The organism is Hydrogenophaga aquatica (genome assembly GCF_054780915.1).
Genome location: NZ_BAAGVK010000018.1, coordinates 1 through 55851, shown reverse-complemented (window position 1 = coordinate 55851; position 55851 = coordinate 1). Strand labels below are relative to the sequence as shown.

Annotated in this window: 51 protein-coding genes and 1 pseudogene (1 of these 52 only partly in view); 17 read left to right on the top strand and 35 right to left on the bottom strand. The window is 65.6% G+C overall.

What is annotated here, in order from left to right; all coding sequences use genetic code 11:
- On the bottom strand, window positions 1–22 hold the 5' end (the start) of the coding sequence (locus ACYVHH_RS14210) for an amino acid ABC transporter substrate-binding protein (protein ID WP_460565847.1). 1172 nt of this gene lie to the left of the window's left edge; 22 of the gene's 1194 nt are visible here — the first part of the coding sequence; it begins with the start codon at window positions 20–22; its stop codon lies off the left edge, out of view.
- Window positions 23–215: 193 nt separating this feature from the next.
- Here ACYVHH_RS14210 and ACYVHH_RS14205 point away from each other — a divergent pair, with 193 nt between their 5' ends.
- Window positions 216–1175 (top strand): AraC-like ligand-binding domain-containing protein, encoded by a 960-nt coding sequence (locus ACYVHH_RS14205; RefSeq protein WP_460565846.1) that lies wholly within the window; start codon window positions 216–218, stop codon window positions 1173–1175.
- Here ACYVHH_RS14205 and holA read toward each other — a convergent pair.
- Window positions 1166–2224 carry a DNA polymerase III subunit delta gene (holA, locus tag ACYVHH_RS14200; RefSeq protein ID WP_460565845.1) on the bottom strand — a complete coding sequence of 353 codons (1059 nt, stop codon included), beginning with the start codon at window positions 2222–2224 and terminating at the stop codon, window positions 1166–1168. The genes ACYVHH_RS14205 and holA overlap by 10 nt on opposite strands.
- A gap of 30 nt (window positions 2225–2254) precedes the next feature.
- Window positions 2255–4402, bottom strand: coding sequence for a CHASE2 domain-containing protein (locus tag ACYVHH_RS14195; protein ID WP_460565844.1), 2148 nt, complete (start codon window positions 4400–4402; stop codon window positions 2255–2257).
- A gap of 101 nt (window positions 4403–4503) precedes the next feature.
- On the opposite strand from ACYVHH_RS14195, the gene ACYVHH_RS14190 reads away from it, so the two are divergent.
- Complete coding sequence (locus tag ACYVHH_RS14190; RefSeq protein WP_460565843.1) at window positions 4504–7518, top strand: HD domain-containing phosphohydrolase; 3015 nt, start codon at window positions 4504–4506, stop codon at window positions 7516–7518.
- A 150-nt stretch (window positions 7519–7668) separates the two neighbouring features.
- On the top strand, window positions 7669–9630 hold the full coding sequence (locus ACYVHH_RS14185; protein ID WP_460565842.1) for a TolC family outer membrane protein: 1962 nt from the start codon (window positions 7669–7671) through the stop codon (window positions 9628–9630).
- 68 nt (window positions 9631–9698) lie between these two features.
- Here ACYVHH_RS14185 and ACYVHH_RS14180 read toward each other — a convergent pair whose 3' ends face one another.
- From ACYVHH_RS14180 to ACYVHH_RS14165, 4 genes are all read right to left on the bottom strand, one after another.
- Entirely contained in the window at window positions 9699–10139 is a 441-nt protein-coding gene (locus ACYVHH_RS14180; protein WP_460565841.1) for a FecR family protein, read from the bottom strand.
- A 114-nt stretch (window positions 10140–10253) separates the two neighbouring features.
- On the bottom strand, window positions 10254–12107 hold the full coding sequence (gene glsA, locus ACYVHH_RS14175; protein ID WP_460565840.1) for a glutaminase A: 1854 nt from the start codon (window positions 12105–12107) through the stop codon (window positions 10254–10256).
- 58 nt (window positions 12108–12165) lie between these two features.
- The gene (locus tag ACYVHH_RS14170) at window positions 12166–12957 is read right to left on the bottom strand and encodes an MBL fold metallo-hydrolase (protein ID WP_460565839.1); all 792 of its coding nucleotides are present in this window, start codon (window positions 12955–12957) and stop codon (window positions 12166–12168) included.
- Between the two features lie 107 nt (window positions 12958–13064).
- Complete coding sequence (locus ACYVHH_RS14165) at window positions 13065–13487, bottom strand: Lrp/AsnC family transcriptional regulator (RefSeq protein WP_460565838.1); 423 nt, start codon at window positions 13485–13487, stop codon at window positions 13065–13067.
- Window positions 13488–13646: 159 nt separating this feature from the next.
- On the opposite strand from ACYVHH_RS14165, the gene ACYVHH_RS14160 reads away from it, so the two are divergent.
- Both ACYVHH_RS14160 and rocF read left to right on the top strand, forming a co-directional pair.
- A complete protein-coding gene (locus ACYVHH_RS14160) occupies window positions 13647–14717 on the top strand; it encodes an ornithine cyclodeaminase (protein WP_460565837.1) in 1071 nt (356 codons plus the stop codon).
- Window positions 14718–14790: 73 nt separating this feature from the next.
- A complete protein-coding gene (gene rocF / locus ACYVHH_RS14155; RefSeq protein WP_460565836.1) occupies window positions 14791–15726 on the top strand; it encodes an arginase in 936 nt (311 codons plus the stop codon).
- A gap of 27 nt (window positions 15727–15753) precedes the next feature.
- Here the strand turns inward: rocF and ACYVHH_RS14150 are convergent, their stop codons facing one another.
- The 4 genes from ACYVHH_RS14150 to ACYVHH_RS14135 form a co-directional block, all read right to left on the bottom strand.
- Window positions 15754–16218, bottom strand: a complete 465-nt coding sequence (locus ACYVHH_RS14150; RefSeq protein WP_460565835.1) for a hypothetical protein — start codon at window positions 16216–16218, stop codon at window positions 15754–15756.
- Window positions 16219–16378: 160 nt separating this feature from the next.
- A complete protein-coding gene (locus ACYVHH_RS14145) occupies window positions 16379–16774 on the bottom strand; it encodes a hypothetical protein (protein ID WP_460565834.1) in 396 nt (131 codons plus the stop codon).
- Between the two features lie 273 nt (window positions 16775–17047).
- On the bottom strand, window positions 17048–17710 hold the full coding sequence (locus ACYVHH_RS14140; protein ID WP_460565833.1) for an outer membrane beta-barrel protein: 663 nt from the start codon (window positions 17708–17710) through the stop codon (window positions 17048–17050).
- 313 nt (window positions 17711–18023) lie between these two features.
- On the bottom strand, window positions 18024–19490 hold the full coding sequence (locus ACYVHH_RS14135; protein ID WP_460565832.1) for an aminotransferase-like domain-containing protein: 1467 nt from the start codon (window positions 19488–19490) through the stop codon (window positions 18024–18026).
- A gap of 182 nt (window positions 19491–19672) precedes the next feature.
- Between ACYVHH_RS14135 and ACYVHH_RS14130 the strand changes: the two genes are divergently transcribed.
- A complete protein-coding gene (locus tag ACYVHH_RS14130) occupies window positions 19673–20011 on the top strand; it encodes a DUF2917 domain-containing protein (protein ID WP_460565831.1) in 339 nt (112 codons plus the stop codon).
- On the opposite strand, the gene ACYVHH_RS14125 is transcribed toward ACYVHH_RS14130, so the two are convergent.
- From ACYVHH_RS14125 to ACYVHH_RS14110, 4 genes are read right to left on the bottom strand one after another with little or no spacing between them, the layout of a single operon-like run.
- Window positions 19977–20528, bottom strand: a complete 552-nt coding sequence (locus tag ACYVHH_RS14125) for an LPS-assembly lipoprotein LptE (RefSeq protein WP_460565830.1) — start codon at window positions 20526–20528, stop codon at window positions 19977–19979. The genes ACYVHH_RS14130 and ACYVHH_RS14125 overlap by 35 nt on opposite strands.
- Before the next feature lie 23 nt (window positions 20529–20551).
- A complete protein-coding gene (gene leuS, locus ACYVHH_RS14120; RefSeq protein WP_460565829.1) occupies window positions 20552–23278 on the bottom strand; it encodes a leucine--tRNA ligase in 2727 nt (908 codons plus the stop codon).
- 20 nt (window positions 23279–23298) lie between these two features.
- Window positions 23299–24114: a 4-hydroxy-tetrahydrodipicolinate reductase gene (dapB, locus tag ACYVHH_RS14115; protein WP_460565828.1), complete on the bottom strand. Its 816-nt coding sequence runs from the start codon at window positions 24112–24114 to the stop codon at window positions 23299–23301.
- A gap of 6 nt (window positions 24115–24120) precedes the next feature.
- On the bottom strand, window positions 24121–24699 hold the full coding sequence (locus ACYVHH_RS14110) for an outer membrane protein assembly factor BamE (protein WP_460565827.1): 579 nt from the start codon (window positions 24697–24699) through the stop codon (window positions 24121–24123).
- Window positions 24700–24852: 153 nt separating this feature from the next.
- Here ACYVHH_RS14110 and fur point away from each other — a divergent pair, with 153 nt between their 5' ends.
- Window positions 24853–25287 carry a ferric iron uptake transcriptional regulator gene (gene fur / locus ACYVHH_RS14105; protein ID WP_460565826.1) on the top strand — a complete coding sequence of 145 codons (435 nt, stop codon included), beginning with the start codon at window positions 24853–24855 and terminating at the stop codon, window positions 25285–25287.
- Window positions 25288–25297: 10 nt separating this feature from the next.
- Here fur and ACYVHH_RS14100 read toward each other — a convergent pair whose 3' ends face one another.
- Complete coding sequence (locus ACYVHH_RS14100) at window positions 25298–26206, bottom strand: SDR family oxidoreductase (protein ID WP_460565825.1); 909 nt, start codon at window positions 26204–26206, stop codon at window positions 25298–25300.
- A 115-nt stretch (window positions 26207–26321) separates the two neighbouring features.
- Here ACYVHH_RS14100 and ACYVHH_RS14095 point away from each other — a divergent pair, with 115 nt between their 5' ends.
- Window positions 26322–26708, top strand: a complete 387-nt coding sequence (locus ACYVHH_RS14095) for a winged helix-turn-helix transcriptional regulator (RefSeq protein WP_460565824.1) — start codon at window positions 26322–26324, stop codon at window positions 26706–26708.
- A 7-nt stretch (window positions 26709–26715) separates the two neighbouring features.
- On the opposite strand, the gene hprK is transcribed toward ACYVHH_RS14095, so the two are convergent.
- The 4 genes from hprK to ACYVHH_RS14075 all read right to left on the bottom strand — a co-directional run bounded on the left by hprK (window position 26716) and on the right by ACYVHH_RS14075 (window position 30047).
- Complete coding sequence (hprK, locus tag ACYVHH_RS14090; RefSeq protein ID WP_460565823.1) at window positions 26716–27669, bottom strand: HPr(Ser) kinase/phosphatase; 954 nt, start codon at window positions 27667–27669, stop codon at window positions 26716–26718.
- A gap of 38 nt (window positions 27670–27707) precedes the next feature.
- Entirely contained in the window at window positions 27708–28178 is a 471-nt protein-coding gene (locus tag ACYVHH_RS14085; protein ID WP_460565822.1) for a PTS sugar transporter subunit IIA, read from the bottom strand.
- Window positions 28179–28307: 129 nt separating this feature from the next.
- The gene (hpf, locus tag ACYVHH_RS14080; protein WP_460565821.1) at window positions 28308–28640 is read right to left on the bottom strand and encodes a ribosome hibernation-promoting factor, HPF/YfiA family; all 333 of its coding nucleotides are present in this window, start codon (window positions 28638–28640) and stop codon (window positions 28308–28310) included.
- Between the two features lie 168 nt (window positions 28641–28808).
- Complete coding sequence (locus ACYVHH_RS14075) at window positions 28809–30047, bottom strand: MFS transporter (protein WP_460565820.1); 1239 nt, start codon at window positions 30045–30047, stop codon at window positions 28809–28811.
- 156 nt (window positions 30048–30203) lie between these two features.
- On the opposite strand from ACYVHH_RS14075, the gene ACYVHH_RS14070 reads away from it, so the two are divergent.
- Window positions 30204–31433 carry a patatin-like phospholipase family protein gene (locus tag ACYVHH_RS14070; protein WP_460565819.1) on the top strand — a complete coding sequence of 410 codons (1230 nt, stop codon included), beginning with the start codon at window positions 30204–30206 and terminating at the stop codon, window positions 31431–31433.
- A gap of 205 nt (window positions 31434–31638) precedes the next feature.
- A complete protein-coding gene (gene corA, locus ACYVHH_RS14065; protein ID WP_460565818.1) occupies window positions 31639–32625 on the top strand; it encodes a magnesium/cobalt transporter CorA in 987 nt (328 codons plus the stop codon).
- Window positions 32626–32634: 9 nt separating this feature from the next.
- Here the strand turns inward: corA and ACYVHH_RS14060 are convergent, their stop codons facing one another.
- The 6 genes from ACYVHH_RS14060 to ACYVHH_RS14035 all read right to left on the bottom strand — a co-directional run bounded on the left by ACYVHH_RS14060 (window position 32635) and on the right by ACYVHH_RS14035 (window position 40323).
- Window positions 32635–33387: a 5'-methylthioadenosine/adenosylhomocysteine nucleosidase gene (locus ACYVHH_RS14060; protein WP_460565817.1), complete on the bottom strand. Its 753-nt coding sequence runs from the start codon at window positions 33385–33387 to the stop codon at window positions 32635–32637.
- 37 nt (window positions 33388–33424) lie between these two features.
- On the bottom strand, window positions 33425–35113 hold the full coding sequence (locus tag ACYVHH_RS14055) for a long-chain-fatty-acid--CoA ligase (RefSeq protein ID WP_460565816.1): 1689 nt from the start codon (window positions 35111–35113) through the stop codon (window positions 33425–33427).
- Between the two features lie 188 nt (window positions 35114–35301).
- Entirely contained in the window at window positions 35302–37167 is a 1866-nt protein-coding gene (locus tag ACYVHH_RS14050) for a patatin-like phospholipase family protein (RefSeq protein WP_460565815.1), read from the bottom strand.
- A gap of 183 nt (window positions 37168–37350) precedes the next feature.
- On the bottom strand, window positions 37351–38787 hold the full coding sequence (locus tag ACYVHH_RS14045; protein WP_460565814.1) for an NAD(P)(+) transhydrogenase (Re/Si-specific) subunit beta: 1437 nt from the start codon (window positions 38785–38787) through the stop codon (window positions 37351–37353).
- Window positions 38784–39122, bottom strand: a complete 339-nt coding sequence (locus ACYVHH_RS14040) for an NAD(P) transhydrogenase subunit alpha part 2 (protein ID WP_460565813.1) — start codon at window positions 39120–39122, stop codon at window positions 38784–38786. The genes ACYVHH_RS14045 and ACYVHH_RS14040 overlap by 4 nt, the downstream gene beginning before the upstream one ends.
- A gap of 52 nt (window positions 39123–39174) precedes the next feature.
- Complete coding sequence (locus tag ACYVHH_RS14035; protein ID WP_460565812.1) at window positions 39175–40323, bottom strand: Re/Si-specific NAD(P)(+) transhydrogenase subunit alpha; 1149 nt, start codon at window positions 40321–40323, stop codon at window positions 39175–39177.
- 164 nt (window positions 40324–40487) lie between these two features.
- Between ACYVHH_RS14035 and ACYVHH_RS14030 the strand changes: the two genes are divergently transcribed.
- Window positions 40488–40970, top strand: coding sequence for an NUDIX hydrolase (locus ACYVHH_RS14030; protein ID WP_460565811.1), 483 nt, complete (start codon window positions 40488–40490; stop codon window positions 40968–40970).
- Between the two features lie 13 nt (window positions 40971–40983).
- The gene (locus ACYVHH_RS14025; protein ID WP_460565810.1) at window positions 40984–41544 is read left to right on the top strand and encodes a YaeQ family protein; all 561 of its coding nucleotides are present in this window, start codon (window positions 40984–40986) and stop codon (window positions 41542–41544) included.
- A 3-nt stretch (window positions 41545–41547) separates the two neighbouring features.
- Here ACYVHH_RS14025 and ACYVHH_RS14020 read toward each other — a convergent pair whose 3' ends face one another.
- Together ACYVHH_RS14020 and ACYVHH_RS14015 are read right to left on the bottom strand one after the other, a co-directional pair.
- Window positions 41548–42276 carry a 16S rRNA (uracil(1498)-N(3))-methyltransferase gene (locus tag ACYVHH_RS14020; RefSeq protein WP_460565809.1) on the bottom strand — a complete coding sequence of 243 codons (729 nt, stop codon included), beginning with the start codon at window positions 42274–42276 and terminating at the stop codon, window positions 41548–41550.
- A gap of 11 nt (window positions 42277–42287) precedes the next feature.
- Window positions 42288–43379, bottom strand: a complete 1092-nt coding sequence (locus tag ACYVHH_RS14015) for an aminoglycoside phosphotransferase family protein (protein ID WP_460565808.1) — start codon at window positions 43377–43379, stop codon at window positions 42288–42290.
- 56 nt (window positions 43380–43435) lie between these two features.
- On the opposite strand from ACYVHH_RS14015, the gene ACYVHH_RS14010 reads away from it, so the two are divergent.
- The 3 genes from ACYVHH_RS14010 to rsmA are packed head-to-tail and all read left to right on the top strand — an operon-like array spanning window position 43436 to window position 48040.
- The gene (locus ACYVHH_RS14010) at window positions 43436–45943 is read left to right on the top strand and encodes an LPS-assembly protein LptD (protein ID WP_460565806.1); all 2508 of its coding nucleotides are present in this window, start codon (window positions 43436–43438) and stop codon (window positions 45941–45943) included.
- Window positions 45936–47282, top strand: coding sequence for a peptidylprolyl isomerase (locus ACYVHH_RS14005; protein WP_460565805.1), 1347 nt, complete (start codon window positions 45936–45938; stop codon window positions 47280–47282). Before ACYVHH_RS14010 ends, ACYVHH_RS14005 begins: the two co-directional genes overlap by 8 nt.
- Entirely contained in the window at window positions 47279–48040 is a 762-nt protein-coding gene (gene rsmA, locus ACYVHH_RS14000; protein WP_460565804.1) for a 16S rRNA (adenine(1518)-N(6)/adenine(1519)-N(6))-dimethyltransferase RsmA, read from the top strand. The genes ACYVHH_RS14005 and rsmA overlap by 4 nt, the downstream gene beginning before the upstream one ends.
- A gap of 215 nt (window positions 48041–48255) precedes the next feature.
- Here the strand turns inward: rsmA and ACYVHH_RS13995 are convergent.
- The 3 genes and pseudogenes from ACYVHH_RS13995 to ACYVHH_RS13985 form a co-directional block, all read right to left on the bottom strand.
- A pseudogene (locus tag ACYVHH_RS13995) lies at window positions 48256–48651 on the bottom strand (barstar family protein); the annotation flags it as partial.
- A 53-nt stretch (window positions 48652–48704) separates the two neighbouring features.
- Entirely contained in the window at window positions 48705–49115 is a 411-nt protein-coding gene (locus tag ACYVHH_RS13990) for a guanyl-specific ribonuclease (RefSeq protein ID WP_460565803.1), read from the bottom strand.
- Window positions 49116–49303: 188 nt separating this feature from the next.
- Window positions 49304–51619 (bottom strand): NADP-dependent malic enzyme, encoded by a 2316-nt coding sequence (locus ACYVHH_RS13985; RefSeq protein WP_460565802.1) that lies wholly within the window; start codon window positions 51617–51619, stop codon window positions 49304–49306.
- 217 nt (window positions 51620–51836) lie between these two features.
- On the opposite strand from ACYVHH_RS13985, the gene ACYVHH_RS13980 reads away from it, so the two are divergent.
- On the top strand, window positions 51837–53072 hold the full coding sequence (locus ACYVHH_RS13980; protein WP_460565801.1) for a sensor domain-containing diguanylate cyclase: 1236 nt from the start codon (window positions 51837–51839) through the stop codon (window positions 53070–53072).
- A gap of 9 nt (window positions 53073–53081) precedes the next feature.
- Here the strand turns inward: ACYVHH_RS13980 and ACYVHH_RS13975 are convergent, their stop codons facing one another.
- The 4 genes from ACYVHH_RS13975 to ACYVHH_RS13960 form a co-directional block, all read right to left on the bottom strand.
- The gene (locus tag ACYVHH_RS13975; protein WP_460565800.1) at window positions 53082–53573 is read right to left on the bottom strand and encodes a TPM domain-containing protein; all 492 of its coding nucleotides are present in this window, start codon (window positions 53571–53573) and stop codon (window positions 53082–53084) included.
- Window positions 53574–53610: 37 nt separating this feature from the next.
- The gene (locus ACYVHH_RS13970; protein ID WP_460565799.1) at window positions 53611–54396 is read right to left on the bottom strand and encodes a TPM domain-containing protein; all 786 of its coding nucleotides are present in this window, start codon (window positions 54394–54396) and stop codon (window positions 53611–53613) included.
- Between the two features lie 153 nt (window positions 54397–54549).
- The gene (locus tag ACYVHH_RS13965; RefSeq protein WP_460565798.1) at window positions 54550–55137 is read right to left on the bottom strand and encodes a LemA family protein; all 588 of its coding nucleotides are present in this window, start codon (window positions 55135–55137) and stop codon (window positions 54550–54552) included.
- Between the two features lie 81 nt (window positions 55138–55218).
- Entirely contained in the window at window positions 55219–55476 is a 258-nt protein-coding gene (locus ACYVHH_RS13960; protein WP_460565797.1) for a DUF2061 domain-containing protein, read from the bottom strand.
- A gap of 140 nt (window positions 55477–55616) precedes the next feature.
- On the opposite strand from ACYVHH_RS13960, the gene pgk reads away from it, so the two are divergent.
- Window positions 55617–55851, top strand: a 235-nt coding sequence (gene pgk, locus ACYVHH_RS13955) for a phosphoglycerate kinase (protein WP_460565796.1), incomplete at its 3' end; no start/stop codon positions are given.

Sequence of the window (55851 nt, the reverse complement as noted above, 5' to 3'; positions counted from 1 at the left end):
TTCTTCGGTTCGGATGTGCCATGGCATGTCTCCTTGCGGTGCTCTGGTTGGAATGCAACGATCGTAGGAAAACCCATGCCCCGCCGCTTTACCGAGCGTGCACAGGCCACTTGTCTGGCAGTGCAAACCGACCCGGGTTAACCCTGAACCCGCATGCCCCCAAGGGCTTGGGCACGGCGACATAATGGGCTCCTCCCCCCGTGACGGAGCCCCTCATGCAACCCTCCACCGTGATGAGCACTGACGAAGTCAGCCCCCGGGAGCGGGCCGATGCCTGGCGGGAATGGATCTGGTCCCACTTCGCCGGGCTGGAGTCCGACCTGTACGGCGACACCGACTTCGACGGCCACATGTCGGCTTCGCGCGCGGGCGACGTGGTCATGACCAAGCTCGAAGCCAATCGCCACCGTGTGCTGCGCAGCCCGGAACTGGCACGCCGGAGCGACACCGATTACCTCAAGATCGTTGCGCCCTGGCGCGGCAGCGCGGCGGTGGAGCAGCACGGCCGCCAGGCTTGGGTGCGCCCCGGCGGCTGGACAATCTACGACACCGCTGGCAGCTACGAGATAGGCAACCCCGAGCGCGTGGAGCACTTGATCGTGATGCTGCCGCGCGAGCAGCTCACCGAACGCGGCGTGCGGCTGGAACCCCTGATGGCGCGCCAGGTGGGCGGCACCAGCGGCATTTCACGCGTGGCGCTGGAGACCATGCGCAGCACCTACCTGGAGCTGCCTTCGATGAGCGTGGCCAGCGCGCGCGGGGCGGGTGAGACCATTGTGGAACTGGTGCGCCTGTCGCTGCTGGAGCTGGCAGGCCGCGAAAGCGCCACGACGCAGCTGGAGGCGTTTCGCGACCGCATCCGCGAGCACATTGGCAAACACCTGCGCGACCCGGACCTGTCGATCGAGCGCATTGCCCAGGCGCTGAACTGCAGCAAGCGCCACCTGCACAACGCGTTCGCCGACGAGGAAGACTCACTGGCCCACTACATCCTGCGCCGCCGCCTGCAGGCCTGCATGCGCGACCTGAACAACCCCGCGCTGGCACCGCGCACCATCACCGACATTGCACTGTCGTGGGGCTTCAACAACAGCGCGCATTTCAGCCGCGTGTTCCGCGAGCACACGGGGCTTTCGCCACGCGCCTTCCGCGAAGCGGCCTGCCCTCAAGCCTGACGCGCGCCGCAGGCGCGGCACACCTGCAGTGCCAGCCTGTGCAGCGCCTGCCACGGGTCGGCGGGCCAATCCTTGTTCTTCAGGCCCTTGACGATGCCGTCCACCGTGTGGGCGTCCTGCAGCCACTGGCCGAGCTGGTCCAGCTTGAGCCGGGGCAACACGCGCTCGAAGCGTTTTTCGCGCGCGCCCCACACGCGCTGTTCGCGCAAGGCCATCGGCAGCGGCTTGCCCTCGGTCACCGCGGCCTTCACGCGCCACAGGGCACGGATGTCTTCGGCCAGCGCCCAGTGCACCAGCACCGGCGCTTCGCCTTCGGCCTCCAGGCCATCGAGCATGCGCTGCGCGCGCGCGGGCTGGCCGTCCAGCACCGCCTCGGCCAGCTTGAACGGGTCGTAGCGCGCCACGTTGAGCACGGCTTCCTCCACCTGTTCAAAGCTCAGCTCGCCGGGCGGATAAAGCAGCCCCAGCTTCTGGATCTCCTGGTGCGCGGCCAGCAGGTTGCCCTCCACCCGGTCAGCCATGAAGGCCAGCGTGCGCTGGCCCATCTCGCCACCGGCCACGCGCTGGCCCTGCAGCTGCAGGCGCTGCGCGATCCAGCCGGGCAGCTGCGCGCGTTCCACGGGGTCGATGCGCACGGTGGCGCCATTGGCGTCCAGCGCGGCAAACCAGGCGCCCTTGAGGGTGGCGGCGTCGAGCCGGGGCAGCAGCACCAGCGTCAGCGTGCTGTCGTTGCCCGCAGCGGCGGCAGCCAGCTGTTGCAGGGCTTGCGAGCCCTCCTTGCCGGGCTTGCCCGAGGGAATGCGGATTTCCACCAGCTGCTTGTCGGCAAACAGGCTGAGCGAGCCGCCAGCGGCCAACACGGCGCTCCAGTCGAAATGCGCCCCCGCCACGGTGAACACGGTGCGTTCGGTGTAACCCTGGGCACGGGCCGCCGCGCGAATGGCGTCGGCCGCCTCCTGCTGCAGCAGCGGGTCGTCGCCGTGCAGGGTGTAGAGGGGGCGCAGGCCGCGCTGGAGCTGAGCGGAAAGTTGGGCGGCGGGTAGCTGCATGCGGTGGATTCTAGGCGCCCCCGCGCACCCTCACTTGCCTTCGAACACCAGCCGGTCGCCCAGTTCACCGCGTGCCAGCCTTTCGTGGTGCAGGTGCACCAGCGGGTCGTCCGGGTAATGCCGGTGCAGGGCGGCAAACAGGTCTGCCGCTTCGTCGCGGCCATCGGCCAAGGCCATGTAGGCGGTCTCGTAGTCCGGCAGCGGCGCGTACCCACCCTCCATCGGCTCCGGCAGCGGCTCGTACACCGCCAGCGCCTCGCTCTTGCCCTTGAGGACCAGGCGCCCCACCGCGCGGGCCTTCACGCCCGTGCAGGCCGATAGCGTCACCCCGGACACGCAAATCAGCGTGCCCAGGTACTTGTTCACGCCCTCCAGCCGGGAAGCGGTGTTGACCGGGTCGCCCAGCGCGCGGTAGTCGAACACCGCACCGCCGCCAAAGTTGCCCACGATCACCTCGCCCGAGTGGATGCCCAGCCGCGTGTGCCCGAAGGGTATGCCCCGCGCTTGCAGGTCGATGGCGTAGCGGCTGGCAAAGGCGTGCATCTCCAGCGCGCAGTCCAGCGCGCGCTGGGCGTGGTCGGGCTGCGGCACGGGCGCCGAGAACATGATTGCGACCGCGTCACCGACGATGCGGTCCAGCGTTCCCTGGTGCCGGAAGGCGATGGCGATCATCTCCTCCAGGTAGCGGTTGAGCAGCACCAGCGCCTCGGCCGGGTCGATCTTCTCCATCAGCGTGGTGAAGCCCGCCAGGTCGGTGAACACGAAGCTGCAGGTCTGGCGCTTGCCGCCCAGCTCCAGCGCGTCCGGGTGGTTCACCAGGTATTCCACCCGGTTGGGCGACACGTAGCGCGAGAAGGCGTCCTTGATCCAGCGCTGCTGGCGTTCGCTCCAGAAGTGCCGGGCCAGACTGGCAGCAACGAAAGACAGGGCCAGCACCAGCGCGGGCGTGAAGCTGTTGACCAGCAGGCCGTGGGCAGAAAAGGCCCACCACCCGCCCCACAGCACGGCCCCCACCAGCAGCGCCGCACCGGCCGCCGCCAGCAGGGCGCTCACGTGTGTGGCCAGCACCACCACGGCCACGCCGCCAGCCACCACCGTCACCACCTCCAGGGCCAGCGCCCAGTGCGGCCGGGTCAGGAAATGCCCGGTCAACGCCTGTTCCAGCGCCTGGGCGTGGGCTTCCACCCCGGGCATCACCCGGCCCAGCGGGTTGAACCGCAAATCCATCAGGCCCTGCGCCGAACTGCCCACCAGCACCAGGTTGCCCGCGAGCAGCGCGGGGTCCACCTCACCGGTCAGCACACGCCAGGCCGGCACGTAGCGCTCCGGCACAGGAGCGCTGTAGTGCACCCACATCTCGCCCTGCGCAGTGGTGGGGATGGTGACATCGCCCACACGCACTTCCTCCAGCGCGGCGGCACCGCCTTCGGCGCTGCGCAAGAGATGGTTGGAAGCCCCCTGCCCGACCCGCAGGGCTTCTGCCGAGAGCGAGGGCACGGGCTGATCGGCCAGACGCAGCACCAGCGGCACGCGGCGCACCACGCCATCAGCATCCGGCACGAAAGTCAGCGCCCCCATGCCCTTGGCGGCGGTATCCAGCACGGGCAGCGGGGGCACCGCCGTCGTGAAGCCGTGCAAGGCGTCCAGAGCCGGTCCGCCACCCACCCACACATGGCGGTACGGCGCACTGGGCAAGCGCTCGCCAGCCTGGGGATCCTGGTCGCGCTGCACCGCAAAACCCAGCACCACGTCGTTCTCGCGCAACGCCGCGGCCAGCACTTCGTCGTGGTCGGGCAAGGCCGCCAGCGCGTCACGGGCGGCTGGTGGCAAGGGCCACAACGCAGACACCGTCCTGGGAGAGGTTCGGTCAGGCTCGGCGAACACCACGTCAAACGCAAGCGCTGCCGCCCCCGCCTCACCCACCCTTTGCACCAGTTCGGCAATGCGCGTGCGCGGCCAGGGCCACTGTCCCAGCCGCTCCAGGCTGGCCTCGTCGATATCAATGATGCGCACGGGGGCCTCGGCGTACGGGCGGGGCTGCCAGCGCTGGTACTGGTCGAACCCCTGGTGCCGCAAGGTCTGCAGCAGCAGCGGGTCGAGCAGCAGCAACAGCAGCCCCAGCCCCACGGAGCCCAGCGCCAGCAGGGCGGCCATGGCGCGCAATGAGAGTTTCTTCATGGAGCCTCCATGGCCCTGCGGCCTGTGAAAAAAATGCGCCTCATTGATTGTGAGTTATGGCTATAAGATGCTACAACCGGGGCAGCATTTCTGAGGGCGCCATGTTCCATTTTCGTTCGATCAAGTTTCAGCACTGGATCGTTGGCCTGGTCAGCAGCCTGGTGGTACTGCTGACTGTAGTGTTCCTCTTTACCGTGCTGGACCAGTTCCGCTCTGCCGCCGAGAACAGCGCGGGCGAAAAATTCACCACCGTCTCCCAGCGCGCCGCCGACCTGCTGCGCCAGCAGCTGCAGGTTCAGGCACAGAGAAGTCTGGCCATCGCGCGGGGCGCGGGCACCGCTTTCTTCGAAGACGGTCAGATACAGGAGCGCAGGGTGTACCCCGCCATGCGGGCCACCCTTGAACAACACCCTGGTGTCTACAGCGAGTACTTCGGCTTTCCCAACGGCGACTTCATCCAGGCCATTGGCGTGCGCGGCGACGCCCAGATCGCGCAAGCCCTGAAAGCCCCTGCCGGAACCCACGTGGCGCTGCGCCGCATCTGGCGCGATGCCAGCGGCGAGCGCCAGGAACACTGGCGCTTTCTCGACCATGCCGACACGCTGCTGGCACAGCGCCTTGGCAGCACCAGCTACCAGCCCACCGAACGCCCCTGGTACAAGGGCGCCCAGGCCACCCCCGGAGCCTTCCTGACCGAGCCCTACGTGTTTGCCTCCACGCAAAGCAGCGGTTTGTCCATTGCCGCCGCGCTGCCCCGCGGGCAGGCCGTCTTCGGCGTGGACATCGACCTGCGCCGCCTGCCCGAAACCCTGGCCACCCTGCCACTCAGCCCCAACGCCTTCATCGCCATTCTGGACAGCCAGCAGCGCTTGCTCGCGGCGGCCGGCCATGGGACGGCGGCCGCCGCGGTACCGGACGACGCACTCATGGCCCTGGCGGAGGTGTCGGACCCCAGACTGCGTGAACTGGCGCAAATGCTGGACCGCCTGCCCGAAGACCGCACCACCGTGGCAGCCCTGCAGGCGCAGCCGCATGTGCTGTCCAACCTGCGGCTGGACATCGGCGCGGGGGCATCTTTCCGCGTGGTCAGCTGGGCCCCGACCAGCGACTTCACCGCCACCGTGGACCAGGCCAGGCGGGACGTCCTGATCGTGTCGGCGCTGCTCCTCGTGCTGCTGGTGCCGCTGGCCCTGCTCGGCACCCGCAGCGTGACCCGTGCGCTGTCCAGCATGGCCGAGGACTCGGAACGGTTGCGCCACCTCGATTTCTCGGCGGAACCCCACACCGTGCACTCCTTCCTGTACGAGATCGACACTCTGGGTGAGGCCCAGGCGATCATGCACCGCTCCGTCAAGGAAAGGGCAGCCGCGCTGGAGGTGGCACAGGCCAAGCTGGCGCAACTGGTGGAAACGGGTATCCAGCTCGGGCGCCAGCAGAACCGGGAAGAGCTGCTCCGACAAGCCTTGTTCGGCGCCCGCGAAATCGCACACTGCCAGGCGGCCACGCTCTTCCTCAAGACCGAGCGCAACACGCTGGCCTTCGCCGTTCGCACGAACGACGACCCCCTGCCCTCGCAGGAACTGCCCCTCTACGACGTCCAGGGCCAGCCCATCCACCGCTACGTGGCCACGCACGTGGTGCTCAGTGGTGAAACCGTCGTCATCGACGATATCTACAAGGAAACGCGCTTCGACGTCAGCGGCACCAAGAAATTCAGCGAGGAATCCGGCATGCGCGTGGTCTCCACGCTCAACGTGCCCATGAAACCGCAGGACGGCAAGGTCATCGGCCTCATCCAGCTCATGAACGCACTGGACCCCAAGACCGGCGAGGTGATTCCGTTCGACCCCGAAATCGTCAGCTTCGTGGAGGCGCTGGCCGCCCAGGCGGCCGTGGCCATCGAGAACCAGAACCTCATCGCGGCACAAAAGGCGCTGATGGACTCGATGATCCAGATCATCGCAGGCGCCATCGACACCAAGAGCCCCTACACCGGCGGCCACTGCGAACGCGTGCCGGAGCTGGCCATCATGCTCGCCGAGAAGGCCTGCGAGGTAAAGAAAGGCCCGCTGGCGGAGTTCGAATTCCGCACCGAGGAGGAGTGGCGGGAGTTCCGCATCGGGGCGTGGCTGCACGACTGCGGCAAGGTCACCACACCGGAATACGTGGTCGACAAGGCCACCAAGCTCGAAACCATCTTCAACCGGATCCATGAAATCCGCACCCGCTTCGAGGTGCTGCTGCGCGACGCCCAGATCGAACGGCTGCAGGCGATACACGAGCGCGGCGAACCGCGTGAGACCGCCGACGCCCGCTTTGAAGCGCGCAAGGCCGGGCTGATCGACGACTTTGCCTTCGTTGCCGAATGCAACCTGGGCGGTGAATTCATGGCGCCGGACCGCATTGAACGCGTGCGGCGCATTGCAGAGCAAACGTGGCTGCGCCACTTCGACGACCGTCTCGGGCTGTCGCACGAAGAGCTCAAGCGGTACGAGGACACGCCCCCCGCACCGCTGCCCGCCACTGAAAAGCTGCTGGCCGACAAGCCCCACCACCTGTTCCAGCGCCCACCCAACAAGGCACTGGACCCCAAGCACGGCTTCAAGCTCAAGGTACCCGAATACCTCTACAACCACGGCGAGGTCTACAACCTCAGCATCGGGCGGGGCACCCTCACCGAAGAAGAGCGCTTCAAGATCAACGAACACATCATCCAGACCATCGTCATGCTGGAGAACATGCCCCTGCCACCCAACCTCAGGCGTGTGCCAGAGTACGCGGGCACCCACCACGAGACGCTCATCGGCACAGGCTATCCGCGCAAGCTCGAAGCCAAGGACCTGTCGGTGCCCTCGCGCATCATGGCCATCGCCGACATCTTCGAGGCGCTCACCGCCAGCGACCGCCCCTACAAGAAAGCCAAGACCTTGTCCGAGTCGATCAAGATCCTTGCCATGTTCAAGAAGGACCAGCACATCGACCCAGACCTGTTCGACCTGTTCCTGCGCTCTGGCGTCTACCAAGCCTACGCCGAAAAATACCTGCACCCCGACCAGATCGATGAAGTGGACGTTTCGGCCTACCTCACCGATCCATCGGCAGGTAAAACACACTGAAGTTGCATTTTCATCAATACGCATGCAACGCAAGTGACCCATGGGCGGAAAACTGGTATTCTCATATCAAATAACCATGGCCAGACACGGGACGGGGGCGCAGCGTGCCCCGCTGGGTGGCCAACACACGACTCTTCGGGGTGACTCAACATGCGACGCCAATTCAAACTGACCGCGCTCGGTCTGCTGATGTTCAGTATCGGGGTGGGAGCCCAGACCCTTCCGGCACCGCTGGTCGAGGCGGCCAAGGCCGCTGTGCAGGCCAGCCCAGACGTGCAGGAACGCTGGAAGGCCTTCAAGGCAACGGAACACGGGGTTGACGCAGCTCGCTCGCGCTGGCTGCCGCAAGCTGATCTGACCGCAGGCGTCGGTCGCCAGTCACGGCGCACGCCCGGCACCGACTTCGGCACCTACCCCATCCGGGGCGCCGAGATCAGCCTGACGCAGCTGTTGTTCGACGGCGGCGTTGCCAGCAGCGCTATCCGGGGAGCAAGCATCGAAAGGCTCGTGGCCTACTACGACCTGGCCAACGTCAGCGAATCCGTCACACTGGGCGTGACACGTGCCTACCTGGACCTGCTGCGCTACCGCGAACTGGTCACCCTGGCCACCGAAAACTACGCGGAACACAAACGCACCAGCGACATGCTGCAGGAACGCGCCGACGCCGCCGTGGCCCGCCGCTCGGACCTGGAGCAAGCCATCGGCCGCCTGGCACAGGCCGAAGCCACGCTGGTGGACGAGACCACCAGCCTGCGCAACGCCGCCGTGCGCTACCAGCGTCTGGTGGGCGTGCTGCCCCCCGCCCAGTTGCCCAGCTGGCCCGAGACACAGAAGTTCGCCCAGCTGCCCGCTTCGGTCGAAGAAACGCTCAAGGCCGGCATCCAGTCCAACCCGGCCCTGCGCGGCGCGCTGCAAAACGTTCGCGCCGCTCAAGAGGCCGTGGCCGGCCGGCAGGCCGCCTACATGCCCCGCGTCGAAGCGCGCCTGTCTGCCAGCACCGACAAGAACCTGAACGGCGTTCGCGGCTACACCGACCAGAAGATCGCCGAAATCGTCCTGCAGCAAAACCTTTACCGCGGCGGGGCAGACGCAGCCCGCCACACCCAGGCCAGCGAACTGGCCGCGCGCGCGCGGGCCCAGTTCGACCAGACCTGCCGCCAGGTGGGTGAAAACCTCTCCGTGGCCTTCAAGGACACCTACACCATCGACGAACAGGTCCGCCTGCTTGACGAACGGCGCCTGGCCACGGAAAAGACCCGCATGGCCTACCGCCAGCAGTTCGATATCGGCCAGCGCACCCTGCTCGACCTGCTGGACACCCAGTCCGAATACTTCGAGAGCCAGCGCAGCTTCACCAACGCCCGCTACGACCAGATGATCGCGGAAGCCCGCACCTTGGCCTCCATGGGCAGGCTGGTGGCACACCTCAGCGCGGGCGCTGCCGACCGGCCCAGCCCGGCAGACCTGGGGCTGGACGCTCCCGAGATGGACCCCTCCGGTGACTGCGCGGTGCCCGTCACCTTCATGGACTCCCTGGCCAACATCAAGGCGGGCCTGCAACTGCCCCAGCGTGCCCGGCCCGACGGCTCCTACGTCGCCCTGCTGCCCAACGCGGACGGCACCGTTGGCAGCGTGGTGGTGGCAGGGAGCCAGGGACAGCAGACCCTGACCGATGCGCGTTCCGCGGCCAGCGTGTCTGGCGCCACGGCGCCCTACAAGGTCACCGACGCCGACATCCAGCGCGACTTTGGCGACGCCCTAAAGGCCCAACCCGCCTTGCCCCAGAAATACACCTTGTATTTCGACAAGGGCACCACCCGCCTGTCCCGGGAAAGCCAGGCGCAATGGCAAAAAGTGCTGGCCGACATCAAGGAACGCAAGACGGTCGACATCACAGTGGCCGGACACGCCGACACCGTCAGCTCCGACCGCATCAACGACGCCCTGTCACGCCGGCGCGCCGAGACCGTCGCCCGCATGCTGCGCGACGCAGGCGTGAACAGCACGGCCATCACCGTTGAAAGCTTTGGCGCCCGCGACCTGCAGGTGCCCACGCCACCGCAGACCAGCGAGCTGCGCAACCGGCGCGCGGTGGTCACCGTGCGCTGAAAGAAAAGGCCCGGGAGACCGGGCCTTTTCACTTTCCGTTGACCCGTCTGGCAGCGGGCCGGCAGCGCTTACTGCCCGACCTTCACGACAAAATGCGTGCCGCGCACACCAATCGTGCCGGTAGGCGTTGCCACCGACACGGCATCGGGCTTGAGCTTGGCGATAGAGCCCGAGACGTAGTTCAGCGTCCCCTTGGCCAGCTTCGAGCCCAGCTTCAACTTGCCCTCGCGCGGCGCGTACAGGTATTCGTCCACCACCAGGGACGTTTCCGGCCCGAAGGACATGACCGTGTCGTCCTTGAAGGTCACGCCCAGGCTGCTCTTGGCCGCCGTCTGCAATTCACTCCCCTGGAACACGGGCGTGCCCATGCTGGCCTTCTGCCGGTTGCCCGTGGTCGTCACGAAGGCGTCCCCGCTGACCGTCTTCACGTAACCGATCGGGCCATCGGTGGCCAGTGCTGCACCCGAAACGATGAAAAAAGGAAGAACAAGCCAGGTTTTTTTGAACATTTTTTTGATCCTAGTCGCGAGACGACTTCATCCCGCGTGACACATGGGGGGTATACGCTCAGTTTTGTCAGAATATCAAAATCTGGACCAAAGGGGAAGGCCCGCGCGGCGCCATCACGCCAACGCCGCGATCCACTGGGTGGAGCTGCGCAGCTTCTGCGCCATGTCCCTGGCCAGGTTCTCCAGCAGAACGATCTTGAGCTGGGGCTCCCTGTCCCAGATCGGGGCCAGCCTGTCCGCCTCGAACACGATGCACCTCACGGGCGTGTCGGCGAACACGGATGCGCTGCGCGTCGTCTGCCCCAACAGCACCATCTCGCCGAAGATCAGCCCCGGCCCCAGGGTGGAGATGCGCTGGTGTGCGCCATCCTCAAGAGGGACCAGGATGCTCACGTTCCCCGACTCGATGAAGAAGATGCGCCCGTCGCCCGCCTGTCCGCTGCGCAGGATCTGCGCGCCTGCCGCGTAATCCTCCCTGTGGCTGACGGCCTCCATGTCGCGCAGCAGCGGTTCAGGCAGCCCCTTGAACAGCACCGCGTCCCGAAGCTCCCCGCTGGCGGGCTGCAGGCGGTTGGCTTCGGCGATGAGGCGGTTTTCGCACCACTCGACGGCCAGGTCGTTGTCCTCGAAACTGAGAAAGCCCCCGTCACGGCGCGCCACGGACTTGCTCAGCGGCCCCACGATACCTGCCCGCCCGTGGATGCGCGAGAACACCACCGCCACGCCTTCCTCGGCCAGCGCCAGGCGCGCCTGGTTCAACAACCGCGCGGCACTGTCGGAGATGCCATCCACCCGGTGCATGTCGAGGATGAAGCTGTTGGCGCCCGGCGCCTCGCGAACAGTGGCGGCATCAGGTGACGTCAGCGACTGCATGCAACGGATGACGTGCTCGATCCCGTCCACCGCCAGGAACCCGTGCAGGCACAGGTATTTGATCCGATGGGCCTGCTCCTTGAGGTAGACCTTGAGTTCCCCGCCTGGCTGGCGCCGCGATGGCGCGTCGGCCCCGGTGTAGATGCGGCCCAGCGCCATGCGCGGGTCGTTGGTGGACGCGAAGATGTTCAGCCCGAAATCCCGGGACAGGCGCTTGCAGACCTCAATGCCGCGCACGCTGTTGCCTTTGGCATCGAGCCGTGGCGAGAAAACCGCAATGCCAAAACGCCCCGGCAGCACCGCCACGATACCGCCGCCCACGCCGCTCTTGGCGGGCATGCCCACCTCCGTCAGCCAGCTGCCCGCAAAGTCGTACATGCCGCAGCTGGCCATCACGCTCAGCACGCGTTCCACGTACTCCGCAGGCACCGCCCGTTCCCCCGTGACCGGATGGATGCCCCGGTTGGCCAGCGTTGCGGCCATGTAGGCCAGGTCCAGGCAACTCACCAGCACCGAGCACTGCCGGAAGTAGTTTTCCAGCGAAGCCATCGGGTCACCTTCGATGATGCCGAAGTTCTTCAACATCCACGCAATGCCCCGGTTGCGAAAACCCGTATCGCTCTCTGACTGGTAGACCTGCTCGTCCACCCCCAGCGGTCGCCCGGCAAACATGGACAGCGCCTGGTGAATGCGCTCCCACTGCGCCTGCACGCCGTCGCCGCTGACCAGGCTGGTCGTCGCAATCGCACCAGCATTGATCATCGGGTTCAGCGGCGCACCGGTCTGGGGATGCAGGCTGATCGAGTTGAAGGCATCCCCACTCGGTTCCACCCCCACCTTGGCGCTGACCTGGTCCTGCCCCCTGTCGGCCAGCGCTGTGGCGTAGACGAAGGCCTTCGAGATGGACTGGATGGTGAAGGGTTGATCGCTGTCCCCCACGGCGTAGGCCACACCATCAGCGGTGACAAGGCAGATGGCGAACTGGTCTGGATCGACCCTGGCCAACTCCGGGATGTAACTGGCCAGCGAACCGCCGCGCATGGGCTTGAGTTGTTCGTGCAGTTTTTCCAAATAGCTCTGGATGGGCGAGTGCATGGCGGCGATACCTCACGGGGTTTCGCCATTTCTAGCACTCTCCGTGCCAACTGCCAGGCTAACGCGGTGCGCAGAGATCGAACACCTGGCCAGCCTCCAGCCAGACGATGTTGTACCGGTCCTCCAGCCCCAGTTCCGACAACTCCATCTCGATGAGGGCGTGTTCGGCGGGCTTGGTGTGGGTGATGCCGACCGGCACCCCGGCAAACCGCTCAGCATCAAAGTGTGCGAGCGCTTCGCTCAGCAGGCTGGGGCTCAGGTGCTTGCTTCGCAACGCCAGGTCCAGCTCGCGCTCGCTGAATGCCGTCTCGATCACCAGCATCGCCACCTGCATCTGGTTGACTCGCGTCCAGAATGCGGGGCACAGACTGGTGTCGCCGCTGAACACCCATTGCCCGGCCGGTGTATCCACGGCATACCCCACGGCGGGCACGGTGTGCAAGGCGGGCAGCACCTCCACCTGGTGGCCCGACACATTCACCACGTCGCCGATCTGCAGGGGCTCGAAACGCAGAAAGGGGTTCTCACGCGAAGGAATCGCGGAGAAGTCTGGCCAGATGGTGCTGTTGAAGATGTGCGTGCGCAACGCTTCGATCGTCTCGGGCAGGGCATGTGCCACCAGCGGGCGCTGGATCAGCCCGGAGATCGTGTCCAGCATCAGCGGCAGGGCCGCCACATGGTCCAGGTGCGAGTGGGTCAGAAAGACGTGCTCGATGCGCGCCATTTCCTCCACCGACAAGTCACCCACGCCCGTGCCTGCATCGATGAGGATGTGTTCATCCAGCAGGAACGACGTGGTTCGCGCATGCTGGGCAATGGCACCGGAACAACCAAGGATCTTGATCTGCATGCGCGACCCTCCCACGAGGGAGTCAACAATCGGATATGACAATGTTAGCGAATTCTGGGCAACTGGCACGCACCATCTGCACAGAATGCTCCGCAGGTAACCGGCCGTTACAGTTTGACCGTGGACAACAGCAGGCTGGTCTCGGTGTTGGAGATGCCCTCCAGCAAGCGGATGCGCCCGAGCACCTGGTCAAAGTGCTCCAGCGAATCTGCCACAAGTTCGGCCACGATGTCCCAACGGCCGTTGGTGGTGTGCAAGGCACCCACGGCCGGGTCGCCACGCAGGGCCTTGAGCACCAGATCGGTGCGGTTGCCCTCCACGGCCACCGTCATCCACGCGCGGATGCGCTGGGCCTGCACCTGGGGCTTGAGCCGCACCGTGTAACCCACGATGGTGCCATCGGCTTCCAGCTTGTTCAGGCGGTTTTGCACCGTGCCACGCGACACCTTCAACCGCTGCGCCAGTGTGGCCACAGGCAGGCGCGCGTTGTCACGCAGTTCGGCAATCAGTTGGCGGTCCAGGTCGTCCATTTGGTCACTTAGCTACTTAAGACTGCCATTTTGCTGCTTATTGCCCAAGAATTGCACAGTTTTCTGTCTTTTCATTGGCGCCACGGTCCCAGACAATGCCTTCAGGCCTTCGCACATGAAGGCAAACACGGCCTTTGGCCAAAGATTCGGAGAACAACCATGGTCAACTATCTGGGCGTCAACAGCGTGCGCCAGCTGGTCGCGCAGGTGGGCTTTGCCCCCTTCCTGGAGCGCCTGGTGCGCGAGATGGAGGCCGACTACCGACGCTGGGACGCGTTCGACAAGTCCGCCCGCCACGCCATACACTCCAACGTGGGCGTGATCGAACTCATGCCCACCAGCGACGGGCACATGTACTGCTTCAAATACGTCAACGGCCACCCCAAGAACACCGCCGAAGGCCTGCTCACGGTCACGGCGTTCGGGGTGCTGGCCGACGTGGATACCGGCTACCCGCTGCTGGTGTCGGAACTCACGCTCACCACCGCCCTGCGCACCGCCGCCATGTCGGTGCTGGCGGCACGCCACCTGGCCCGCCCTGGCAGCCGTTCCATGGCCCTCATTGGCAACGGTGCACAAAGCGAGTTCCAGGCACTGGCTTTCCACCACCTCATGGGCATCAACGAGCTGCGCTTGTTCGACACCGACGCACGCGCCACCGACAAGCTGGCCCGCAACCTGCAGGCGCTGAACCTGCCCGGACTGACCGTGGTGCGCTGCCGCGACACCGCAGAGGCCGTGCGCGGTGCCGATATCGTCACCACCGTCACCGCCGACAAGCGCAACGCCACCATCCTGCTGCCGGGCATGATCGAGCCCGGGATGCACATCAACGCCGTGGGCGGCGACTGCCCGGGCAAAACCGAGCTGCACCCTGAGATCCTGCTGCGCGGCGACACGCGAGTGGTGGTGGAGTTTGAACCCCAGTCCCGCATCGAAGGCGAGATCCAGCAGATGGCGCAGGATTTCCCCGTGACCGAGTTCGCCAGCATCCTGCAGGGCCGCGCGCCGGCACGCACCCATGAACATGAAGTCACGGTGTTCGACTCCGTGGGCTTTGCGCTGGAGGACTTTTCTGCCCTGCGGACGCTGTACGCGCTGCTGCAGGAACACCCGCGCCTGGCGCAGACCATCGACCTGATCCCGCAGATGCAAGATCCGAAAGACCTCTTTGGCCTGCTGAGCGGGCAAGCTGCCACCACGGGTTTGGCGCAGGCGGTGCCCGCATGAGCGCCGCGCCGGGCCGCCGCAGGCAAGCTCGCTCCCGCTCGGCGGGACAGGCCGCAGGCCGAAGGGTGCACCAATGAGCGCACAGCCACCCACCATTGCCCGGCTGATAGGCGCCCCCACCGATGTGGGCGCTGGCACACGCGGTGCGTCCATGGGCCCAGAAGCTCTGCGCGTGGCGGGCCTCAAGGCCGCGCTGGAAGGACACGGACTGGTGGTGCACGACAGCGGCAACCTGGCTGGCCCGCCCAACCCCTGGCAGCCACCGGTGGAAGGCTACCGCCACCTGGACGAGGTGGTCGCGTGGAACAACGCCGTTTTCGGGGCTGTTCAAAACGCGCTGGACGCAGGCCACATGCCCATCCTGCTGGGCGGCGACCACAGCCTGGGCCTGGGCAGCATTGCTGCCGTGGCCGAGCACTGCCGCCGCACCGGCAAGGAGCTGCGCGTGCTCTGGCTCGACGCCCATGCCGACTTCAACACCAGCTCGCTCACGCCCAGCGGCAACATCCATGGCATGCCGGTGGCATGCCTGTGCGGCTTCGGGCCGCGCCAGCTCACCCACATTGCCGGGCACGCCCCCGCGCTGCAACCTGGGCAAATCCGCCAGATCGGCATCCGCAGCGTGGACGAAGGCGAAAAACGCTTCGTGCACGAACAGGGGCTGGAAGTGTTCGACATGCGCTACATCGACGAAGTGGGCATGCGCCAGACCATGGAGCGCGCCCTGGCCGGGCTGGACGCCGACACCCACCTGCACGTGAGCTTCGACGTCGACTTCCTCGACCCCGAGATCGCCCCCGGCGTGGGCACCACCGTACCCGGCGGCCCCACCTACCGCGAAGCGCAGCTGTGCATGGAGATGATCGCCGACACCGGCCGCCTGGCCAGCCTGGACGTGATGGAACTCAACCCCGCGCTGGACGTGCGCAACAAGACTGCACAGCTGGCGGTGGACCTGATCGAGAGCCTGTTCGGCAAGAGCACGCTGATGCGGCAGCGGGCGGGGTGAGTGGCGTAAGTGCCCATGCCCTCCGGCTTAGAGCAGCTTGACCCATCGGACCTCGACACCGGCCCCTTCTGCCAGCGGTCGCAATGCATCCGCTTCGGGGAACGACTCTTCCACATACACAAAGTGCCGGGCCCCAACCTTGGCAGTCCGCAGAGCGCAGGTAAGCGTGGCCGCCCGGACCTGTGCGTGATCAGCGAAGACGCTAAGGTGCAGAGGTGTCGTCCCGCTCAACTGGCGCCTCAGAGTGGCCACGGCCTCGCTGTCGCAACTGGCTTTGAGCGATGCGCTCAGAATGCCGTTGGCAATGGCATTCGATGCCGTCGGTATCTGCATGATGCGCAAATCAACCTGACCGTACTGCGACAACACCGCCCGAATGAACTTGTCCTGACTCGCCCGGCCTGCTGCAGGCGCGTTGGCACAACCGGAAAGAGCAAAGAGAAGAGGGAGAAGTGCTATCAGAAGAACTGCCAAACGTCGGTTTATATTCATTTTGAATCCATCTACTGTACGCCGAGCCGTTATTGATTGCACATGGAAGAGGTCACAGAGGTAATTTTGGCACGAAGCTTGTCATCCCCCAACTTTTCCACCGTCACATAACAAAAACCATTCCTATCCCCGTTCCTCTTCACGCTTTCAATAACTCGGTTCATGCGAACGATATATGTCTGACGAGGCTCAGCGAAAAAGAATACTGGCTTTGGATGACAACTGGATCTGTACGTTGGGTCACTAAAGCTGTGATTGGCATCGATTCGACCATTTGCTGGGAAGGAACGGTGATGCTAACTTCCTTATTTGGTTTATCAAAGATAAATATCGAATCAACCTTCAACAAGTAGCCTGCAGACTCAAATCGTCCGCAGGCGTCAGCTGTGTTTCGGATATTTACCGAGAAGAATGTGTGGTACTCAAAGTCCGACTCAAAAGTCAGGTGTGCATCTTCTGCGGATGGATGGGGATTTTTGTATTTCGGCAATGGCGTTGTACAGGCGGCCAAAAAAAGAGCACAAGAAATAAATGCACAAGCTTTTTTCAACATCATATCCCCTATATCAAGTAGGCACGCTTAAAAAACATATACAACGACCATGTGCCAGTCAATATCTCCCCCGACTCCCATCGGGCACCCACCGCAGACCACACAACAGACATATCCATTGGCCAATTCAATGGCTGACCAAAAGTGAGGGCAATTCAGAGACCACAGCTCCGTGAACCGAAGTCGGGGTCATTGAAAAGATTCGAGACCACCAATACTGCAGGCGATGGCGTCCGACGGCGCCTTCGGGCGCCTGCCAGACAATCACCGCATCAGTCAGAACCGGTACCCAATACCGATGCTGCCCAGTTTTACGTCGGCCTGACTGGTGCCTGTGGTTCCACCTGCGTTGAAGGCGTCGCCCACTTTTCTGACAACCTCGTATTCGGCCCGGGCGAACCAGTTGGGGCTGAAGGCCCACTCCACACCCACCCCGTAGTGCAGCGATGTGCCACTGGCCTTACGGCTGGGGTTGACACAGGCAATGCCCGTACCTTCGCAATGGAACTTGGTGCGGTGCGCGGCTATGCCCAGCTTGCCAAACAGGCTGAGCTGCGAACCCAGCGGGTAGGTGCCAATCATGTTCAGGTTCCATGCGTTCATCTTCAGGTTACCTGCGCGCGTAGCCACCGTCGGCATGTCTGCTGAATAGGTGAAGCGGCCCAGATCCATGTAGCCGCCCTCCACGACCAGACTGGGGCTGAAGCGGTAGCCGAGTTGCAGCTTGTGTCCACGGTCTGCTTCGTCGCCCTGAGAAGTGAATGCGACGGCACCCAGGGTGCTGACGGCCGCGTCGGACTGAGCTGTTCGTCCACTGGTATTGGTTACGCCGGTAGCGCCCAGCAAGTACCAGTTGCTTTCGGCCTGAGCGTTGATGGGCAAGTACGTGGCAACAGCCAGCGTGGCCAAGCCGAGCGCAAGGGTGGGTTTGAGTGTCATTGGGTGTAGCTCCTATTGGCGGATTGAAATATGTCCACACTCATTCTTCGCAGGTAAGGCATTGCCGGACATCCCCTGTTTAGGGGAGGCACCCCGGCATACATCAATCAATCGGCACTAAACATCACGGAATTGATCTGTGCATCACGCACAGAACAAGGTTTTTACCGGACTTAACTGTTGTGGAATGCGAACAATCTGCCGCCCCATAGCTCGGGAGTACGACTATGTCGCGCCGACTACGGGCATCGGTCACCCGCAAAAGCCCGTCCGGCATCTGCAGATGTGCGTCAGGTGAGATGCCCGCGCATCGTCAATCGGCCTCCAAGGCGCAAGCCTCTGCACACAGGCTCTGCGCCAGCTCCCCCACGCGCGCCAGTGCGCGGCGCTCCACCTCGCCCCAAGGCCCGGCGAAGCTCAGCCGCAGGCAGTGCTGAAAGCGGTCGCTCGCCGAAAACAGCGCCCCAGGGCCGAAGGTGATGCCCTCCGCCGAGCAACGGCGAAACAGCGCCATCGAGTCCAAGTGCTCGGGCAACTCCACCCACAGCGTGTAACCCGACACGGGCGCACTGACCCGCGTGCCACGCGGGAAGGTGTCGTTGATCAGCGCACGCGCCTCGGCCAGCCGCTCACGCATCAGGGTGCTGAGGCGGCGCATGCGTGTTTCGTAACCGCCCTGCGAAAGCAGATCGGCCAGTGCCTGTTCCAGCACAACGTTGGTGGTGCCGCCCTGCACACGCTTGAGGCTGGTGACCGCATCCTTCCAGCGGCCCGGCGCCACCCAGCCCAGGCGCAGGCCTGGCGCCACCGTCTTGGAAAACGAACCGCACACCATCACACCGCCATCGGTGTCAAAGGCCTTCACGGCCTTGCGCCGCTCGTCGTTGGCCAGCAGGTCGTTGAACACCACGTCCTCGATCAGCGGAATGCGCCGCTGTGCCAGCAGTTCGACCAGGGCCCGCTTGTCGGCGTGGCGCATCACCGCCCCGAGCGGGTTGGACAACGTGGGCACGGTCAGCACAGCCTTCACCGGCTGGGTGTCCAGCGCCAATTGCAGCGCCTCCAGCGACAAGCCGTGGCGGGGATGCGTGGGTATTTCCAGGGCCCTCAGGCTCAAGGACTCCAGCAGGTCCAGGAAGCCGAAATGCGTAGGCGACTCCAGCGCGACCACGTCCCCAGGTTGCGTCACCGCACGCAGGCACAGGGTCACGGCGTGCATGCAGCTGGAGGTGATGACGATGTCGTCCGCCTGCAGTTGGCAGCCTAGGTGCAGGGCGCGCCGGGCGACGGCCGCGCGCAAGGCGGCCGTACCGGCCGAGTCGGTGTACTCGATCAGGCTGTGGCGGTGCACGCGGGCGGCACGCGTCAGCGCCACGCGCACGCGGTCGTCGTCGAAGAAGGTCGGGTCCTTGGGGCAGGCCCCGCCAAAGCTCACCTGCGTGCACTCGGCAAACGGTTCGCCCAGCAATTCGGTGCGGTAGCGCCGTTCCACCACCAGGCTGTGGCGCGGCGGCCGGCTCACTGCGGGCAGGGCCGGACTCTTGCCACGCGGCGCCACGAAGTAGCCCGCCTTGGGACGTGCCGTCACCAGGCGGCGCTCCTCCAACCACTGCAGGGCCTGCACGGCGGTGGACACCGACACCCCGTTCTGCGCCGCCAGGTCGCGCACCGAAGGCAGACGCTGCCCGACCTTGAACACTTGGCCGTCGATCAGGTGCGCCATGCGGTGGGCGATCTGCGCGTACAGGGGTGGCGAGGGGGCAACGGTTTCAAGGGTCATGTGTGAACCATTGTGCCGGACACCTTGCGTTTTGTGTGCTCCGCAGGCAGTACAGATGGCCACAGGTTCGTCCCGTACAGCAGGCACCTGTGTGCCGCCTGCGTGGATGACTTCGCTCACGCCTGTGTCTGTGCACCCCGGCGCGAAACAAGGACAGTGGAACCCCAACACAGGAGAACACCATGACACCGCTGCCACAGACCATCCACGCCCTTGACGCAGGCCAGACGCTGACGCTGGCACCCGGACGCGGCCAGAGGCTGCGCGTGATCGCCGGGCGTTTGTGGGTGACACAGTCGGGCCGGCCCGACGACCATTTTCTGAGCGCTGGTCACAGCCTGACACTGGACAGCCCCGGGCATGTGGTGGCCCAGGCCGAAGGCGGTTGCATCGCGCGCTACGTGGTGGAGCCGGTAACGGTGGCAGTACTGCCCCTACAGGCCACCGAACGTGTGCGCCAGGATGCCCCGTCGCGCACTCGCCGGCTCACAAGCCCTTCACGGAAGCCAGCCGCCGCATGACCTGGCGGACCACATCGGTCTCCATGTCGCGGTAAAGCAGGGCTTCTTCCATTTCCTTGCCCAGCACCTGGGTTTCGGTGAAGCTCAGGTCGCGCTCCAGCAGCATTTCCTGCGGGGCGATGAGCTCCTTGCCACGCGGAGTACGCAGGCGGAAGGTCCAGCGCACGCGCAGCTGCAGCTCCCGCACCTGGCCAGCGGCCGTGCTGCCCACGACCACACGCTCGCGCTGGTCCTGCAGCACGTCCAGCACCACGTCAGGTTGCACAGCCGCGGCCCCGGGAACCACGGGCGTGCTGGCGTCAAACACCTGCACGCCGCTGGCGCGTAGTTGGGCACGCAAGTCCTGTAGCACAGCACTGTCGCCCATGCCATTGAGCCGCAGCGTGCTGAAAGCCATCTTCACGCCATGGCCCTGCAGGCGAAAGCCGCAACCCGCCAACACACCCGCCACCCCGGTCAGCGCCAGCCAGCGCAGCTGGGCGCGGCGGGCGGGGTCAGGGCGGTGAGCGGTTCGCATGGGCATTCCCTTCAAGACTTGTGTCAAAGCACCACGTTGACGAGACGGCCCGGCACCACCACCACCTTCTTGGGTGCAGCGCCGTTGGCCTGCTTCTGCACGGGCTCGCTGGCCACGGCGGCGGCTTCGATGGCTGCCTTGTCGGCGGCGGCGGGCACGAAGATGGAGCCGCGCAGCTTGCCGTTGATCTGCAGCATCAGCTCGATCTCGTCCTGCACCAGCGCCTGCGGGTCCACCTGGGGCCAGGGGGCATCCAGCAGGTCACCCAGCGAACCGGCGTAGCCCAGTTCCGCCCACAGCGCGTGGGTGATGTGCGGCGTGGCCGGGTACAGGCAGCGCAGGAGGATGCCGAAGCCCTCGATCAGCGCAACACCCGCGCCGGTTTCGTCGGTGGCCTGGAAATCCTCCAGTGCGTTCAGCATCTTCATGCAGCCCGACACGACGGTGTTGTACTGCATGCGCTGGTAGTCGTAATCCACCTGCTTCAGCACAGTGTGGATCTCGCGGCGCAGCGCCTTGGCCGTCTTGCCGAAGGCAATGTCGTTGATGCTGGACACACCGCTGACAGACGCGTCTGCACGCGCCCAGTCGGCCTGCGCCAGCTTGTGCCCGAAGTTCCACACCCGGCGCAGGAAGCGGTAGCTGCCTTCCACGGCCGCGTCGTTCCACTCCAGCGTGGCCTCGGGTGGCGCGGTGAACATGGTGTACAGGCGTGCCGTATCGGCACCGTACTTCTCGATCAGGTCCTGCGGGTCCACGCCGTTGTTCTTGGACTTGGACATGGTGCCCACGCCCTCGTAGTCAATCGGCGTGCCCACCGGCAGGCGGCCATCGGCACTGTCCACTTCATTCTTCAGCTTGGCGCCCACGATCTTGCCCGCCTCGTCGAACACGTGTTCCACGTCGTGCGGCCAGAAGTATTCCTTGCCGCCCTTGGCGGTGCGGCGGGAATAGATGTGGTTGAGCACCATGCCCTGCGTGAGCAGGCGCTTGAAGGGTTCGTCCACCTTGACCAAGCCCAGATCGCGCATGACCTTGGTCCAGAAGCGCGCGTACAGCAGGTGCAGGATGGCGTGTTCGATGCCACCGATGTACTGGTCCATCGGCATCCAGTACTGCGTGCCTTCGGCCACCATGGCGTCGGCGTTGGTGGGGTCGCAGTAGCGCATGAAGTACCAGGACGAGTCCACGAAGGTGTCCATGGTGTCGGTCTCGCGCCGGCCAGCCTTGCCGCAGATGGGGCAGGTCACGCCCGCGTGGAAGCCCTCGTGCTTGACCAGCGGGTTGCCGCTGCCGTCCGGCACGCAGTCTTCCGGCAGCACCACGGGCAGGTCCTTCTCGGGCACCGGCACCGATCCGTGCTCGTCGCAATGGATGATGGGAATGGGCGTGCCCCAGTAGCGCTGGCGGCTCACGCCCCAGTCGCGCAGGCGGAAAGTGGTCTTCTTCTCGCCCAGACCCTTGGCGGCCAGCAGCTCGGCCACCTTGTCCACGGCGGCCTTGTAGGCCAGGCCGTCGAGCACGCCGGAGTTCACGCACACCTGCGCACCGGTCTTGTCGGCGTACCAGTCCTGCCAGCAGGTCGCGTCGAAAGTCAGGTCCGCGCCGCCCACCACCTGCTTGATCTCGATGCCGTACTTCAGCGCAAACGCGAAGTCACGCTCGTCGTGCGCGGGCACGCCCATGACGGCGCCGTCGCCGTAGCTCATGAGCACATAGTTGCCCACCCACACCGGCACCGATGAGCCCGTCAGCGGGTGCACCACGGTCAGGCCCGTGGGCATGCCCTTCTTCTCTTGCGTCGCCAGCTCGGCCTCGGTGGTGCCGCCCTTCTTGCACTCCTCGATGAAGGCGGCCAGCTCAGGGTTGGACGCCGCCGCGTGCGTGGCCAGCGGGTGCTCCGGCGCCACGGCGCAGAAGGTCACGCCCATGATGGTGTCGGCGCGCGTGGTGAACACGTACATCTTGCCGTCACCGATCAGCGCGCCATCAGCGCCTTTGATGTCGTGTGTGAAGGCGAAACGCACGCCTTCGCTCTTGCCGATCCAGTTCTCCTGCATCAGCCGCACCTTGTCGGGCCAGCCGTCCAGCGTGGCCTGGTCGTTGCCCAGCTGCACGTGCTGCAGCAGCTCGTCGGCGTAGGCGGTGATGTTCAGGTAGTAGCCGGGGATCTCGCGCTTTTCCACCAGCGCGCCAGTGCGCCAGCCGCGCCCGTCGATCACCTGCTCGTTGGCCAGCACGGTCTGGTCCACCGGGTCCCAGTTCACCACCTGGGTCTTGCGGTAGGCAATGCCCTTTTCCAGCATCTTCAGGAACAGCCATTGGTTCCACTTGTAGTACTCGGGCGAGCAGGTGGCCACCTCGCGGCTCCAGTCGATGGCCAGCCCCATCGCCTGCATCTGCTTCTTCATGTAGGCGATGTTTTCGTAGGTCCACTTGGCGGGCGGCACCTTGTTCTTCAGCGCGGCGTTCTCGGCCGGCAGGCCGAAGGCGTCCCAGCCCATGGGCATCAACACGTTGTAGCCCTGCATGCGCAGCTGGCGCGTGAGCATGTCGTTGATGGTGTAGTTGCGCACGTGGCCCATGTGCAGCTTGCCGCTGGGGTACGGCAGCATGGAGCAGGCGTAGTACTTGGGCTTGGGCTGACCCTGGCTGTCGCGTGCGTCCTCGGTCACGCGGTAGGCGTCACGGGCGATCCAATGGGCGTGGGCGGCGCGCTCCACGTCCTGGGGGGTGTATTTGTCTTGCATGGTCTACGGTAACTAAGGGCTCAACGCAGGTTCAGCACGTCGAACATGTCGTACAGGCCATTGGCCTTACCCGCCAGGAAGCGCACGGCGCGCAGGCTGCCCTGGGCATAGGTGGCGCGGCTGCTGGACTTGTGAGTGATCTCGATGCGCTCGCCGGTGCCCAGGAACATGACGGTGTGGTCGCCCACCACGTCACCGCCGCGGACGGTGGCAAAGCCGATGGTGGACGGGTCGCGTTCGCCGGTGTGGCCGTAGCGCTCGTACACGGCGCAATCCTTCAGGTCGCGGCCCAGCGCATCGGCAATCACCTCGCCCATCTTCAGCGCGGTGCCGCTGGGGGCGTCCACCTTGTGGCGGTGGTGTGCCTCGACGATCTCGATGTCGTAGCCGGTGGACAGGGCCTTGGCGGCCATTTCCAGCAGCTTCATCGTCACGTTCACGCCCACGCTCATGTTGGGCGCCATCATGATGGCGATGTGCTTCGATGCCTCGGCGATCTCGGCCTTCTGCTCTTCAGAGAATCCCGTGGTGCCGATGACCAGCTTCACGCCGTGCTTCACGCAGGCGCGCAGGTGGTTCATCGTGCCTTCGGGGCGGGTGAAGTCGATGAGGAAGCGGCTTTGCGACAGCGCGGCGTCCAGATCGGCCGCTATGGCCACGCCGCTGGCCTGCCCGAGGAAGGCGGCGGCGTCCTGCCCCAGGGCCGGGCTGTGCGGCAGGTCGAGCGCGCCGCTCAGGGCGCAGTCGTCGGCTGCCTGCACAGCTTCGATCAGCATGCGGCCCATGCGGCCGCTGGCGCCTGCAATGCAGACGCGATGGAGGGTTTCAGTGCTCATGGGTGGTCAGCGGGATTCCAGCGGCGGGTAGCTGGTCTGGGGGGCGGCCACGGGGGCTGCGGGCGCGGTGCTGCCAGCGGGTGCCGCGGCGTTCTTGGCCTGGAAGGCTTTCAGCTCTTCCTCGGAGGCTTCAAGCACGGGCGGCTTGCCGGGTTTGCGCCGCACGTCGAGCGAGGCGACGAACTCTGCCTCGGACGGCAGTTCGTCGGCCTCCACGCGATCCATGACCGCACCCTTGAAGAACACGGCCACCTTGCGCTGCTGCGGCTCCTGCCCCTGGCGGCGGAAGGTGAAGACGTAATCCCAGCGGTCGGCGTGGAACACGCTGGCCAGCAGCGGCGTGCCCAGGATGTTGCGCACCTGTTCGCGCGGCATGCCGGGCTGCAGCGCCTCGACCTGTTCGCGGGTGACGACGTTGCCCTGAACGATGTCGATCTTGTAGGGCGTGATGAGCCCGCCCAGCGTGCTCACGGAAGTACCCACGTTCTGAAGGCTGGAACAGCCGGACAATGCCACAAGAGCGGCCACGGCCAGAAAGGCGGCGCCCGCAGACCTGGTGCGCGACAAAGAGGAATTGAACATCATGGCGTAGCGGTCTTGGGGGGACGGAACATGCGCGCAGAGGCGCAAGGTTATATCATCCGGGGCATTGTAGCCCTTGGGGCCTGGCGCGGCCCTGCACACACGGCGGGTGCGTGACCAGCCCCAGCGGGGGCGGACATCGCCCACGGGACCACCATGACCAATATCGACGAACTCAAAAGCACAGGACTCAAGGCCACACTGCCCCGCCTGAAGATCCTGGAAATCTTTCAGGGAGGCAAGCAGCGCCACATGACGGCGGAAGACGTGTTCCGCGTCCTGCTGGAGGAGCGCTCCGACATTGGCCTGGCAACCGTCTACCGCGTGCTGACCCAGTTTGAACAGGCCGGACTGCTCATCCGCAGCAACTTCGAGTCCGGCAAGGCCGTGTACGAGCTGAACGAAGGCAAGCACCACGACCACTTGGTGTGCCTGGATTGCGGCCGGGTGGAAGAGTTCTACGACCCCGAGATCGAGAAGCGCCAGCAGCGCATTGCCGAGGAACGGGGCTTCGCCCTGCAGGAACACGCCCTGTCGCTTTACGCGAACTGCGTGAAGGCGGACTGCCCCCACCGCCAGCCGAGGCGCTGAGGGCCTTTGTTCAACCCTTGAGTGCCGGGGCGGCTGCCTCCAGCCACGCCTCGAAAGCCTGGGGCTGCTTGCCGGTCAAACGCTCAAAGTCCCCCGTCACTTCGGCCACCCTGCCAGCGGCCGTGTTCGTGTCAAAGGATGCGAACACGCGCGCCAGCGGCTCGGGCAGCCCCGCTCCCACCATCCCCTGCACCAGCCCTTCCAGCGGCACAGGCACCACCTCGATGGGCTGCCCGACGGCTTTGGCAATGAGCGCGGCCATTTCGGCGGTGGAATAAGCCGTCGCGCCGCTCAGGGTCCAGGTGGTCTTGCCGCCTTCGCTGCCCGCCAGCGCGGTGGCCGCGGCCAGCGCCAGGTCGTCACGGGCAATGTGCGCCACCCGCCCGTCGCCTGCAGCCGAATACCACTTCCCGCTGGGCAACACGTTGGGCAGAGTCATGAACAGGTTCTCGAAATACCAATGGTTGCGCAGCACCGTCCAGCCCGGCAGGGCGCTGGCCGCCAGGGCGTCTTCGGTGCCAGCATGGTCGGGGGCGATCAGCAGGGGCGAACCGTGGGGCAACGGCATGGACGTGTAGACCACGTGACGCACGCCCGCCGCTTCGGCCGCCTGAATGGCATTGCGGTGCTGCGCCAGGCGTCGCCCAGGCGCGTCCAGGGCGTCGGTGCTGATGATCAGCAAGCGACCCGCTCCCTGAAATGCCTGTGCCAGGGTGTTTGCATCATCGAAGTCAGCGGCGCGCACCTCCACCCCCAAGGCCGCCAAGTTTGCCAGTTTGGCCGGTTGACGGGTGGTCACGATGAGGCGCTGCGCCGGCACACCCAGGGTCTGGAGCAGATGGTGCACGACGCGCTGGCCCAGGTGGCCGGCCGCGCCCGTGACCAGGAGTTTGCCGTTGCTGTGATCTTTGGTATTCATCAGGAACTCACTTTCAAAAAAGAATCGAGTTGCCTATGATGTCGGGGCGCACGCGCACCCGCAAGAGATGTGCGCACAGTCACCAGGTGACCGCGCAGTAACCAAGGAAGCAACGATGAATCTTCACAAGTCCAGAGCCCCCTACGCCGACCGCTGCCCCGTTCGCGACGTGCTGGACCGGCTTGGCGACCGCTGGAGCATGCTGGTGCTGCTGGTACTGGAAGAAGGCGGGACGCTGCGATTTTCGGCGCTGAAAGCGCGCATAGACGACATTTCGCAACGCATGCTTGCCCAGACCTTGCGGCGCCTGGAGCAGGACGGCCTGGTGTCACGCACGGTGCACCCCACGGTACCCCCCAAGGTGGAATACACGCTCACGCCGCTGGGGTCTTCTTTCCTCAAGCCGCTGCGCGGCCTGGAAGCCTGGGCCACCGAACACCACGAACAGGTGCGGCAGGCCCGCGCCGCCTATGTGCCCCCGCAGCGGGCGGAGGCTCTCTGACCCAGCTTCAGTGGCCCCGGATCATGGCGTCACGCTGGCGCTGCACGAAATCCTGGTAGGTGTCGATGCCACGCAGCTGCAGGATGGTGTTGCGCACAGCGGCTTCGACCAGCACAGCCATGTTGCGGCCAGCCACCACCTGGATCACGGCCTTGCGCACCGCCACACCGAGCACGTCCTGGTAGAGCGGCTCGTGCGGCAGGCGGTCGTAGTCGCGCTCCATGGTCTCCTTGCGGACCAGGTGCACGATCAGGCGCAGGCGCATCTTGCGGCGCACGGCGGTTTCGCCAAAGATGGCCTTGATGTCCAGCAGGCCAATGCCGCGCACCTCCAGCAGGTTCTGCAGCAGGTCGGGACAACGCCCTTCCAGCGTGGTCTGGTTGACGCGGTGGAAGTCCACGGCGTCGTCGGCCACCAGCCCATGACCACGCGAGATCAGTTCCAGCCCCAGCTCGCTCTTGCCCAGGCCGGACTCACCGGTGATGAGCACGCCCAGGCCAAGGATGTCCATGAACACCCCATGCAGCGTGGTGCGTTCCGCGAAATGGCGCGAGAGATAGGCGCGCAGCACGTCGATGACGAAGGCCGCCGAATCAGCCGTGGTGAACAGCGGAATGTGCGCACGCTCGCACATGGCCATGAGTTCGGCAGGCGGCACCTGGTCGTCGGCCACCACCAGCACGGGGGGTTCCAGCACCACGATGCGCGACACCCGGCGGCGGCAGTCCTCGACCGTGGAATTGGTCAGGTAGGCGACCTCGCGCGAACCCAGCACCTGCACCCGGTAAGGGTGGATGTAGTTGAGGTAGCCCACGAGGTCGGCACCGGAGCGCGCCTCGCTGATCGCCTTGTCGTCGAAGCGGCGCTCGGACGCGCTCTGCCCGGCCGCCCAGTGCCACTTGAGGGTTTCCCGGTGGTCCTCGAACAGGACGTCTGCGTTGACGACGGCGGTGGGTTTCATTCAAAGCCGGGAGCCCGGCCCCCTGAGATGCGGCCGCGTCAGGCGGCGGCGTGCGCCGACTGCCAGTTGGCGATGAGCTGGTGCAATTCGCTTGCCACAGCGCAGACCTTCATCTGCTCGCGCAACGCGCTGTCGCTCAGCAACTCGGCAATCTCGGAGAGGATTTCCAGGTGCTTCTGGGTAGCGGCTTCCGGCACCAGCAGGAAGATCATCAGGCGCACGGGTTGCTCGTCCGGCGCATCGAACCCGATCGGGTTGGCCAGCTGGAACACAGCGGCCAGGGGCTGCTTGAGCCCCTTGATGCGGCCATGGGGAATGGCAACGCCATGCCCAAGGCCGGTCGAGCCCAGTCGCTCACGGGCAAACAGGCTGTCGGTGATCAGCGCACGGTTGAGCCCGTGCAGGGATTCAAAGAGCAGGCCTGCTTCTTCAAATGCACGTTTCTTGCTTGTGGCATCAACGGCAACCAGCACCTGTTCAGCAGGCAAAATGGCAGAAAGTCGGTTCATATGACAGCCTCACGGAGCGCAAATTATGCCCATCTGCGCCAATCTTGCTAGTGCACAAAAAAAACAAGCCGCTTGACAAAGTCTGCGGCTTGTTGCAATGCAGCATGGTTGGCTGCCGTCAGGCGAAGCTCACTGGAGTTCGCGCTTGGCGGTTTCGTGGTGGTGATCCTGCACCTTGTCCTTGTAACGCAGCACCTGGCGGTCGAGCTTGTCGGCCAGCTCGTCCACGGCGGCGTAGAGGTCAAAGTGGGAGCTTTCCGCAAAAATGTCCTTTCCCTTCACATGGATATTGCACTCGGCTTTCTGGCGGAGATCCTTCTCGGTGAGCTTGTCCACAGTCAGCAGGACCTTGATGTCCACCACCTGATCAAAGTGGCGTGAGATGCGGTCCAGCTTGCTGGTCACGTAAGTTCGCAGCGCGGGAGTGATGTCGAGGTGATGACCGCTGATCGTCAGGTTCATGAAGAGCCTCCTTTGCTCTGGGGAAACAGGGCAGGCATCCGTTGTGGACACCCAACCCACGGGAAACCATTTTGACTCAACTATGCCCTCTTCCCACTGGACGGGCAAGCGTGCAGTGCAGCAAAGACGACCTCGCCGGGCGGCTATTTCGCGGGGTTTTGCGCCACGTCAAGCTGCGCCGCGGTGAACACCCGGGGCGCCATGCAACCGGAGGGTGCGGACCACCAGGATGCTCAACAGGCTCGCGGCCACCCCGACCAGCGCGGCCACCCAGTAATGACGCACCAGGCCCGCCGCGTCGCGCTGGATGATGTGCCCGCCAACGAAGGCCGCAACCCCCATTGCGGCTGACTGCACGGCCGAACTGAAAGCCATGAACGTGCCGCGCAAGGCCGGGTCCGCCGCCGAGGTGACCAGCGCCATCCCCGGGATCATGCGCCCGCTCATCAGCACGAACATGGCCGTGGACACCAGCAGCACCACCCACACCGGCACCACGGGCAGCACGGTAATGCCCACCAGCGGAAACGCCAGCGCCACGGCCAGCCAGGAGAACACCCGAACCTTGCCAAGGCGGTCTGCCAGCCGCCCCACCAGCCGCGCGGTCACCAGCGTGGCGAGCCCGCCGCTCAGGTAGAGCCAGGGAATCTGCGCATCGGTCAGGCCCACGTTGGCCTGCAGGTAGATGGTGATGTAGGGAATGACCGTGAACCCGGTGAACATCATCAACGCGGTGAACAGCAGCGCACGCAGGTGGTTGGGCTCGCGCAGCACCCGCGCAATGCCTTGCCAAGTGCCGGCGCGTTCGCCTTCAAGGTGCGTGCGCAGGACCGGCAGGCTGTAGAACGCCCCCAGGGCAAAGAGCCCGCTCAGCGCCGCTATCGCAATGAAAGGCCAGTTCCAGCCCCATGTCGAGGCGATCCACAGGCTCAGCGGCACACCGGCCACCGTGGACACCGAGAACGACGACATCACCACACCCATCGCCCGGCCCCGCCGCTCGAACGGCACGGCGTCGGCAACGATGGTCTGGCACAACGCTGTCAACACGCCCCCGAACAGGCCTGCCGCCACCCGAGCACCCATCAGGAAGCCGTAGGTGGGCGCCAGGCCGCAGGCCAGCGTGGCCAGGGCGAACAGGAGGTAGAGTACGAGCAGCAGACGCTTGCGATCGAAGCGGTCGAGGTAGGTGCTGGCCGCCAGCCCCGACGCCCCCGCAGCGAATGTGTACGCCGACACAAGAAGACCAAACTGCGCGTCGCTGACGCCGAAGAGCCGCGTCAGCTGCGGCCCGAGGGGCATCATGATCATGAAGTCGAGAATGTGGGTGAACTGGACGCCTGCCAGCGTGAGCAGCAACAGCATCTCGCGCCGTGAGGCAGAGGAGGGGGGCAAGGTATCGGTCATGGCATTGATCAGAATTGTCAAATGTAACCGTGCCCCCACACCCTGTGGCAACCAAGGTTTCTGCGCGCCCCGCCACGAAGATTCCCGCAGCTGCCGTGCCTGGCACCCCGCGCCTGGGCTTCTCCGCCGCCTCGGAACCGCCCCTTGGAGGTTGACATGACCCTTGACACGCTCTTCACCACCACCTTCAGCCCGCTGCCCGCGAACCGGGAGGGCATGCGCGCACTCGTGCTCATGGGCGGCGGCGCCAGAACGGCCTACCAGGTGGGCGTGCTCAAGGGCCTGGCGCGCCTGCTCCAGGCCCATGGCGCCCCGCCTGCTGCGTTTCCCTTCCAGATTCTGCTCGGCACCTCGGCTGGCGCACTCAACGCCACCTACCTGGCCAGCCTGGCCACACAGGGCCTGCAGGCGTTTGACGCACTCACCGGGTTTTGGCGCCAGCTGCATTCGCACCAGGTGTACCGGCTGCGGGCGCCTGCCTGGCCCTGGCCCAACCTCCTGACGTCCGGCCTCACGCTGATGCGCCAGGTGCGGCAGCACCGCGCCCTGCTCGACACCCTCCCCCTGGTGGACACCCTGCACCGGCACGTCCACCTGGACCGCATCGATACTGCTCTGCAGGAGCGCGCGCTGACAGCGCTGGCCGTCACCGCGTCCAGCTACACCAGCGGTGAGCACTGGACCTTCTGCCAGACCGCCCAGGATGACACCACCGCCCCGTGGCGGCGCCCCGGGCGGCGAGCCTCGATGCAGACCATCACCATCGAGCACCTCATGGCCTCCAGCGCCATCCCCTTCCTGTTCCCGGCCGTGCCACTGTGGGTAGATGGCCACAAGGAGTTTTTTGGCGACGGCTCGATGCGTCAGCTCTCACCCCTGTCACCCGCGCTCCAGCTGGGTGCCAGCGACTTGCTGGTCATAGGTGCCGGGCAGGCCCAAAGGGCTGGAATGACCACGGGCCCTGCCACCGAGGACCCCACCGCCGGCACCATCGCCGGACACGCACTGGCCAGCGTGTTTCACGACACCTTGCAAGCCGATGTGGAGCAGGCGCAGCGCGTGAGCCGCACGCTCGAACAACTGCCGCCGGAGGTGGCGCAGGCCCTGCCCTACCGCAGGCTGAACGTCCTGGCCATACAGCCCAGCATTTCCCTGGACGAGCTGGCCTTGAAACACGTGGAAGCGCTCCCCAGGGCCACCAGGGACACCCTGGCGGGCTTGGGCGCGCTTGAAACCCGCCGCACCGGCCGCAGCAGCGGGGCCGCCCTGGCCAGCTACCTGCTCTTCGAACCCGCGTTCATCAACGCCCTCATCGACTGCGGCGAACGCGATGCCATGCTGCGGCAAACCGATCTTCTGGCGTTTTTTGACATGCGGGCGTCATGAGCTGGTGCGATAATCGCTGCGTTCAAAACATTCCGGAGCCCCACGTGGAAAGCAGCCCTAGTTGCGTGCTTTCAGCGCCGGCCAGACCTTCCTGATCCGCCCGAGCACGGGCCCGACCGGAGCGGCCAGCGGCTGAAAGCACCCTCACCGCCCTCAGGCGACACGCGTCGCCACCGCCCTCTGTATCGCGATCAGGAAGCGTCTCATGCTCAACGTCTTCACCCTGGCCAATGGCCGCCTGTTCCAGGAAGAAATCGAATCCCTGGAGGAACTCGCCCGCTTCAAGCCCATCTGGGTGGACCTTGAATCGCCCACGCCTGAAGAGCGCCGTTGGGTGCGCCAGCACTTTGGCCTGAGCATCCCCGAAGACGCGATGGACGAGGACATCGAGGAATCGGCCCGCTTCTTCGAAGAGGACAACGGCGAACTGCATGTGCGCAGCGACTTCCTCATCGATGACGAGGAAAACCCGCGGCACGTGCGCGTGGCCTTCATCCTCAACGAGCACAACGACAAGCTCAAGAGCCACGGCGTGCTGTTCTCCATCCACGACGAGGACGTGCCCGTGTTCCGCCTGCTGCGCCTGCGGGCGCGCCGCATGCCCGGCCTCATCAAGGACGCCAAGGACGTGCTGCTGAGCCTGTTCGACACCGACGCCGAGTACTGCGCCGACACGGTGGAAGACATCTACGATGACCTGGAACGCATCAGCGGCAAGGTGCTGTCGGGCCAGGTGACCGACGAGATCGCCTCGGAGGTGCTGGCCGCCATCGCCCGGCACGAGGACATGTCGGGCCGGATTCGCCGCAACATGATGGACACGCGCCGTGCGGTGAGTTTCATGATGCGCACGCGGCTGCTCAGCGCCGAACAGTTCGAGGACGCACGCCAGATCCTGCGCGACCTGGACTCGCTGGACAGCCACACGGCCTTCATGTTCGACAAGATCAACTTCCTGATGGATGCCACCATCGGTTTCATCAACATCAACCAGAACAAGATCATCAAGATCTTCTCGGTGGCCAGCGTGTCGCTGCTGCCGCCCACGCTGGTGGCCAGCAGCTACGGCATGAACTTCCAGTTCATGCCCGAGCTGGAATGGAAGTTCGGCTACCCCTTTGCCATCGCGCTGATGGTGCTGTCGGCCGTGGTGCCGATGGTCTACTTCCGCAAGCGCGGCTGGCTCAAGTGAGCGGGCACGTCAAAGCAGGTTGAGCGCCTTGCGCACGATGCGCGCGCTGTAATGGCGCGCCACCTGTTGCAGGAAGTGCTGGAAGTCGACGTGGGCTTCGTCGTCAGCGCGGTCTGACACGGTGCGCACGGCCCCGAAAGGCACGCCGTAGTCGCAGCACACCTGCGCCACGGCTGCGCTCTCCATGTCCACCGCCAAGGCCTCGGGCAGGTCCGCGCGCAAGGCGCTGCTTTCGGCCGCCGTGGCAACGAACCGGTCGCCCGTGACGATCTCGCCCCTGTGCACGCTTGGCGAATGCAGGCCAAACACACGCAGGGTCGCCTCATCCAGCAGTTTGGGCAGCCAGGTCACGGCGTCGCGGGCTGACTCGTGCAGCACCTGGGCCAAGGCCAAGTCCGCCTCCAGGCGGGAACGGCCGTAGCCAGGCATCTCCCAGCGGGGGAACAGCGGCGCGGCGTTCATGTCGTGCTGCACGAAGGCCGTTCCAACCACGATGTCACCCACCTCCACACCCAAGGCCAGCCCGCCAGCCACGCCGGTGAATATGACGTGCTGCGGCTCGAACCGCTCCAGCAGCGCGGTGGCGGTGGTGGCCGCAGCCACCTTGCCGATGCCCGAAAGCACAGCCACCACCTCGTGCCCCTGCAGGTGCCCTTGCCAGAAGGCGCGCCCGGCAACTTCAATCTTGCGCTCGTCGGGCATGAGAGAGAGGATCTCGGCAAGCTCCTCGTGCACCGCGCTGATGATGGCAATTCGGCTCATTCAGGTGAACTCCCATGACGACCGCGCCCGACAGCGGTCACTTCTTGTCGCGCAACTCCCTGCGCAGGATCTTGCCGACGGGTGTCTTGGGCAGCTCGTCGCGGAACTCCACGACCTTGGGCTGCTTGTACCCCGTCAGGCGGGACTTGCAATAGTCTCGCACATGTTCCTCGGTCAACAGCGGGTCTTTCTTGACGACGATCAACTTCACGGCTTCGCCGGAATGCTGGTCTGGCACACCCACCACCGCGCATTCAAGCACGCCGTCGAGCTGCGCCACCACATCTTCCACCTCGTTGGGGTAGACGTTGAAGCCGCTGACCAGGATCATGTCCTTCTTGCGGTCGACAATCTTGAAGTAGCCGCGCTCATCCATCACACCGATGTCGCCGGTCTTGAACCAACCGTCGGCGGTCATGACCTTGGCCGTCTCGTCCGGCCGCTGCCAGTAACCCGCCATCACCTGCGGGCCCTTGATGGCGATCTCTCCGGGCTGGCCAATGGGAACTTCCCTGCCGTCATCGTCGATGCAGATCATCAGGGTACTGGGCAGCGGCACGCCGATGGTCCCGGTGAACTCGCTGTTGGTGACGGGATTGCAGCTTGCCGAGGGGCTGGTCTCCGACAAGCCGTACCCTTCGCAGATGGGGCAGCCCGTGGCCTCCAGCCATTTCTTGGCCACCGCCGCCTGTACCGCCATGCCGCCTCCCACCGAGACCTTCAGGTTGCGCCAGTTGACGGTATCGAAGTCCGGGTGGTTGAGCAGGGCATTGAACAGCGTGTTGACCGCGGGGAAGCTGTGGAAGGTGTGCTTGCTCAACTCCTTGAGCACCGCAGGCAGGTCGCGCGGGTTGGGAATGAGGATGGTCTTGCCCCCGTTGCGCATGCTCAGCATCATGTTCACGGTGAAGGCGAAGATGTGGTACAGCGGCAAGGCACAGACGCTGGTGGACTGCTCGGTCGCCGGGATCCGCTTCATGACCGGGTCGTTCCAGGCCTCGGACTGCAGCACGTTGGCGATGACGTTGCGGTGCTGCAGCACCGCCCCCTTGCTCACCCCGGTGGTGCCGCCGGTGTACTGCAGCAGCGCTACGTCGTCCGGGCGGATCTCAGGGGCGGCAAAGGGCAGGCGTTCTCCCTTGAGCAGGGCGTCGTTGAAACGCACTGCCGCGGGCAGGCGGTAGGCCGGCACCAGCTTCTTCACGTGGCGCACCACGGCATTGACGATGCTGCCCTTGACGAACCCCAGCATGTCGCCCATGGCGGTGAGCACCACATGCTTGACCGGCGTCTGCGCAATGCACTGCTCCAGCGTGGCAGCGAAGTTTTCGATGATGAAGATGACCTTGGCACCGGAGTCCTTCAGCTGGTGCTCAAGCTCACGCGGCGTGTACAGGGGATTGACGTTGACCACGACGAAGCCCGCCCTGAGGATGGCCGCCACCACGATCGGGTACTGGGGCATGTTGGGCATCATCACGGCCACGCGGTCACCGCGAGCCAGGCCCCTGCTCTGCAGATAGGCGGCCATGGCGCGCGATGCGCGGTCCGTCTCGTCGTAGCTGAAGTCCTTGCCTAGGAAGCTGTAGGCCGTGCGCCCCTGGTACTTGCGAAAGCTTTCCTCCATCAGATCGACCAGCGAACGGTACTGGGCGGGGTCGATCTCCGCAGGCACCCCGGCAGGGTAGGCGCTCAGCCAGGGTTTGTCAGCGGCGGTCACGGTCATGCTTGGCTCCATTGTTGTGTTTATCGACATAGGGTGGCGGTGGGCACGCCACCGTCCTGTCAGGGATTGTCGGCCTGGCCGGTGAAAAAACCCATTGTGTTTTTCCCTGACGGCAGTCTGACATTATTGAACACACACAAGAAAAAACCGGGCATGACCCGGTTTTCCGCAAGCGTTTCTTGAACTGGTCACTCACGCAATCCCCAAGCGGCCCGGTCGGCCGGGTCGAGTGCATCAAGCACTTCGCGCGCATGCGCCTCGCCCTGGCGCACGATGGCGTCGAACCGGTCCCACTGGAGCAGGCCGACCCGGAAAAGCGGGGGGTTGAAATAGAGATCGGTGTGGCGGCGCGACTCGTCCTGGCGCGAGATGCTGTACAGGATGGTGACGTTGAGCAGGTAGGACACCAGGGACGGGAGCCGGTAGCGGCGCTTCGCCCGCGGGCGCAGGCGATCGAGCAGCAGCGTCCAGGGCCCTGGGGTTTCCTTGAAGTTCAGGCGCTTGGGATTGCGTGCGCTCAGGTCCACACCGATCACCCGGCCCACCCCGCGCATGTCGCGCATGACGTCAGCCGGGAAGTTGTTGAATGTCCCGCCGTCACACAGCAGTTCCCCGTCGCGCACAACGGGCGGCAGCGCGCCGGGGATGGCAATACTGGCCAGCAGCGCCTGCCCCAGGTCACCCCTGTCCAGGCGCATCTCACGCCCCTGTGAATAGTTGCTGGCGATGCAGAAGTAGTTCTTCCACAGGTCCACGATGTCCACCGATCCGCCCATCAGGCTGCGAATCGAGCGCTCGATCACGCTGCGCACCCGGCGCCCCTTGATGAGGGAGAGCAAGGGCAGAACGGTGTAGTCGCCCGTGGGGTTGACGCGGAACGCTTCGCGGGCGACACCGATCGTCTCTTCGGCCGTGGCGTCGGCCGCGATGATGGCTGCCATCACGGCGCCCATGCTGGTGCCGCCCACGCAATCGACCTCGATGCCATGCTGGCGCAGGGTCTTCCAGATGCCGAGGTGCGAGAACCCGCGAGCCCCGCCGCCAGCGAGCACCAGGCCCACCGCGTTGCGGCTGAGCAGGCGGGCCAGACGGGCAATGTCACCGTCCATCGACGGGCGGATGTTGACGTGACCCGTGACGGCTCTGCGCTCCAGCCAGCGCCGCATGCCCAGCGGCGACTTGATACCCTGTGGATGCAGCAGCACCAGGGTCTCCGCGGCCTCGCTGCGCTGCGACTGGTCCACCAGAAACGCCTGCTCCACCGGATGCAGCGCGGCGGACTTTTGCGCGTCGGCCATCAGAAGGATCTCGTCGCTGTGGCGGATGCAAAGCCGGGTCCACACGGAGGTGTGTGGATCGGCCAACATGAGCACGAAATCGTGCTCGGCCTCCAGATCGTCGAGCGCGGCAGACAAACGCTCTTCCTCGCCCCTGCCGCCTTCGGGTTCGCCTAGGCTTGCCAACCGCGCCTGCATGGACTCCGCGGTCACGCAGCAGGCCCGGCCGTACTGCCCCAGCATGCCCGCCAGCCGGTGCGCCAGGGGTTCGACGTCCAGACCCTCGGTGATCGGCAGCAGCGTGACCATGACCGGTGCCGGAAGCGGCTGGCGCGCATGCTGTGTCTGCAGGCGGTTGATGATCTTGTTGGTCAACGCCAGCGACACCTGCGGGTTGCGTGCCACCAGCGCGTCGAAATGCGGCTTGTCGATGCGCGCGAGCAAGCTGTCACGGATGGCGACGACCGTCGCGGAGCGCGGCGCCCCCGTGTACAGGCTGATCTCTCCTGTGATCTCCCCCCGCCCCAGCTCGCGCACCATGCGGCTGGAGCCGTCCGGGTTGCGGACATAGACACGCAGACGCCCGCTGAGCGAAAGGTAGGCCGTGTCGCCTGGCTGGCCCTGTTCCATCAGCACATCACCCGCGCTCAACTCCACCCAGCTCACGTTGTCGAAGATGGCGCGCAAGGTGCTGCGGCCGATTTCCCCGAAGTTGGCACGCAGGTGATGAACCAGCATCTCGCGGCGGCGCTGCTGCTCTGTTTCGCTTGTCTCCATGGCGGCCCTCTTATTTTTGATGCTTGCCCGCGGCACGCTGCCCAGCCCGGCAAGCTGAAGTGCTAAATGTAGGCTTCAGGCGCTTTTTGTGCAGGTATTTTGGTGTCGCATACGTTACAACGCTAAAAAAAGAAACGCCGCACATGGCGGCGTTTCAGGCAACCTTGCAGGCAATCAGGCGGCTCACTCCACCGCCTTGGTCATGTCCTCGACCACCTTCTTGGCGTCGCCAAACACCATCATGGTCTTGTCCATGTAGAACAGTTCGTTGTCCAGCCCGGCGTAGCCTGCGGCCATGGAACGTTTGTTCACGATCACCGTCTTGGCCTTGTAGGCTTCCAGGATCGGCATGCCATAGATGGTGGAGCCCTTTTGCAGCGCGGCCGGGTTGACCACGTCGTTGGCACCCAGGATGATGGCGACGTCGGCCTGACCGAACTCGCTGTTGATGTCCTCCATCTCGAACACCTGGTCGTATGGCACCTCGGCCTCGGCCAGCAACACGTTCATGTGGCCCGGCATGCGGCCGGCCACCGGGTGGATGGCGTACTTCACCGTGATGCCCTTGTCGGTGAGCTTGTGCGCCAGCTCCTTGACCGCGTGCTGGGCCCGGGCCACGGCCAAGCCGTAGCCGGGCACGATGATGACCGTCTCGGCGTTGCCCAGGATGAAGGCCGCGTCGTCGGCGCTGCCGCTCTTGGCCGTGCGCTGCACGCCGCCACCAGCAGCGGCCGTGCCTGCCTCACCCCCAAAGCCGCCCAGGATCACGCTGAAGAACGAGCGGTTCATGGCCTTGCACATGATGTAGCTCAGGATCGCGCCCGAGGAACCCACCAGCGAGCCAGCAATGATCAGCATGGAGTTGTTCAAGCTGAAGCCGATGCCCGCAGCCGCCCAGCCCGAATAGCTGTTGAGCATGGACACCACGACCGGCATGTCGGCGCCCCCAATGGGGATGATGATGAGCACGCCCAGCACGAAGCTCAGCGCAGTCAGCACGAAGAACGCCGTCCAGTCGCCCGTGGCGGCGAAATAGATGCCCAGCGCCACCACGGCCAGACCCAGCACCAGGTTGAGCATGTGCTGGCCCGCGAAGGTGACGGGTGCGCCCTGGAACAGGCGGAACTTGTACTTGCCGGAAAGCTTGCCGAAGGCGATGACCGAACCACTGAAGGTGATGGCGCCGATGGCCGACCCCAGGAACAGTTCGATCTTGTTGCCGAAGGGAATCTGCGCACCCTTGGCCGCCAGGCCGAAGGCCCAGGGTTCGGCCACCACGGCGATCGCAATGCACACGGCCGCCAAGCCGATCATGCTGTGCATGAAGGCCACCAGCTCGGGCATCTTGGTCATCTCGACCCGCTTGGCCATGATGGCGCCCACGGTGCCGCCCACCGCCAGGCCCACGGCCACGTAACCCAGGCCAGCAGCGGTGTCGATGGCCATTTGCTCGGCCAGCGTGGCGATCAGCCCCACCGTGGTCACGATGGCGATGCCCATGCCGGTCATGCCGAAGACGTTGCCGCGGATGGAGGTGGTCGGGTGGCTCAGACCTTTCAGGGCCTGGATGAAGCAGACCGACGCCACCAGGTACAACAGAACGACGAGGTTCATGCTCATTTGGCGGCTCCTTCAGCAGCGGAACCCGCAGCCGCCGGGGCCTTGCGCTCTTTCTTCTTGAACATCTCCAGCATGCGCCGGGTGACGAGGAAGCCGCCGAAGACGTTGACCGCCGCCAGTGCCACGGCAAGCACGCCCATGGTCTTGCCCAGCGGGGTTTCGGTGAGTGCGGCGGCCAGCATGGCGCCCACGATGACGATGGCCGAGATGGCGTTGGTCACGGCCATCAGGGGCGTGTGCAGCGCGGGGGTGACGTTCCAGACGACGTGGTAGCCGACGTAGATCGCCAGCACGAAGATGATGAGGTTGAAGACAACCGGGGAGATGGCGTCCATGGGGAGACTCCTGTTGAATGCGGGTTTGAAAGCGGTGACAGGCGCCCTGGCCTCAGGCCTTGCGCTTGACCTCGCCGCCTTGCGTCATCAGGCAGGCCGCGACGATGTCGTCGTCCATCGGCACCTGCACGGCGGTGGCGTCCTTCGGCAGCACGAGCTTGAGGAAGTCGAGCACGTTGCGCGCGTACAGGCTGGAGCTGTCGGCCGCCACCAGGGCGGGCAGGTTGGTCTCGCCGATGATGAAGACGCCGTGCTTCTGCACCGTCTTGCCCGCTTCGGTCAGGGGGCAGTTGCCACCAGGCTCGCCGTGCGGGCCGTTGGGGCCCTTGCCCGCAGCAATGTCCACGATCACCGAGCCTGGCTTCATGGCCTTGACCATGTCCTCGGTGATGAGCACCGGCGCCGCGCGGCCCGGGATGAGCGCAGTGGAGATGACCACGTCGGCCTGGGCCACGCGCTTGGCCACCTCGGCCTTCTGGCGGTCCAGCCAGCTCTGCGGCATGGGGCGGGCATAACCGCCCACGCCTTCGGCGGCCTCCTTCTCTTCGGCGGTCTCGTAGGGCACGTCAATGAACTTGGCCCCCAGGGACTCGACCTGCTCCTTCACCGAGGGACGCACATCGGACGCCTCAATCACCGCGCCCAGGCGCTTGGCGGTGGCAATGGCCTGCAGGCCCGCCACGCCCACGCCCAGGACGACCACGCGCGCGGCCTTGATGGTGCCGGCCGCCGTCATCAGCATGGGAAACAGGCGCTGGTACTGGTTGGCCGCCATCATCACGGCCTTGTAGCCCGCGATGTTGGCCTGCGACGACAGCACGTCCATGCTCTGCGCACGCGTGGTGCGCGGCGCGGCTTCCAGTGCGAAGCTGGTCAGGCCCGCCTTGGCCATGGCGGCAAGGCCATCGGCATCGAAGGGGTTGAGCATGCCCACCAGCGTGGTGCCCGGCTTCATCTGCGCCAGCTCGGCATCGGACGGTGTCCGCACCTTCAACACCAGTTCGCAGCCGAACGCCCCGGCGGCGTCCACCACTTCGGCACCCGCCGCGCGGTAAGCATCGTCGATGGCGCTGGCCGCCACGCCCGCGCCCGACTCCACCCGCACCGTGTGGCCCTGGGCCACCAGCTTCTTCGCGGTCTCGGGCGTCACCGCCACCCGCGTTTCGCCCGCCGCTGTCTCGGCAGGTACGCCTATGAGCATACGTGTCTCCTCACTCGTGTCCCTCTGGGACGGGTTGTTGCGCATCCAAGCTTACATGGTAATGACTGGATTCAATCATCGTCTGACCGACAGATGGATCAAACATAAGTATCTACTGATATTTTGGCACAACGGGCAAGGGGACGAGCGCCATAATCGGCCGGATGGACACCCGATGGAAACCCAGCGTCACCGTGGCCGCGATCATTGAACGCGACGGCCGCTACCTGCTCGTGGAAGAGCACACCCCCGAAGGCCTGCGGCTGAACAACCCCGCTGGCCACCTGGACCCCGGCGAGAGCCCGCTCCAAGGCTGCCGCCGCGAGGCGCTGGAGGAAACCGCCCACACTTTCGAACCCACCGGCCTCGTCGGCATCTACCTGTCGCGCTTCCAGCGTGCCGCAACGGGCGAAGATATCACCTACGTGCGTTTCGCCTTCTGCGGCACCCTGGGCGACACCGTTGCAGGCCGCAGCCTGGACCATGGCATCGTGCGTACCGTCTGGCTGACCCCTGAAGAAGTGCGCGCCAGCCGCGACCGCCACCGCAGCCCGCTGGTGCTGCAATGCATGGAAGACCATCTGGCCGGGCGCCGCTACCCTCTCGAACTCATCCACACCGACCCTTCCGTGACGGCCCTGGGCTGACAGCGGCAACCCCATGGCCATCAAATCCACCATCTTCAAGGCGAACCTGCAGATCGCCGACATCGACCACAACTACTACGCCGACCACGCGCTCACGCTGGCCCGCCACCCCAGCGAGACCGACGAACGCATGATGGTGCGGCTGGCCGCCCTGGCGCTCAACGCCCACGAGTTGCAGGACATGTGCGGGGGCGACGGCACGCTGGCCTTCGGCGCGGGCCTGTCGGACCCCGAAGACCCGGACGCGCACCTGACCGACTTCACCGGCCGCAAGCGGCTGTGGATAGAGGTGGGGCAACCGGAGGACAAGCCGCTGGCCAAGGCCTGCAGCCAGGCCGACGCCGTGCGGGTGTACGCCTACTCGCACCCCGCCGACATCTGGTGGAGAGGCATTGAGAACAAGCTGAGCCGGCTCGACAAACTGCAGGTGTGGCGCTTGCCGTCAGACGCCAGCCAGACCCTGGCCACCATGGCAGAACGCAGCATGCAGCTGCAAGCCACCGTGCACGACGGGGTGCTCACCCTGAGCAGCGACAAGGGCAGCGTTTCGCTGGAACCCGTGCGCTGGAAGTGAATGTCAGGCCACGGCCTGGACCAGCGCAGCAAGCGCGGCGGTTTCGGCGCGCAGCACCCGCGGTCCCAGGCTGACGGGCGAGAAACCCCGCGCCAGCAGCGCCTCTTCCTCTGTCGTGCTCAGGCCACCTTCGGGCCCGTTCACCAGCCACATGGGAACACTGGGGTCCACTGGCCACGTGGATGCGAATGGCTGGCTGCCCGCCGCCAGGGAAAGCACACCACGCCACGCATCGGGCGCCCAGGGGGCTTCGCGCAACCAGGCCTCCAGCGTACGCACCGGGTGAATGCGCGGCAAGCGGTTGCCGCCGCATTGCTCGCAGGCGCTCACGGCCACCGCCTGCCAGTGCGCCACCTTCTTCTCGGCACGCTGGTCCTTCAGCCGCAGCACGCTGCGCTCGGTCATCAGCGGCTGGATGCTGGCCACGCCCAGTTCGGTGGCCTTCTCCACCAGCCAGTCCATGCGTTCATTGGCGGGCATGCCAACGGCCAGGTGCACGGCCCGGAGGGGCTCACGCTCGGTGGCACGGTGGCCCCCCACCCGCACCTCCACACTGCTGCGGCCCATGCGCAGAACGGTGGCATCGTATTCGCCCCCGGCCAGCGGGTCGCCAAACAGGGTGATGGGGTCGCCAGGCTGCAGGCGCAGCACCTGCACGTGGCGCGCGCCGTCCGCGGTCAAGGCCAGCTCCTGGCCGGGCTGCAAGGGTTCGGGGTGGTGGATGCGCGGCATGCCTGGCTGGCTCACATGCGGCCGTAGGCGAAGCCCGATGCCGCCTCCCAGCCTTCGACCTTGTCGATCAGGCGCAACAAGGGCGCCAGCTCGCGGTAGCGTAGCGCGGTGTTGCGGATGTAGAGGATGAAGCGCGGCGCATCGGCCAGGTACTTGGGCTTGCCATCGCGCAAGGTGAGGCGCGCGAAGATGCCCGCCACCTTGAGGTGCCGCTGCAGCCCCATCCACTCCACCGCGCGGTAGAAGGCGCCAAAGTCCTCGCTCCAGCCTTCAAAGTCCATCAACCCCGCCTTGCGCGCCTGCTCCCAGTAGCGGATGGTCACGTCCAGCACCATGTCCTCCTCCCAGGTCAGGAAGGCGTCGCGCATCAGGCTGGCGATGTCGTAGGTGATGGGGCCATGCACCGCGTCCTGGAAGTCAAGCACCGCCAGGCGCTGGTTGGCGTCATCGGCGCGCGGCAGCATCAGGTTGCGGGGCATGTAGTCGCGGTGCACGAAGACGCTGGGAGCCGCCAGGTTGCGCTGCACGATGAGCGAGAAAGTCTTGGCCAGGGTGTCGCGCATGGCGTCATCCAGCGCCAGGCCTTTGTGCTTTTCCAGGTACCAGTCGGGGAAGAGCTGCAATTCGCGGCGCAGCAGGGCCTCGTCGTAGGCGGGCAGCACACCGGGCTTGGATGCCTTCTGCCAGTCCAACAAAGCGGCGGTGGCGTCGCGGAAGTAGGGCTGTGCCTGCGCGGGCTGTTCAGGGTTGAGCACGTCCAGCAGGGTGCGCTCGCCCACGTCTTCCAGCAGCATGAAGCCCTGGGGCTCATCCCACGCCAGGATGGCTGGCACCCGTACCCCTGCTTCACGCAGCAGGCCGGCCACCTTGACGAAAGGCTTGCAGTCTTCCTTGTCGGGCGGTGCGTCCATCACCACCAGGCTGCCTCCAGCGGCCCGGTCCACCCGCAGGTAGCGGCGAAAGCTCGCGTCTGCGGAAGCGGGCCGCACGCTGCCGGGCAGCAAGCCGTGCACGGTGGCCTGTGTGGCCAGCCAGGCGGTGAAGGCTGACTCGCGCTGCGGATCGGACCAGACGACGGCGGGCTGAGATGTGGAAGGCTGCATGTAAAGAAAGCGGCGAAAAAACGGGGCTGCGGAGCCCCTGTTGGGGCTCGTGGATAATGGCAGTCTATTCTACGAACGTGTCTGGCAAGGGCTGGACGCGCCGGAGTTTTCTGCCCTTGAAACCACCTGTTTCCGCGCCTTCCACGCCGACGCCCCTTGCCAGCCTTTGGTGGCCGCGCCGAGCCGCGACCCGGCCCCTGTGGTGGTGGCTTGGCGTGACAGCCTGGCCCGCTGCCGCGCTTGCCCAGAGCGACCTGCCCCTGGAGCGGGGCGAGCTGCCGCTGACCATGAGCACGCTGCTGCAGGAGAAGCTGCCGCCCAGCGTGGCATCGCAGGCACCTACCTTCGTTTTTGGCGAACGGATCACCGGCCAGACAGACGTCAACACCATCGTCGAAGGCCAGGCGGAGCTGCGCCGCCACGACACGGTCGTCCGGGCCGAACGGCTGGAACACTTCCAGGCCAGCGACACGGTCGAGGCCACCGGCAACGTCCGCATCAACCGGCTGGGCAACGTTTACGAAGGCACTGCGCTCAAGCTCAAGCTCGACACCTTTGAAGGCCACTTCGAGCAGCCGCGCTTCTCCATCCTGCGCAACGGCGGGCAGGGCGAAGCCAGCCGCCTGGACTTTCTGGGCGAAGACCGCGCCGTGGCCCACGACGCGAGCTACACGACCTGCCCGCGCCCGGGTCTGAGCCGGTCCCGCCCCGACTGGGAGGTGCGCGCCCGCCGCATCGAGTTCGACAACCTGGAAGACACCGGCACCGCCACCAACGGCGTGCTCTACTTCAAGGGCGTGCCCCTGCTGGCCTCGCCTTACGCCAGCTTCCCGCTGTCCGACCGGCGCAAGTCGGGCATGCTGCCCCCCACCATCAACCTCGACGCACAGAGCGGCCTGGAGCTGACGGTTCCGTACTACCTGAACCTGGCCCCCAACCGTGACGTCACGCTCTACCCCACGCTGATGACCAAGCGCGGCCTGGACCTGGGGGGCGAATTCCGTTACCTGGAACGCAATTACGAAGGCCGTCTGCGAGCGTCCTACATGGACAACGACAAGCTGCGCAGCCGTGATCGCTGGGCCTCGTCGCTGCAACACCAGCAGATGCTGGGACAGTTCGGCCCGGGACGGGCCAGCCTGGCGCTGAACCTGAACCGTGTGAGCGACGACAACTACTGGCGCGACTTCCCACGCACCAGCACGTCGCTGACGCAGCGCCTGCTGCCCAGCGACGCCACGCTGTCCTGGAGGAACGGCCCCTGGTCGCTGGCGCTGGGTTCCTACAAATGGCAGACGCTGCAGGACGCCGACAGCCCGATCGTGCCCCCTTACGACCGCGTGCCGTCGCTGACCGCGAACTACCGGCCCAGGGCCTTCTCGATAGGCAGCTCGGAAGACTGGACGTGGTCGCTGCAGACGAACGCCACCCGCTTCCAGAGCGACCGCCTCACCACCATCTGGAACGGCACGGCCGCAGACCAGACCACCAACGTCAACGGCTCGCGCGCGCTGGCCATTGCCCAGTTGAGCAAGACATGGCAGGCGCCGGGCTGGTTCATCAAGCCCGGCGCCCAGCTGCACCTGCGCCAGTACGACTTTGACCAGGCGCTTGGCAATGGCCGCAAGAGCATGAGTTATGCCCTGCCCACACTCAGCCTGGACAGCGGCCTGGTGTTCGAGCGCGACACCAGCATCTTCGGCCGCAGCTTCCTGCAGACGCTGGAGCCGCGCGTTTTCTACAGCCATACGCCGTACCGCGACCAGAGCTACCTGCCCAACTACGACAGCGCCGCTTACGACTTCAACCTGGCGACCATCTTCGCGTCCAACCCTTACGGGGGCAACGACCGCCTCGCTGACGTGCACGCCCTCACCGTGGGTGCGACCACGCGGCTGATCCACCCCGACACCGGCTCGGAAATCCTCAGCCTGGGCGTGGCCCAGCGCTTGCGCCTCAACGACCAGCGGGTCACCCTGCCCAACGAGACGGCGCCCACCGACCGTTTCAGCGACATCCTCTTCGGTGGACGCCTGCAGTGGAACCCACACTGGACGCTCAACGGCACGGTGCAGTACAACCCCAAGAGCAGGGAGTCTGAGCGCACCACTCTGGGCGCGCGCTACCAGCCGGGCAACTACCGCGTGCTCAATGCCAACTACCGCGTGCAGCGCAACGTCAGCGAACAGATCGACCTGAGCTGGCAATGGCCCTTGAGCGATCTGTTTGGCGGCCCCACCGCAGACCTCGGCCCTGGACGCGGCCTGGGCCCGCACCAGTGGTACAGCGTCGGCCGCATCAACTACAGCGTGCAGGACCGCCGGGTCGTTGACCTGGTGGCCGGTCTGGAATACGACGCTGGCTGCTGGATCGGGCGCGTCGTGCTGGAACGCCTGCAGCAAAGCCGCCGCGACGCCAACCAGCGCATCCTCTTCCAACTGGAGTTCGTCGGCTTCTCGCGCATCGGCTCCAACCCCCTGCAGACACTGCGCGACAACGTGCCGCGCTACCAGTACCTGCGTGAAAACACCATCACCCCCAGCCGTTTCGAGCGCTATGAATAAGACCTCCCTGCTGACCGCCGCCCTGCTGCTGGCCCTGGGCACATCGGCCGGTGCGCAAACCCTGCGCCTGGGCAACAACAACCTCGGCGCGGGCAGTGCCAACGTTTCAGCCCCCCGTGGCGCGGACCACATCGTCGCGCTGGTCAACTCCGAACCTGTCACGAACAACGAGGTGCGCGCCAGGCTGGCCCGCATCGAACCACCCACCGGCCCCGACGCTCCCTCCCGCGAGGAGCTGGCCCGCCAGGTGCTGGAGCGCCTGATCGTTGAAAAAACCCAGCTGCAGTGGGCGAAAGAGATCGGCGTGAAGGTTGAAGACAGCGCCCTGGCACAGGCCGAGGAAAGCGTGGCCCGCCAGAACCGCCTGACCGTGCCCCAGCTGCACGAACGCCTCAAGACCATGGGGGTGCCGCTGGAGCAGTTCCGCGCCAACCTGCGCGACGAGTTGCTGCTGCAACTGGTGCGCGAGCGCGAGGTGGACAACCGCGTGCGGGTCAGCGAACAGGACATCGACGCCTACCTGCAGGAACAGCAGCGCAACGCCGACCCGGGTCAGACCGCGCTGAACCTCGCCCAGGTGCTGGTTGCCGTGCCAGACAACGCCAGCCCGGCGGTGATCGCCGAGCGCCAGGCCCGCGCCGAAGACGTGCTGCGCCGCGCCCGGGCAGGGGAAGACTTCGCCGCCCTGGCCCGCAGTCTGTCCGATGCCCCCGAGGGCAAGGCCGCAGGCGGCCAGCTGGGCTTGCGCCCGGCAGACCGCTACCCCTCGCTGTTCCTGCAGGCCGTCCAGAACGCCAAGACTAGTGATGTGGTGGGCCTGGTGCGCAGCGGTGCCGGTTTCCACGTGCTCAAGGTGCTGGAAAAGCGCAACCCCAAACTCCCCGAGACCACGGTCAACCAGACCCGCGCCCGCCACATCCTGCTGCGCCCCGCCACGCCGCAAGACCAGGATGCGACGATCGCCCGCCTCAACGAGATGCGCCAGCGCATCGCGTCCGGCCAGGCCACTTTCGAAACCCTGGCACAGCAGTTCAGCCAGGACGGCTCTGCCAAGCAGGGCGGCGACCTGGGCTGGGCCACCCCCGGCATGTTCGTGCCCGAGTTCGAGGATGTGATGGATGACCTCGCGCCCAACGAAATCTCTGCCCCGGTCGTGTCGCGCTTTGGCGTGCATCTCATCCAGGTGCTGGAGCGCCGCGCTGTGCCGCTGAGCCAGCGTGAACAGCGCGAGTGGGTGCGCAACGTGCTGCGCAGCCAGAAGATCGAAGAGTCCTACGCCGAATGGGCACGCGACTTGCGCGCGCGCGCCTACGTCGAGTACCGCGAGCCGCCCCGGTGAAGCACCACGCCCGCAAGCGTTTCGGTCAGCACTTCCTGTCCGACCAAGCGATCATTGAAGCGATCGTGCGCGAGATCGCGCCCGCGCCTGGCCAGTTCGTGGTGGAGATCGGCCCTGGCCTGGCCGCGCTGACGCAGCCACTGGTCGAGCGGCTGGGCCACCTCACCGTCATCGAGCTGGACCGCGACCTGGCTGTTCGCCTGCGCGCACACCCGCAGCTCACGGTGGTCGAGTCTGACGTGCTCAAGGTGGATTTCCGCGCGCTGGCAGCCACCTCCGAGCGCCCGATGCGGGTGGTGGGCAACCTGCCCTACAACATCTCCAGCCCCATCCTGTTCCACCTGCTCGGCGTGGCCGATGTGGTGCAAGACCAGCACTTCATGCTGCAAAAGGAAGTGATCGACCGCATGGTGGCCCAGCCCGCCACCGCCGATTACGGCCGCCTGAGCGTGATGCTGCAGTGGCGCTACGACATGGAAAACGTGTTGTTCGTGCCACCCGAGAGCTTCGACCCGCCGCCGCGCGTCGACAGTGCCGTGGTGCGCATGGTGCCGCTGGCCACACCGCCCGCACTTGATACCCCGCTGCTGGAGGAACTGGTGCAGGTGGCGTTTTCACAGCGGCGCAAGCTGCTGCGCCACAGCCTGGGCCGCTGGCTGGAGGCCAGGCAGTTTGCGGGCCAGTTCGACCTGCAGCGGCGCGCCGAAGAAGTGCCCGTGGCCGAATTCGTGGCGCTGGCCCAGGCCGTGGCCGGTTGACCCGGTGTGCCGCTCAAAATCAAAAGGCCGCTCCTGTGAGCGGCCTTTTGGCTGGAAGAGAGGGCCAGCGCTCAGGCCGCCGTCAGCCAGTAACCCGCGTTGAACGGGCTGCTCATGCGCAGGGCCTGCGGGCTCACGTCCACCAGCTTGTCGGTCAGCATGGGCTCGTCGCTGGGGGCTTCCAGGTCGGCGGCCTTGGGCGCGCGGGCCACCGAGAAGGAGTAGAAGCAGCGGAACGGCACCTTGCGGTCGTTCCAGTAGTCCGCCACGTCTCGGAAGATGTCGAGCAGCTGCTCGCGCGCTTCCTTGTCGAACTTGGGGCTGGTCGGGATGTGCTCCAGCACCACGATGAAACCGGTCTGCGGGCCGGACTTGTGGACCAGATCGGTCATGCAGTCGTAGAGCGCGTCGAAGTTCTTGCCGAACGTGGACGGCAGCGTGTACTGCTCGGCGATGAGGTCGAGCACATCCTGCTTGTTCAAGGCCGTGGCCAGGTTGGCATACAGGAAGTGGTGGCCCAGCTGCTCGGCTGCGGCCTCAAGTTCCTTGACCGTGTAGGCGCGGATCGACTGAACGATGTTGGTGCGTACGTTACGAAGTGGCTGGTCCATCTCCGCTATCACTTTCCAAAGACAAATAGGTTGCAAATCCGGCTCTGGCCGCCTCACTGCACTATGCGCTTGAAGCTCGCGTAGTGATCGGCCGTGTAATAACAGGCATCAGGCTGCCGGGGCTGCAGACCACCGCACACGATGCGCCTCGCGCCCCGGTGCGACAGCCCGGGCGTGGGCACGGTGTATTCGCGGTAGTAACCCCGCTTGTGGATGGGCAACAGCCGCTCGCGGTTTCCGAACACCGTGCCGTCCTTCTCGTAACGGAACGGTCCGCCGCGATGGATCTGCTGCCACACGTCCTGGCCCTGAGGCGGCAAGGCACCGAGAGCAATGACCGCCACTGCCTGGCTGGCCGCCTCGTCGCCAACGCCGCGGGCCTGGACACCCGGCCCCGCCAGCAACGCCGCCACGGTCACCAGAACCGCAGCCCACCCTACCGACCAGAGCCGTTTGCGCAACATCCACCCCTGCATCCTGAAAGCCCAGCCTACCCGCGAACTCCTGCGGGTAAACCCTGAAATTCAAGGGCGCAAGTGTGCCCGAAGCGGCCCCAAAAAGCAAGGGGGCAGCCCTTTCAAAGAGCCGCCCCCAAGGTTATTCAGTCACTTCTTTGCATGCCCCGTGAGGCATGGTAAGCAAGCGCCTGCCGTCAAATTTGCTGCACTGCACGCGGCCCGACGTTGGCCTCTGCCACTGTCAGCGCGGTCATGTTGACGATACGGCGCACGGTGGCGCTGGCCGTCAGGATGTGCACCGGCTTGGCCACGCCCAGCAGCATCGGGCCCACGGCGATGCCGCCGCCCGCAGCCGTCTTGAGCAGGTTGTAGGTGATGTTTGCAGCGTCGATGTTGGGCAGCACCAGCAGGTTGGCATCGCCCGTCAGCGTGCTGTTCGGCATCAGGCGGCGGCGCGACTCGGCATCCAGCGCGACGTCGCCATGCATCTCGCCGTCCACCTCCAGCCACGGCGCCTGTTCACGCAGAATAGCCAGTGTTTGGCGCATTTTGACTGCAGATGGCTGATCAGACGAACCGAAATTGGAGTGTGACAACAGCGCGGCCTTCGGCGTGATGCCAAAGCGCATCATCTTGCGCGCGGCCATCTGGGTGATCTCGGCCAGCTGCTCGGCGCTGGGGTCGTAGTTGACGTGCGTGTCCACCAGGAACACCTGGCGGCCAGGCAGCATCAGGGCGTTCATCGCGGCGTAGCAGTGTGCACCGGGGCGCTTGCCGATCACCTGGTCAACGTACTGCAGGTGCATGGGGTTGGTGCCCCAGGTACCGCAGATCAGGCCTTCCACGTCGCCCTTGCGCAGCAACATGGCACCGATGAGCGAGAGGCGGCGGCGCATCTCGATCTTGGCCAGCTGCTCGGTGACGCCACGGCGCTCCATGAGCTGGTGGTAGGTCTGCCAGAAGTCGCGGTAACGCTCGTCGTGCTCGACGTTGACCACGTCGTAGTCCAGGCCTTCCTTCAGACGCAGGCCGAACTTCTCGACGCGCTGGGCGATGATGCCGGGGCGGCCGATCAGTGTGGGGCGGGCCAAGCCTTCGTCCACCACCACCTGGCAGGCACGCAGCACGCGTTCTTCCTCACCCTCGGCGTAGGCCACGCGCTTGTGCTGGGCCTTCTTGGCGATGGCATACACCGGCTTCATGATGGTGCCGGAAGCGAAGACAAAGGACTGCATCTTCTCGCGGTAGGCGTCCAGGTCGGCAATCGGGCGCTGGGCCACGCCGCTGTCGGCCGCCGCCTTGGCCACGGCCGGAGCGATCTTCATCATCAACCGCGGGTCGAAGGGTTTGGGGATGAGGTATTCGGGGCCAAAGGCGAGCTTTTCACCCGCGTACGCCGCCGCCACCACTTCGCTTTGCTCGGCCTGGGCCAGTTCGGCGATGGCGTGCACCGCTGCGATCTCCATCTCATCGGTGATGGTGGAGGCCCCGGCGTCCAGCGCACCACGGAAGATGTAGGGGAAGCACAGGACGTTGTTGACCTGGTTGGGGTAGTCGGTGCGGCCGGTGGCCATGATGGCGTCGTCGCGCACCTCCTTCACCTGCTCGGGCAGGATTTCAGGCGTGGGGTTGGCCAGCGCCAGGATCAGCGGCTTGGCAGCCATCTTGACCACCATGTCCTGCTTGAGCACGCCGCCAGCGGACAGCCCCAGGAAAATGTCGGCGCCCTCGATGACCTCGGACAGGGTGCGCTGTGAGGTTTTCTGCGCAAACTGGGCCTTGTCGGGGTCCATCAGTTCGGTGCGGCCTTCGTACACCACGCCTGCCAGGTCGGTCACCCAGATGTTTTCACGCGGGATGCCGAGCTTGACCAGCAGGCCCAGGCAAGCCAGGGCGGCCGCGCCAGCGCCAGAGGTGACGAGCTTGACGCTCTTGAGGTCCTTGCCCACGACCTTCAGGCCGTTGAGGATGGCGGCGCCCACGCAGATGGCGGTGCCGTGCTGGTCGTCGTGGAAGACCGGGATCTTCATGCGCTCGCGCAGCTTGCGCTCGACGTAGAAGCAGTCCGGCGCCTTGATGTCTTCCAGGTTGATGCCACCGAAGGTGGGCTCCAGAGAGGCGATGATCTCGACCAGCTTGTCCGGATCCTTCTCGTTGATCTCGATGTCGAACACATCGATGCCCGCAAACTTCTTGAAGAGCACGCCCTTGCCCTCCATCACGGGCTTGGAGGCGAGCGGGCCGATGTCGCCCAGGCCCAGCACCGCCGTGCCGTTGGTGATGACGGCCACCAGGTTGCCCCGGCTGGTGTACTTGAAGGCGTTGACCGGGTCGGCCACGATTTCTTCGCAAGGCGCGGCCACGCCGGGCGAGTAGGCCAGGGCCAGGTCGCGCTGGTTGGTGAGCTGCTTGGTGGCAGCAATGGCCACTTTGCCGGGCGTCGGGAACTCGTGGTACTCCAGAGCGGCGCGGCGCAGCTCGGCTCGTTTCTCTTCCTGCTTTTGCGACATGGCGATGTCTCCGTAATGTGAAATCCGTAGCCGGATTGTGAAGTGTCATCAGGGCGGCGACTATTGTAGAACCGCTGCAAAACCCCGACCACCCCGAGGACTCGAAGGGCTTCGGCCCGCCGGCATCAGATGTATCATTAAACCTCTTCTGCCAGAGAGAACCACCGTGTCTTCCCCCACCCCGAGCCAAACTCAGCCGCTTCCGCCTCTGGAAGCCATGTTCGACCACTTGGCAGACGCTGTCTACCTGATTGACCCGGAGTCGTCACGGATCGTCTGGGGTAACCGCATGGCCTGGGCCAGTCTGGGCCTCACCCGCGAGGAAGTGGTCAACCACAGCGTCCTGAGCCTCCAGAAGGACGTGACGGGCCTGCCGCAGTGGTCGGACATTGCACAGGTCATCCGGCAGTCGGAGTGTTTCCGCTTCCTGGGCAGACACCGCCACACCCAAGGTCACGAAGTGGCAGTGGAGGTGAACACCACGCGCTTTCACTGGAACGCGCAGGAGTACTTCCTGTCGGTGGCGCGGGACATCACCACCCGTGTCGCGCAGGAAACGATGCTGCATGAGCGGGAGCAACGCCTGTGGTACGCCCTGAACGAGGCCAGCGACGGCCTGTGGGACTGGGACGTGGCCACGGGCCACCTTTACTTCAGCCCGCAGCTCAAGCGCATGCTGGGGTACGGCCCCGAGGAAATGGCACCGGTCCTGGAGTCGTGGAGCCAGAACGTGCACCCCGAAGACAGCGGCCGCGTGATGGCGGTGCTCAACGAACACCTGCAAGGGCAGCGGGTCCGCTACGAAGCGGAATACCGGCTGCGCAACCGCAATGGCCACTACCTGTGGGTGCATGACCGGGGCAGCATCTGCGAGCGCACGCCCGACGGGCGGCCAGCCCGCGTCGTGGGCATGGTGCAGGACATCACTGACCGCAAACAGCTCCAGTTCCAGCTGGAGCGCCTGGCCTCGCACGACGTGCTCACTGGCCTGCCCAACCGGCGCCAGGGCGAACTGTTCCTCCAGTCGCAGGTGGCCCTGTGCAAGCGGCTCGACATCCCCATCGGGCTGGCGTTCATCGACATCGATCACTTCAAGAGCATCAATGACGTGCATGGCCACCTGTCTGGGGATCAGGTGCTGCAGATGGTCGGGGAGGCGGTGCGCGGCGCCGTGCGCGCCTCGGACATGGTTTGCCGCTGGGGTGGCGAGGAATTCTTGATCATCGCCCCGAACACGCCACTGGAACACATGAAGCTGCTGGCGGAAAAGGCCCGCCAGGCGGTGCAGCAGTGCCCAGCGGTGAAAGGGCTGCCAGAGGTGACCATCAGCCTGGGGGTGGCGACCTGCAACGGCCAGACCGAGGACGCCGACAGCCTGCTGGCCCAGGCCGACGCCGCCCTCTACCGCGCCAAGGCGATGGGCCGAAACCGGGTGGAATACGTGGCGGGCTGAAGGCCCGCGTCAGCGCAACACCACAGCGTCGGGCAGTTCGTTGGGTTTGGGGTTGGCCACGTCTTCCGGGAAATGCGCGGCCAGCACATCGGTGACCTCGTCAATCGCAGCCGCCAGCCCCTGCTCGAAGCGGCCAGCGCGAAAGTCCTCGCGCATGCGTTCCAGCAAGGCATGCCACTGCTGCGGGCCGATGCGCTCGTTGAGGCCGCGGTCGGCCACGATCTCGATTGCCCGCTCCGCCAGTTGCACGTAGATCAGCACGCCGTTGTTGTCGCGCGTGTCCCAGACCAGAAGCTTGCCAAACCACGCCAGCGCGCGGCGCCTCAGTACAGCGGGCAGCACGGCATCGTCCGGGGGCGGCCACAGGTAGCTCAGTGGCAGGGCTGCCTCCACACACACACGCACCTCGCCAGTGTGGCGGCGCTCACCGGCGGCCACGCGCATGGCCAGACGGCTTGCGGCAGCCTCGGGCAGGGCCTTGCGGCTGTCGGCTGGGTCCATCCAGCGATGTTTGAAGAATCGCCACCAGCGGTTCATCTCACCACCCTCCCGAGGCGCCACCGCCACCGAAATTGCCACCACCGCCGGAGCTGAAGCCCCCGCCCCTGCCGGAACCCCCGCCCCACCCACCATGCCCGCCACCCCAGCCGCCATGGCGTGTTCCCCGCCCGGCCGCAGGCACAGCAGGCAGCTGGGCGATGAAAAGGCTGATCAACACGGCGAACAGGCCAGCCACGATGCCGATCCACAACAGGCCCGTGATGTTCCAGGCGATAAAGCCCACCGCGCCGCCTGCCGCCACACTGCCCAGGCGGCTGCCTAGCATGCGGCGCAGCACGGCGCCAATCAACGGCACGGCAATGCCCAGGAAGACCAGCAGGTCCACCCACATGCCTTCTTCGTCGGAAAGGCTCCCCTGAGACTCGGGCAGTGGCAGGTTTTCACCGCGCAGCGCGGCCAAGATCAGGTCGGTGCCCGCGTCCAGGCCCGCCGCGTAGTCACCCTGGCGGAAATGCGGCGCAACGGCCTGATCGATGATGCGCCGTGCCAGCAGGTCGGGCAGCGCGCCTTCCACCGCCTTGGCGGTGGCGATGCGCATGCGGCGGTCGTCTTTCGCCACGACCAGCAACACGCCGTCGCCCACGTCGCGGCGGCCGATCTTCCAGGCGTCGCCCAGACGCTGGGTGAAGTCGGTGATGTCCTCGGGCTGGGTGGTCGGCACCACCAGCACGACGACCTGGCTGCCGCGCTCACGCTCGAACGCGGCGAGCTTGTCGTCCAGGGACTGGCGCTGGGCAGCGCTGAGCGTGCCTGTCTGATCCATGACACGCGCCGTCAGTGGCGGCACCGGCACTTGCGCGAACGCAGGCCAAACCCACCAGAACAGAACAGCACAGATAGCCCAGCCCCACCCGCGCAAGGCCATACCGGCCACTTTGACCGGGACGGCACGTGCTGCAGACAGACCTGCCACGGCTTATTTGCTGTTGAAGTCCACCTTGGGCGGCGCGCTGATCGCCGCCTCATCGGCCACGCTGAAGTTGGGCTTGGGCTGGTAGCCAAACACCATGGCAGTGAGGTTGCTGGGGAAGCTGCGCGCCAGCACGTTGTAGTCCTGCACCGCCTGGATGTAGCGGTTGCGCGCCACCGTGATGCGGTTCTCGGTGCCTTCGAGCTGCACGCGCAGATCGCTGAAGCCCTGGTTGGTCTTGAGGCTGGGGTATTGCTCGGCCACCACCAGCAGGCGGCTCAGTGCGCTGCCCAGCTCACCCTGGGCAGCCTGGAAGCGCTGCATGGCCTGCGGGTCGTTGAGCGTTTCGGGCGTGACCTGCACCGACGTGGCCTTGGCCCGCGCCTCAATGACGCGGGTGAGGGTTTCCTGTTCGAAACTGGCCTCGCCCTTGACAGTGGCCACCAGGTTGGGGACCAGGTCGGCACGGCGCTGGTACTGGTTGAGCACCTCGGACCAGGCCGAGCGCGTCTGCTCGTCGAGCCGCTGGAAGTCGTTGTAGCCGCAACCGCTGAGGGCAACGGTCAGGAACAGGGCCAGTGCCCAGCGTTTCATGCTTGATGCGGTCATCGTGCACCCCTTGGTGATCCGGAATGCGGCCATTCTAGAGCCGCCCGCACAAGGGAGCGCACCGGCTCAGGCCGCCCCGGCCGCCAACCCCGCGGGCACCGGCGCCACGGTTTGCGCATCGCGCCGCGCCCAGGCGCGCTCGTGGAAGAAATAGGCCACCGCCTGCACCGTGGGCTCCAGGAAGCTCAAGGTGATGGCCGCCCAGAGATTGCCCGTGACCGCGTAGGCCACCAAGGCCGCCACCACGATGTGCATGAGGTAGTAGCTGCCCGTCTTCATGAGGGTGCGCCGGTGGGTGCGTGCAATATGCCTGATGCGTGCCATGGTGATGCTCCTGGGTTGCCGATGAGTCAATGATAGGCATTCTCATTCCATAAAACAATCGAGTTTCGTAATTCGATCGATAGCATCTATCAAACACCTTCTCTACAATCCCAAAGGTCTCATTCCTGCCCGCCCAGACCATGAAATTCCTGCGCTTCTCCGACCTCTGCGCCACAGGCCAAGCCGCTGGCAAACGCGTCTTCATCCGAGCCGACCTGAACGTGCCCCAGGACGACGCGGGCAACATCACCGAAGACACGCGCATCCGCGCCTCGCTGCCCGCCATCCGCCTGGCGCTGGACGCCGGTGCTGCCGTCATGGTCACGTCTCACCTGGGCCGCCCCACCGAGGGCGAATTCAAGCCCGAGGATTCCC

Bases quoted from the DNA above. Each gene is read 5' to 3' on its own strand.
- ACYVHH_RS13965 (WP_460565798.1), bottom strand. From the start codon at position 55,137: ATGAAACGCTGGGCACTGGCCCTGTTCCTGACCGTTGCCCTCAGCGGT.
- ACYVHH_RS14010 (WP_460565806.1), top strand. From the start codon at position 43,436: ATGGCAGTCTATTCTACGAACGTGTCTGGCAAGGGCTGGACGCGCCGG.
- ACYVHH_RS14190 (WP_460565843.1), top strand. From the start codon at position 4,504: ATGTTCCATTTTCGTTCGATCAAGTTTCAGCACTGGATCGTTGGCCTG.
- ACYVHH_RS14130 (WP_460565831.1), top strand. From the start codon at position 19,673: ATGACACCGCTGCCACAGACCATCCACGCCCTTGACGCAGGCCAGACG.
- rocF (WP_460565836.1), top strand. From the start codon at position 14,791: ATGAGCGCACAGCCACCCACCATTGCCCGGCTGATAGGCGCCCCCACC.
- ACYVHH_RS13970 (WP_460565799.1), bottom strand. From the start codon at position 54,396: ATGGATCAGACAGGCACGCTCAGCGCTGCCCAGCGCCAGTCCCTGGAC.
- ACYVHH_RS14145 (WP_460565834.1), bottom strand. From the start codon at position 16,774: ATGATGTTGAAAAAAGCTTGTGCATTTATTTCTTGTGCTCTTTTTTTG.
- ACYVHH_RS13980 (WP_460565801.1), top strand. From the start codon at position 51,837: ATGTTCGACCACTTGGCAGACGCTGTCTACCTGATTGACCCGGAGTCG.
- ACYVHH_RS14060 (WP_460565817.1), bottom strand. From the start codon at position 33,387: ATGAGCCGAATTGCCATCATCAGCGCGGTGCACGAGGAGCTTGCCGAG.
- ACYVHH_RS14055 (WP_460565816.1), bottom strand. From the start codon at position 35,113: ATGACCGTGACCGCCGCTGACAAACCCTGGCTGAGCGCCTACCCTGCC.
- ACYVHH_RS14035 (WP_460565812.1), bottom strand. From the start codon at position 40,323: ATGCTCATAGGCGTACCTGCCGAGACAGCGGCGGGCGAAACGCGGGTG.
- leuS (WP_460565829.1), bottom strand. From the start codon at position 23,278: ATGCAAGACAAATACACCCCCCAGGACGTGGAGCGCGCCGCCCACGCC.
- ACYVHH_RS14075 (WP_460565820.1), bottom strand. From the start codon at position 30,047: ATGACCGATACCTTGCCCCCCTCCTCTGCCTCACGGCGCGAGATGCTG.
- fur (WP_460565826.1), top strand. From the start codon at position 24,853: ATGACCAATATCGACGAACTCAAAAGCACAGGACTCAAGGCCACACTG.
- ACYVHH_RS14150 (WP_460565835.1), bottom strand. From the start codon at position 16,218: ATGAATATAAACCGACGTTTGGCAGTTCTTCTGATAGCACTTCTCCCT.
- ACYVHH_RS14110 (WP_460565827.1), bottom strand. From the start codon at position 24,699: ATGATGTTCAATTCCTCTTTGTCGCGCACCAGGTCTGCGGGCGCCGCC.
- glsA (WP_460565840.1), bottom strand. From the start codon at position 12,107: ATGCACTCGCCCATCCAGAGCTATTTGGAAAAACTGCACGAACAACTC.
- ACYVHH_RS14100 (WP_460565825.1), bottom strand. From the start codon at position 26,206: ATGAATACCAAAGATCACAGCAACGGCAAACTCCTGGTCACGGGCGCG.
- ACYVHH_RS14030 (WP_460565811.1), top strand. From the start codon at position 40,488: ATGGACACCCGATGGAAACCCAGCGTCACCGTGGCCGCGATCATTGAA.
- ACYVHH_RS14025 (WP_460565810.1), top strand. From the start codon at position 40,984: ATGGCCATCAAATCCACCATCTTCAAGGCGAACCTGCAGATCGCCGAC.
- hpf (WP_460565821.1), bottom strand. From the start codon at position 28,640: ATGAACCTGACGATCAGCGGTCATCACCTCGACATCACTCCCGCGCTG.
- ACYVHH_RS14165 (WP_460565838.1), bottom strand. From the start codon at position 13,487: ATGGACGACCTGGACCGCCAACTGATTGCCGAACTGCGTGACAACGCG.
- ACYVHH_RS13975 (WP_460565800.1), bottom strand. From the start codon at position 53,573: ATGGACCCAGCCGACAGCCGCAAGGCCCTGCCCGAGGCTGCCGCAAGC.
- ACYVHH_RS13985 (WP_460565802.1), bottom strand. From the start codon at position 51,619: ATGTCGCAAAAGCAGGAAGAGAAACGAGCCGAGCTGCGCCGCGCCGCT.
- ACYVHH_RS14195 (WP_460565844.1), bottom strand. From the start codon at position 4,402: ATGAAGAAACTCTCATTGCGCGCCATGGCCGCCCTGCTGGCGCTGGGC.
- ACYVHH_RS14050 (WP_460565815.1), bottom strand. From the start codon at position 37,167: ATGGAGACAAGCGAAACAGAGCAGCAGCGCCGCCGCGAGATGCTGGTT.
- ACYVHH_RS14085 (WP_460565822.1), bottom strand. From the start codon at position 28,178: ATGAACCGACTTTCTGCCATTTTGCCTGCTGAACAGGTGCTGGTTGCC.
- ACYVHH_RS13990 (WP_460565803.1), bottom strand. From the start codon at position 49,115: ATGTTGCGCAAACGGCTCTGGTCGGTAGGGTGGGCTGCGGTTCTGGTG.
- ACYVHH_RS14140 (WP_460565833.1), bottom strand. From the start codon at position 17,710: ATGACACTCAAACCCACCCTTGCGCTCGGCTTGGCCACGCTGGCTGTT.
- ACYVHH_RS14070 (WP_460565819.1), top strand. From the start codon at position 30,204: ATGACCCTTGACACGCTCTTCACCACCACCTTCAGCCCGCTGCCCGCG.
- ACYVHH_RS14125 (WP_460565830.1), bottom strand. From the start codon at position 20,528: ATGCGAACCGCTCACCGCCCTGACCCCGCCCGCCGCGCCCAGCTGCGC.
- ACYVHH_RS14045 (WP_460565814.1), bottom strand. From the start codon at position 38,787: ATGAGCATGAACCTCGTCGTTCTGTTGTACCTGGTGGCGTCGGTCTGC.
- ACYVHH_RS13960 (WP_460565797.1), bottom strand. From the start codon at position 55,476: ATGGCACGCATCAGGCATATTGCACGCACCCACCGGCGCACCCTCATG.
- ACYVHH_RS14170 (WP_460565839.1), bottom strand. From the start codon at position 12,957: ATGCAGATCAAGATCCTTGGTTGTTCCGGTGCCATTGCCCAGCATGCG.
- holA (WP_460565845.1), bottom strand. From the start codon at position 2,224: ATGCAGCTACCCGCCGCCCAACTTTCCGCTCAGCTCCAGCGCGGCCTG.
- ACYVHH_RS14180 (WP_460565841.1), bottom strand. From the start codon at position 10,139: ATGTTCAAAAAAACCTGGCTTGTTCTTCCTTTTTTCATCGTTTCGGGT.
- ACYVHH_RS14160 (WP_460565837.1), top strand. From the start codon at position 13,647: ATGGTCAACTATCTGGGCGTCAACAGCGTGCGCCAGCTGGTCGCGCAG.
- corA (WP_460565818.1), top strand. From the start codon at position 31,639: ATGCTCAACGTCTTCACCCTGGCCAATGGCCGCCTGTTCCAGGAAGAA.
- ACYVHH_RS14135 (WP_460565832.1), bottom strand. From the start codon at position 19,490: ATGACCCTTGAAACCGTTGCCCCCTCGCCACCCCTGTACGCGCAGATC.
- hprK (WP_460565823.1), bottom strand. From the start codon at position 27,669: ATGAAACCCACCGCCGTCGTCAACGCAGACGTCCTGTTCGAGGACCAC.
- ACYVHH_RS14095 (WP_460565824.1), top strand. From the start codon at position 26,322: ATGAATCTTCACAAGTCCAGAGCCCCCTACGCCGACCGCTGCCCCGTT.
- ACYVHH_RS14205 (WP_460565846.1), top strand. From the start codon at position 216: ATGCAACCCTCCACCGTGATGAGCACTGACGAAGTCAGCCCCCGGGAG.
- dapB (WP_460565828.1), bottom strand. From the start codon at position 24,114: ATGAGCACTGAAACCCTCCATCGCGTCTGCATTGCAGGCGCCAGCGGC.
- ACYVHH_RS14015 (WP_460565808.1), bottom strand. From the start codon at position 43,379: ATGCAGCCTTCCACATCTCAGCCCGCCGTCGTCTGGTCCGATCCGCAG.
- ACYVHH_RS14005 (WP_460565805.1), top strand. From the start codon at position 45,936: ATGAATAAGACCTCCCTGCTGACCGCCGCCCTGCTGCTGGCCCTGGGC.
- ACYVHH_RS14040 (WP_460565813.1), bottom strand. From the start codon at position 39,122: ATGGACGCCATCTCCCCGGTTGTCTTCAACCTCATCATCTTCGTGCTG.
- ACYVHH_RS14020 (WP_460565809.1), bottom strand. From the start codon at position 42,276: ATGCCGCGCATCCACCACCCCGAACCCTTGCAGCCCGGCCAGGAGCTG.
- ACYVHH_RS14185 (WP_460565842.1), top strand. From the start codon at position 7,669: ATGCGACGCCAATTCAAACTGACCGCGCTCGGTCTGCTGATGTTCAGT.